The organism is Bordetella bronchiseptica (assembly GCF_900636925.1).
Classification (GTDB): domain Bacteria; phylum Pseudomonadota; class Gammaproteobacteria; order Burkholderiales; family Burkholderiaceae_B; genus Bordetella; species Bordetella pertussis.
The window spans coordinates 1,079,655-1,135,680 of sequence record NZ_LR134326.1 but is presented as its reverse complement, the minus strand read 5'-3'; the positions used below and the strand labels follow the sequence as shown (position 1 = coordinate 1,135,680).

At 66.0% G+C, this 56,026-nt stretch carries 56 protein-coding genes and 3 tRNA genes (1 of these 59 running past the window's edge); 33 read left to right on the top strand and 26 right to left on the bottom strand.

All coding sequences use genetic code 11. The features are described from left to right. From dnaJ to hrcA, 7 genes are all read right to left on the bottom strand, one after another. On the bottom strand, positions 1-600 hold the 5' portion of the coding sequence (gene dnaJ / locus EL288_RS05385) for a molecular chaperone DnaJ (RefSeq protein WP_003821186.1). The gene continues 522 nt to the left of window position 1, outside the view; the window shows 600 of its 1,122 coding nt (coding positions 1-600); it begins with the start codon at positions 598-600; its stop codon lies beyond the left edge, outside the window. Between the two features lie 100 nt (positions 601-700). Beyond that, positions 701-2,626, bottom strand: a complete 1,926-nt coding sequence (dnaK, locus tag EL288_RS05380; protein ID WP_003814079.1) for a molecular chaperone DnaK — start codon at positions 2,624-2,626, stop codon at positions 701-703. Positions 2,627-2,716: 90 nt separating this feature from the next. Then, a complete protein-coding gene (locus tag EL288_RS05375) occupies positions 2,717-3,097 on the bottom strand; it encodes a thioredoxin family protein (RefSeq protein WP_010926991.1) in 381 nt (126 codons plus the stop codon). 7 nt (positions 3,098-3,104) lie between these two features. Then, the gene (grpE, locus tag EL288_RS05370; protein ID WP_003814083.1) at positions 3,105-3,659 is read right to left on the bottom strand and encodes a nucleotide exchange factor GrpE; all 555 of its coding nucleotides are present in this window, start codon (positions 3,657-3,659) and stop codon (positions 3,105-3,107) included. A gap of 141 nt (positions 3,660-3,800) precedes the next feature. After that, positions 3,801-4,043 carry a hypothetical protein gene (locus EL288_RS05365; protein WP_003814085.1) on the bottom strand — a complete coding sequence of 81 codons (243 nt, stop codon included), beginning with the start codon at positions 4,041-4,043 and terminating at the stop codon, positions 3,801-3,803. 81 nt (positions 4,044-4,124) lie between these two features. Beyond that, positions 4,125-5,213: a ferrochelatase gene (hemH, locus tag EL288_RS05360; protein WP_003814087.1), complete on the bottom strand. Its 1,089-nt coding sequence runs from the start codon at positions 5,211-5,213 to the stop codon at positions 4,125-4,127. A gap of 57 nt (positions 5,214-5,270) precedes the next feature. Further along, positions 5,271-6,275 (bottom strand): heat-inducible transcriptional repressor HrcA, encoded by a 1,005-nt coding sequence (hrcA, locus tag EL288_RS05355; RefSeq protein ID WP_003814090.1) that lies wholly within the window; start codon positions 6,273-6,275, stop codon positions 5,271-5,273. 114 nt (positions 6,276-6,389) lie between these two features. On the opposite strand from hrcA, the gene EL288_RS05350 reads away from it, so the two are divergent. Together EL288_RS05350 and recN are read left to right on the top strand one after the other, a co-directional pair. Further along, positions 6,390-7,289: an NAD kinase gene (locus EL288_RS05350; protein ID WP_003814092.1), complete on the top strand. Its 900-nt coding sequence runs from the start codon at positions 6,390-6,392 to the stop codon at positions 7,287-7,289. 15 nt (positions 7,290-7,304) lie between these two features. Beyond that, positions 7,305-8,966: a DNA repair protein RecN gene (gene recN / locus EL288_RS05345; RefSeq protein ID WP_010930962.1), complete on the top strand. Its 1,662-nt coding sequence runs from the start codon at positions 7,305-7,307 to the stop codon at positions 8,964-8,966. A gap of 74 nt (positions 8,967-9,040) precedes the next feature. Here the strand turns inward: recN and fur are convergent, their stop codons facing one another. After that, positions 9,041-9,460, bottom strand: a complete 420-nt coding sequence (gene fur, locus EL288_RS05340; protein WP_003814098.1) for a ferric iron uptake transcriptional regulator — start codon at positions 9,458-9,460, stop codon at positions 9,041-9,043. Positions 9,461-9,610: 150 nt separating this feature from the next. Between fur and EL288_RS05335 the strand changes: the two genes are divergently transcribed. After that, positions 9,611-10,159 carry an outer membrane protein assembly factor BamE gene (locus tag EL288_RS05335; protein WP_003814100.1) on the top strand — a complete coding sequence of 183 codons (549 nt, stop codon included), beginning with the start codon at positions 9,611-9,613 and terminating at the stop codon, positions 10,157-10,159. Next, positions 10,160-10,969, top strand: coding sequence for a 4-hydroxy-tetrahydrodipicolinate reductase (gene dapB, locus EL288_RS05330; protein ID WP_010926993.1), 810 nt, complete (start codon positions 10,160-10,162; stop codon positions 10,967-10,969). Positions 10,970-11,005: 36 nt separating this feature from the next. Here the strand turns inward: dapB and murB are convergent, their stop codons facing one another. Next, complete coding sequence (gene murB / locus EL288_RS05325) at positions 11,006-12,061, bottom strand: UDP-N-acetylmuramate dehydrogenase (protein WP_010930965.1); 1,056 nt, start codon at positions 12,059-12,061, stop codon at positions 11,006-11,008. A gap of 182 nt (positions 12,062-12,243) precedes the next feature. Here murB and EL288_RS05320 point away from each other — a divergent pair. After that, a tRNA-Gly gene (locus EL288_RS05320) sits at positions 12,244-12,319 on the top strand. A gap of 60 nt (positions 12,320-12,379) precedes the next feature. Here EL288_RS05320 and EL288_RS05315 read toward each other — a convergent pair. Genes EL288_RS05315 through EL288_RS05280 form a run of 8 tightly spaced genes read right to left on the bottom strand, consistent with a single transcriptional unit; the run spans position 12,380 to position 21,588 of the window. Next, on the bottom strand, positions 12,380-13,171 hold the full coding sequence (locus EL288_RS05315; protein WP_010929090.1) for an alpha/beta fold hydrolase: 792 nt from the start codon (positions 13,169-13,171) through the stop codon (positions 12,380-12,382). A gap of 12 nt (positions 13,172-13,183) precedes the next feature. After that, positions 13,184-14,620: an MmgE/PrpD family protein gene (locus EL288_RS05310; protein WP_010930967.1), complete on the bottom strand. Its 1,437-nt coding sequence runs from the start codon at positions 14,618-14,620 to the stop codon at positions 13,184-13,186. 15 nt (positions 14,621-14,635) lie between these two features. Beyond that, positions 14,636-15,622 (bottom strand): Bug family tripartite tricarboxylate transporter substrate binding protein, encoded by a 987-nt coding sequence (locus EL288_RS05305; RefSeq protein ID WP_010930968.1) that lies wholly within the window; start codon positions 15,620-15,622, stop codon positions 14,636-14,638. Positions 15,623-15,659: 37 nt separating this feature from the next. Next, a complete protein-coding gene (purU, locus tag EL288_RS05300; RefSeq protein WP_010929093.1) occupies positions 15,660-16,508 on the bottom strand; it encodes a formyltetrahydrofolate deformylase in 849 nt (282 codons plus the stop codon). Continuing rightward, complete coding sequence (locus EL288_RS05295) at positions 16,509-17,123, bottom strand: sarcosine oxidase subunit gamma (RefSeq protein WP_015039209.1); 615 nt, start codon at positions 17,121-17,123, stop codon at positions 16,509-16,511. Next, on the bottom strand, positions 17,116-20,055 hold the full coding sequence (locus tag EL288_RS05290) for a sarcosine oxidase subunit alpha family protein (protein WP_033448677.1): 2,940 nt from the start codon (positions 20,053-20,055) through the stop codon (positions 17,116-17,118). Before EL288_RS05290 ends, EL288_RS05295 begins: the two co-directional genes overlap by 8 nt. Further along, complete coding sequence (locus tag EL288_RS05285) at positions 20,052-20,324, bottom strand: sarcosine oxidase subunit delta (RefSeq protein WP_003821030.1); 273 nt, start codon at positions 20,322-20,324, stop codon at positions 20,052-20,054. Before EL288_RS05285 ends, EL288_RS05290 begins: the two co-directional genes overlap by 4 nt. A 10-nt stretch (positions 20,325-20,334) precedes the next feature. Continuing rightward, positions 20,335-21,588: a sarcosine oxidase subunit beta family protein gene (locus EL288_RS05280; RefSeq protein ID WP_003821029.1), complete on the bottom strand. Its 1,254-nt coding sequence runs from the start codon at positions 21,586-21,588 to the stop codon at positions 20,335-20,337. A 281-nt stretch (positions 21,589-21,869) separates the two neighbouring features. Here EL288_RS05280 and EL288_RS05275 point away from each other — a divergent pair, with 281 nt between their 5' ends. The 3 genes from EL288_RS05275 to EL288_RS05265 all read left to right on the top strand — a co-directional run bounded on the left by EL288_RS05275 (position 21,870) and on the right by EL288_RS05265 (position 25,031). Next, positions 21,870-22,895 carry a dipeptidase gene (locus EL288_RS05275; RefSeq protein ID WP_015065054.1) on the top strand — a complete coding sequence of 342 codons (1,026 nt, stop codon included), beginning with the start codon at positions 21,870-21,872 and terminating at the stop codon, positions 22,893-22,895. A gap of 67 nt (positions 22,896-22,962) precedes the next feature. After that, entirely contained in the window at positions 22,963-24,006 is a 1,044-nt protein-coding gene (locus tag EL288_RS05270; protein ID WP_010930973.1) for a LysR family transcriptional regulator, read from the top strand. After that, positions 24,003-25,031, top strand: coding sequence for an Ldh family oxidoreductase (locus EL288_RS05265; RefSeq protein WP_010929099.1), 1,029 nt, complete (start codon positions 24,003-24,005; stop codon positions 25,029-25,031). Before EL288_RS05270 ends, EL288_RS05265 begins: the two co-directional genes overlap by 4 nt. 5 nt (positions 25,032-25,036) lie before the next feature. On the opposite strand, the gene folD is transcribed toward EL288_RS05265, so the two are convergent. The 8 genes from folD to EL288_RS05225 form a co-directional block, all read right to left on the bottom strand. Beyond that, a complete protein-coding gene (gene folD / locus EL288_RS05260; protein WP_033448683.1) occupies positions 25,037-25,888 on the bottom strand; it encodes a bifunctional methylenetetrahydrofolate dehydrogenase/methenyltetrahydrofolate cyclohydrolase FolD in 852 nt (283 codons plus the stop codon). A gap of 27 nt (positions 25,889-25,915) precedes the next feature. Continuing rightward, on the bottom strand, positions 25,916-26,869 hold the full coding sequence (locus EL288_RS05255) for a Bug family tripartite tricarboxylate transporter substrate binding protein (protein ID WP_015065053.1): 954 nt from the start codon (positions 26,867-26,869) through the stop codon (positions 25,916-25,918). A 386-nt stretch (positions 26,870-27,255) separates the two neighbouring features. Beyond that, positions 27,256-28,488 (bottom strand): CaiB/BaiF CoA transferase family protein, encoded by a 1,233-nt coding sequence (locus EL288_RS05250; protein WP_003814107.1) that lies wholly within the window; start codon positions 28,486-28,488, stop codon positions 27,256-27,258. A gap of 78 nt (positions 28,489-28,566) precedes the next feature. Further along, on the bottom strand, positions 28,567-29,022 hold the full coding sequence (locus EL288_RS05245; RefSeq protein WP_003814109.1) for a MaoC family dehydratase: 456 nt from the start codon (positions 29,020-29,022) through the stop codon (positions 28,567-28,569). A 29-nt stretch (positions 29,023-29,051) separates the two neighbouring features. Further along, on the bottom strand, positions 29,052-29,939 hold the full coding sequence (locus EL288_RS05240; RefSeq protein ID WP_033459092.1) for an HpcH/HpaI aldolase/citrate lyase family protein: 888 nt from the start codon (positions 29,937-29,939) through the stop codon (positions 29,052-29,054). Between the two features lie 152 nt (positions 29,940-30,091). Next, entirely contained in the window at positions 30,092-30,895 is an 804-nt protein-coding gene (locus EL288_RS05235; RefSeq protein WP_003814113.1) for an enoyl-CoA hydratase, read from the bottom strand. 50 nt (positions 30,896-30,945) lie between these two features. Then, positions 30,946-31,953 (bottom strand): Bug family tripartite tricarboxylate transporter substrate binding protein, encoded by a 1,008-nt coding sequence (locus tag EL288_RS05230; protein WP_010929104.1) that lies wholly within the window; start codon positions 31,951-31,953, stop codon positions 30,946-30,948. Positions 31,954-32,274: 321 nt separating this feature from the next. Next, positions 32,275-33,243 (bottom strand): LysR family transcriptional regulator, encoded by a 969-nt coding sequence (locus EL288_RS05225; protein WP_003814118.1) that lies wholly within the window; start codon positions 33,241-33,243, stop codon positions 32,275-32,277. Positions 33,244-33,702: 459 nt separating this feature from the next. Here EL288_RS05225 and EL288_RS05220 point away from each other — a divergent pair, with 459 nt between their 5' ends. The 20 genes from EL288_RS05220 to EL288_RS05125 all read left to right on the top strand — a co-directional run bounded on the left by EL288_RS05220 (position 33,703) and on the right by EL288_RS05125 (position 51,315). Beyond that, positions 33,703-35,010 (top strand): NTP/NDP exchange transporter, encoded by a 1,308-nt coding sequence (locus EL288_RS05220; RefSeq protein ID WP_227889225.1) that lies wholly within the window; start codon positions 33,703-33,705, stop codon positions 35,008-35,010. Continuing rightward, complete coding sequence (locus EL288_RS05215) at positions 35,007-35,948, top strand: aldo/keto reductase (RefSeq protein ID WP_033459090.1); 942 nt, start codon at positions 35,007-35,009, stop codon at positions 35,946-35,948. Before EL288_RS05220 ends, EL288_RS05215 begins: the two co-directional genes overlap by 4 nt. Before the next feature lie 276 nt (positions 35,949-36,224). Continuing rightward, entirely contained in the window at positions 36,225-37,253 is a 1,029-nt protein-coding gene (locus EL288_RS05210) for a TRAP transporter substrate-binding protein (RefSeq protein ID WP_033451269.1), read from the top strand. Beyond that, positions 37,250-37,795, top strand: a complete 546-nt coding sequence (locus EL288_RS05205; RefSeq protein WP_003814127.1) for a TRAP transporter small permease — start codon at positions 37,250-37,252, stop codon at positions 37,793-37,795. The genes EL288_RS05210 and EL288_RS05205 overlap by 4 nt, the downstream gene beginning before the upstream one ends. After that, on the top strand, positions 37,792-39,066 hold the full coding sequence (locus tag EL288_RS05200; RefSeq protein ID WP_003814129.1) for a TRAP transporter large permease: 1,275 nt from the start codon (positions 37,792-37,794) through the stop codon (positions 39,064-39,066). The genes EL288_RS05205 and EL288_RS05200 overlap by 4 nt, the downstream gene beginning before the upstream one ends. Positions 39,067-39,090: 24 nt before the next feature. Then, the gene (locus tag EL288_RS05195) at positions 39,091-39,852 is read left to right on the top strand and encodes a GntR family transcriptional regulator (RefSeq protein WP_033459088.1); all 762 of its coding nucleotides are present in this window, start codon (positions 39,091-39,093) and stop codon (positions 39,850-39,852) included. A 98-nt stretch (positions 39,853-39,950) separates the two neighbouring features. Continuing rightward, a complete protein-coding gene (locus EL288_RS05190; protein ID WP_003814132.1) occupies positions 39,951-40,751 on the top strand; it encodes an HpcH/HpaI aldolase family protein in 801 nt (266 codons plus the stop codon). A gap of 26 nt (positions 40,752-40,777) precedes the next feature. Beyond that, positions 40,778-41,683, top strand: a complete 906-nt coding sequence (locus EL288_RS05185; RefSeq protein ID WP_033451248.1) for an NAD-dependent epimerase/dehydratase family protein — start codon at positions 40,778-40,780, stop codon at positions 41,681-41,683. A 106-nt stretch (positions 41,684-41,789) separates the two neighbouring features. Then, entirely contained in the window at positions 41,790-42,536 is a 747-nt protein-coding gene (locus tag EL288_RS05180; protein WP_003814137.1) for a sulfite exporter TauE/SafE family protein, read from the top strand. Positions 42,537-42,622: 86 nt separating this feature from the next. Continuing rightward, on the top strand, positions 42,623-43,438 hold the full coding sequence (locus EL288_RS05175) for a MerR family transcriptional regulator (RefSeq protein WP_003814139.1): 816 nt from the start codon (positions 42,623-42,625) through the stop codon (positions 43,436-43,438). 132 nt (positions 43,439-43,570) lie between these two features. After that, positions 43,571-45,010: an FAD-dependent oxidoreductase gene (locus EL288_RS05170; RefSeq protein WP_033459086.1), complete on the top strand. Its 1,440-nt coding sequence runs from the start codon at positions 43,571-43,573 to the stop codon at positions 45,008-45,010. A gap of 13 nt (positions 45,011-45,023) precedes the next feature. Continuing rightward, on the top strand, positions 45,024-45,365 hold the full coding sequence (locus tag EL288_RS05165) for a cupin domain-containing protein (protein WP_003814142.1): 342 nt from the start codon (positions 45,024-45,026) through the stop codon (positions 45,363-45,365). A gap of 54 nt (positions 45,366-45,419) precedes the next feature. Beyond that, entirely contained in the window at positions 45,420-47,177 is a 1,758-nt protein-coding gene (locus tag EL288_RS05160) for a gamma-glutamyltransferase family protein (RefSeq protein WP_033459084.1), read from the top strand. A gap of 49 nt (positions 47,178-47,226) precedes the next feature. Next, complete coding sequence (locus EL288_RS05155) at positions 47,227-48,237, top strand: tripartite tricarboxylate transporter substrate binding protein (protein ID WP_003814146.1); 1,011 nt, start codon at positions 47,227-47,229, stop codon at positions 48,235-48,237. Between the two features lie 132 nt (positions 48,238-48,369). Further along, on the top strand, positions 48,370-49,143 hold the full coding sequence (modA, locus tag EL288_RS05150; protein WP_003814148.1) for a molybdate ABC transporter substrate-binding protein: 774 nt from the start codon (positions 48,370-48,372) through the stop codon (positions 49,141-49,143). 74 nt (positions 49,144-49,217) lie between these two features. Continuing rightward, positions 49,218-49,826, top strand: a complete 609-nt coding sequence (locus EL288_RS05145) for a LysE family translocator (RefSeq protein ID WP_010929111.1) — start codon at positions 49,218-49,220, stop codon at positions 49,824-49,826. 122 nt (positions 49,827-49,948) lie between these two features. Continuing rightward, positions 49,949-50,024 (top strand) — tRNA-Gly (locus EL288_RS05140). 60 nt (positions 50,025-50,084) lie between these two features. After that, positions 50,085-50,158 (top strand) — tRNA-Cys (locus tag EL288_RS05135). A 113-nt stretch (positions 50,159-50,271) separates the two neighbouring features. Further along, on the top strand, positions 50,272-50,655 hold the full coding sequence (locus EL288_RS05130; protein WP_003814152.1) for a membrane protein: 384 nt from the start codon (positions 50,272-50,274) through the stop codon (positions 50,653-50,655). Between the two features lie 57 nt (positions 50,656-50,712). Continuing rightward, positions 50,713-51,315 carry a DUF2946 family protein gene (locus tag EL288_RS05125; protein WP_010927005.1) on the top strand — a complete coding sequence of 201 codons (603 nt, stop codon included), beginning with the start codon at positions 50,713-50,715 and terminating at the stop codon, positions 51,313-51,315. Between the two features lie 17 nt (positions 51,316-51,332). Here EL288_RS05125 and EL288_RS05120 read toward each other — a convergent pair whose 3' ends face one another. Further along, positions 51,333-51,734, bottom strand: a complete 402-nt coding sequence (locus EL288_RS05120; protein WP_003820995.1) for a DoxX family protein — start codon at positions 51,732-51,734, stop codon at positions 51,333-51,335. Between the two features lie 133 nt (positions 51,735-51,867). Here EL288_RS05120 and EL288_RS05115 point away from each other — a divergent pair, with 133 nt between their 5' ends. From EL288_RS05115 to EL288_RS05095, 5 genes are read left to right on the top strand one after another with little or no spacing between them, the layout of a single operon-like run. After that, on the top strand, positions 51,868-52,761 hold the full coding sequence (locus tag EL288_RS05115; RefSeq protein WP_003814158.1) for a LysR family transcriptional regulator: 894 nt from the start codon (positions 51,868-51,870) through the stop codon (positions 52,759-52,761). Then, a complete protein-coding gene (locus tag EL288_RS05110) occupies positions 52,758-53,339 on the top strand; it encodes an NUDIX hydrolase (protein ID WP_003814161.1) in 582 nt (193 codons plus the stop codon). The genes EL288_RS05115 and EL288_RS05110 overlap by 4 nt, the downstream gene beginning before the upstream one ends. Positions 53,340-53,343: 4 nt before the next feature. Beyond that, entirely contained in the window at positions 53,344-54,108 is a 765-nt protein-coding gene (gene aat / locus EL288_RS05105) for a leucyl/phenylalanyl-tRNA--protein transferase (RefSeq protein WP_003814164.1), read from the top strand. A 27-nt stretch (positions 54,109-54,135) separates the two neighbouring features. Then, entirely contained in the window at positions 54,136-54,870 is a 735-nt protein-coding gene (locus EL288_RS05100; RefSeq protein WP_003820991.1) for an arginyltransferase, read from the top strand. A gap of 40 nt (positions 54,871-54,910) precedes the next feature. Further along, complete coding sequence (locus tag EL288_RS05095; protein ID WP_003814170.1) at positions 54,911-55,960, top strand: quinone-dependent dihydroorotate dehydrogenase; 1,050 nt, start codon at positions 54,911-54,913, stop codon at positions 55,958-55,960. Positions 55,961-56,026 lie beyond the last annotated feature (66 nt).

Below are 56,026 nucleotides of genomic sequence, written 5' to 3'. Positions count from 1 at the left end.
CGGGCAGGGGTCGGTGATTTCCTTGCCGGTGCCGTGGCAGGTCGGGCAGGTCTGCTGGACGCTGAAAAAGCCCTGCTGCATGCGCACCGCGCCCGAACCGCCGCAAGTCCGGCAAGTCTTGGGCGAGGTGCCGGCCTTGGCGCCGCTGCCGTGGCAGGTATCGCAGTTTTCCCAGCTGGGAACGCGGATCTCGGTGTCAAAACCGCTGGCGGCCTGCTCCAGCGTGATTTCCAGCGCGTACTTCAGGTCGGCGCCGCGATACACCTGCGGCCCGCCGCCCCCGCGCCGACCCGCGCCGAAGATCTCGCCAAAGATATCGCCGAAAGCATCGGCGAAGCCGCCGCCCATGCCGCCGCCCATGCCGGCGGCGTTCGGGTCGACCCCGGCATGGCCATAGCGGTCGTAGGCGGCGCGCTTCTGCTCGTCACCCAGGACCTCGTAGGCCTCCTTGGCTTCCTTGAACTTTTCCTCGGCTTCCTTGCTGTCCGGGTTGCGGTCCGGGTGGTACTTCATGGCCAGCTTGCGATAGGCCTTCTTCAGGTCTTCGTCGCTGGCATTCTTCGCCACACCCAGTACTTCGTAGTAATCGCGTTTTGCCATGGTGGGAGGGCCCGTCGCCGGGCCATGTTCTGAATCATCAACGCGCGCGCCCGGTAGCTGGAATCAGCTACCGGGCGTATCGCACGTCATCGTTCGGCCATTACTGGTCGCGCTTGACTTCCTTGAAGTCGGCGTCGACCACATTGTCGTCCACCGGCTTGGCGTTGTCGGCCGCCTGCTGCTGCTGGGCCTGCTGCTGCGCCTGCATGTCGGCGTACATCTTTTCGCCCAGCTTCTGCGAGGCCGTCGACAAGGCTTCCACCTTGGCGTCGATCTCGGCCTTGTCGCCCGTCTTGAGGATGTCCTCGAGGTCCTTGATGGCAGCCTCGATCGACTCCTTCTCGGCGGCTTCCAGCTTCTCGCCGTACTCCGTGAGCGACTTGCGGGTGGCATGCACCAGCGCGTCGGCCTGGTTGCGGGCCTGCGCCAGCTCGGCCAGCCGGTGATCTTCCTCGGCGTTGGCCTCGGCATCCTTGACCATGCGCTGGATCTCGTCTTCCGACAGACCCGAGTTGGCCTTGATGGTGATCTTGTTTTCCTTGCCGGTGCCCTTGTCCTTGGCCGAGACGTGCAGAATGCCGTTGGCGTCGATGTCGAACGTGACCTCGATCTGCGGCAGGCCGCGCGGCGCCGGCGGGATGCCTTCCAGGTTGAACTCGCCCAGGCCCTTGTTGCCGGCCGCGATTTCGCGCTCGCCCTGGAACACCTTGATCGTCACCGCCGGCTGGTTGTCGTCGGCGGTCGAGAACGTCTGCGAGTAGCGCGTCGGGATCGTGGTGTTCTTCTGGATCATCTTGGTCATCACGCCGCCCAGGGTCTCGATGCCCAGCGACAGCGGCGTCACGTCCAGCAGCAGCACGTCCTTGCGCTCGCCCGACAGCACGGAACCCTGGATCGCGGCGCCGGCGGCAACCGCCTCATCGGGGTTGACGTCCTTGCGCGGCTCGCGGCCGAAGAATTCCTTGACCTTGTCCTGCACCTTGGGCATGCGGGTCATGCCGCCGACCAGGATCACGTCGTCGATGTCGGAAACCTTGACGCCGGCATCCTTGATGGCCACGCGGCACGGCTCGATGGTGCGCTCGATCAGCTCCTCGACCAGCGCTTCCAGCTTGGCGCGCGTGATCTTGAGGTTCAGGTGCTTGGGACCGGAGGCATCGGCCGTGATGTACGGCAGGTTGATCTCGGTCTGCTGGCTCGACGACAGCTCGATCTTGGCCTTTTCGGCGGCCTCTTTCAGGCGCTGCAGGGCCAGCACGTCCTTGGACAGGTCGACGCCCTGTTCCTTCTTGAACTCGGAGATGATGTAGTCGATGATGCGCTGGTCGAAATCCTCGCCGCCCAGGAAGGTATCGCCGTTGGTCGACAGCACCTCGAACTGCATTTCGCCGTCCACGTCGGCGATCTCGATGATCGAGACGTCGAACGTACCGCCGCCCAGGTCATAGACGACGATCTTGCGATCGCCCTTCTCGGTCTTGTCCAGGCCGAAGGCCAGCGCGGCCGCGGTCGGCTCGTTGATGATGCGCTTGACTTCCAGGCCGGCGATGCGGCCGGCGTCCTTGGTGGCCTGGCGCTGGCTGTCGTTGAAGTACGCCGGCACCGTGATCACGGCCTCGGTGACTTCCTCGCCCAGGTAGTCCTCGGCGGTCTTCTTCATCTTGCGCAGCACTTCGGCCGACACCTGGGGCGGCGCCAGCTTCTTGCCGCGCACTTCGACCCACGCGTCGCCGTTGTCGGCCTTGACGATCGAGTACGGCATCAGGTCGATGTCCTTCTGGACCGCCTTCTCGTCGAACTTGCGGCCGATCAGGCGCTTGACCGCGTACAGGGTGTTCTTGGGGTTGGTGACCGCCTGGCGCTTGGCCGGCGCGCCGACCAGCGTCTCGCCATCGTCCATGTAGGCGACGATGGAGGGGGTGGTACGGGCGCCTTCGGCGTTCTCGATGATCTTGACCTGACCGCCGTCCAGGACAGCCACGCAGCTGTTGGTCGTACCCAGGTCGATGCCAATGATTTTGCTCATGGTGGGAAATACCTTGCTATGAATTGAATACGGTAGGAATCAGGGTTTGAAACTCAGTCCCCCAGTAACTGGGGTTGGCCACAGGGTTTTTCAAGTCCCGTCCCGCAACCGCTGCATCGCGGCGCTGAACTGGGGCAATCCGGGCCAGCCGGTCACCCGGCCCAGCCGCTTGCCACTGCGGTACAGCACGAAAGTCGGCACGCCATGCAGCGAGAACCGCCGCCCCAGCGCCTCGTCGGCGTAGACGTCGGCCTCGAACCAGCTCAGCTCCAGCGCCAGGAGCGCCTGCCGCTGGAGCAAGGCGGTCTGCTTGAAAATGCCACAGTTGTAACAATCCTGGCCCCACAGGAACACGCAGCGCAGGTCATCGCCCGGCGCGCGCACCACTTGCTCGTCGAAGCTGGCGCTGTCGACGCGGCGCATGCCGAAGACCTGGAAGACCTCGGCGGGATCGAATGGGGCGGCGGCCATGCCTGCTTCAGCCCTGGCCGGCGGACACCACGACCAGCGCCGGACGCAGCGTGCGGTCGGCGATGACGTAGCCCTTCTGCAGCAGTTGCAGCACGGTATTGGCGGGCTGGTCGGCCGGCACCGAGGAAATCGCCTGGTGCAGGTGCGGGTCGAACTTGTCGCCCTGGGCCGGCGCGATTTCCTTGAGCAGATTGCGCTCGAAGGCGGCGGTCAGCTGCTTGAGCGTGACTTCCACGCCTTCGCGCCAGGCCTGCGCCGCCTGGTCGGGCTGGGCCAGGGCGGCCTCGAGGCTGTCCTTGACCGGAACCAGGCTCTCGGCGAACGATTCGATGCCGAACTTGCGGGCCTTGGCGACGTCTTCCTGGGCGCGGCGGCGCACATTCTCGGCTTCGGCCGCGGCGCGCAGCACCTGCTCCTGCTGAGCCTTGACGGTGGCCTGGGCTGCCTCGAGCTCGGCCCGCAGGGCCGCCAGCTCGGCCGACAAATCGTCCTCGAGACCGGGCGTCGCGGCGTTTTCGCCGCTTTCAGGGGTCGAATCGACCGGCTCTTGGGGTGCCGTCATGGGAGTCCTCCAGAATATAAATTGGCTTCAAGCGCCAACGATGGGGGCGAATGCCCCCATTTCAAGTCCGGTTTTCCAGGAAAAAAAGCCCGGCTCCCATGACGCCGCCGGACGGCGCGTCGCCGTCCGGATGTTGCGGCCCTATTTTTTCCCGGGCTGGGCCGGCGCGGGCGGGTCGCTGGCGGGGAAGGTGTCCTCCAGCGCCTCGTCGACCTTGTCGTCGGGCTCGTCCCGCTCGTCCTCGGACGTGATGGCGATCGGGTCGCTGGCGGGGAAGGTCTCCAGCAGCGCCTCGTCGAGTTCGCGCTCGAGCTGGTCTTCTTCCAGGTTGGCATGCCCGGGCGGACCCGAGGTGCCGATGGTGGGCTTGCGAGGAGGATTCATGGCCGTCTCCCTGAAAATGCTGCACATTCGCGGAATGGACCGGCGCGCTCGCGCCCGCCGCTTCAACCACAGTGTACGCGTTCAGGGATTGCCGGTCGGCCAGCCCCGCAACTGGCGTTCGACCAGGTCGGTCAGGCCTTCGATCCAGGGCGGGCAGTCATTCAGCGCCGGAATGTAGCGGAACTGCCTGCCGCCGGCCGCCACGAAGGCGTCGCGGCATTCCTGGCTGATTTCCTCGAGCGTTTCCAGGCAGTCGGCCACGAATCCCGGACACACCACGTCGACCTCGGTCACGCCCTGCCGGGCCAGTTCCGCCAGGGTGGGCTCGGTATAGGGTTCGAGCCAGCGCGCCGAGCCGAACCGGCTCTGGAATGTCACCTCGACCTCGTCCTCGCGCAGGCCCAGGCGCTCGCGCAGCAGGCGCGCGGTATCGAGGCAATCGCGGTAGTAGGGGTCGCCCAGTTCGATCGAATAGCGCGGCAGCCCATGAAAGCTCATGACCAGCTTCTGGGGCCGGCCGTGGGCCTGCCAGAATTCGGCGATGCGTCCGGCCTGCGCCTCGACGTAGGCCGGGTCGTTGTGGAAGCGCTTGACGAAGCGCAGCGCCGGCTGGTCGCGCAGGCGCCCCGCGTGGCGCGTCACGGCATCGACCACCGTGGCCGTGGTGCTGGCCGCGTATTGCGGGTACAGCGGCACGGCCAGGATGTGATCGCAGCCGCGCTCGCGCAAGGCCGTGATCGCCGCCGGGATCGACGGCTTGCCATAGCGCATGGCCAGCTCCACCTCGGCATGCACTCCGCGCGCGGCCAGGCCCTGGCGCACCCCTGCGGCCTGCCTCTGGCTGTAGACCAGCAGGGGCGAGCCCTCCTCCATCCAGATGCCGGCATAGCGCGGCGCCAGCTTCTTGGGCCGCATGGCCAATACCAGCCCGTGCAGGATGGGCATCCACAGATAGCGCGGAATCTCGATCACGCGCGGGTCGGACAGGAATTCGCCCAGGTACCGCCGGATCGCGCCGCGCGTGGGCTCATCGGGGGTGCCCAGGTTGACCAGCAGCACGCCGACGCGCCCCGGTCCGCATGGCGGCGGGTTTTCGTCGAAAGGGTCCTGCGCGGGGGTTTCGGGCAGATAGCGTTCGGGCCAAAGGTACTTGAACAGGCGAAGAAACACGAAGACACCTCTCAGGGCGCCGCCCCGCGCGCAGGCGGTATCCGGCCCGAAATGGGATTATTGGTTGTGGCTCAAGGCGTTGGACAGCAAGCGCGCAGTGATGTCGACAATGGGGATGACCCGCTCGTACGCCATCCGGGTAGGGCCGATGACCCCCAGCGTGCCGATGACCTTGCCATCCACGCCGTACGGCGCCGTGATGACCGACACTTCTTCCATCGGCACCAGCTGCGAATCGCCGCCGATGTAGATCTGCACCCCTTGCGCGCGGCTGGAGACGTCCAGCAACTGCAGCAGATCGGTTTTCTTTTCGAACAACGAGAACATCTTGCGCAGCCGGTCCATGTCGGAAGCGATGTCGGTCACGTCCAGCAGCTTGCGCTCGCCGGAGATCACCACCGCCTCGCCGTCGTCGGCCGCCTCGGCGCCGGCCTCGACCGCCGCCTGCATCAGGCGCGAGATATCGTCGCGCAGTTGCGCCAGTTCGGTCGACAGCGTGCGGCGCACGGCATCGAACGACTTGCCGGAGAAGTGCACGTTGAAGAAATTGCCCGCCTCCAGCAGCTCGGCTTCGGTGTAGTCGCGCTGCGCCGACAGGATGCGGTTCTGCACATCGCCCTCGGGGGTCACGATGATCAGCAGCACGCGCTTGTCGGACAGGCGGATGAACTCGATCTGGCGGAAAATCTGGGTCCGCTTGGGCGTGAGCACCACGCCGGCGAACTGGGTGAGGTTGGACAGCAGCGCCGCCGCCGCGTTGACCGCCCGGCTGGGCTCGGACACGGGCAGCAGCTCGCCGATATGGGCGGGCTCGAACTGGTAGGCGCGCACCGCCAGCAGCGAATCGACGAACATGCGATACCCGCGCGGCGTGGGCACCCTTCCAGCCGAGGTGTGGGGGCTGTGGATCAGCCCCAGCTCTTCCAGGTCGGCCATGACATTGCGTATCGTGGCCGGCGACAGATCGAACACTTTGGAAAGCGTGCGTGAGCCGACCGGTTGCCCGTCGGCGATGTAGCGTTCGATCAACGCCTTGAGCAATGCGCGTGCGCGGTCATCCATGAGCGTATTTTAGGGAAACTTTCAACAAAGGGGCGTTTTTTGTCCAGCACGGCAATATGCGGCCCCATATAATCGCAAAATCGGCATCTCAAAACACACTTTACGCGGCTCGCCATGTACTTTCCCATTGTCGCCCTGATCGGCAGATACCAGGACACCGGCCTGGACGCACCGCTGACCGCGCTGGCGCAAATGCTGACGCAGGCCGGCCGCCGCGTGCTGGTCGAGGCCGAGACGGCGCGCAACGCCGGCGTCAGCGGCTATCCCGTGGCCGACTGGGATGAAATCGGCCGCACCGCCACGCTGGCGGTCGTGATGGGCGGCGACGGCACCGTGCTGGGCGCGGCGCGCCACCTCGCGCCGTACGGCGTGCCGCTGATCGGCATCAACCACGGGCGGCTGGGCTTCATCACCGACATTCCGCTGCAGGATGCCCACGACGCGCTGGGCCGCGTGCTGGAAGGCAACTACCAGGCCGAGGACCGCATGCTGCTGCAAGGCGGCGTCTGGCGCGGCGAGCAGCAGATGTACTCGGCCTCGGCCGTCAACGACGTGGTGCTCAACCGCGCCGGCCGCGGCGGCATGATCGAAGTGCGGGTCGAACTCGACGGCGCCTTCATGTACACGCAGCGCGCCGACGGCCTGATCATCGCCACGCCCACCGGCTCCACCGCCTACTCGCTATCGGCCAACGGCCCCATCCTGCATCCCGGCATGAATGCCATGGTGCTGGTGCCGGTCGCGCCCCAGACCCTCTCCAACCGCCCGATCGTCATTCCCGACAGCGGCGTGCTCAACATGACGCTGACGGCCATGGGACGGGTGGAAATCGGCGCCAGCGTGCATTTCGACATGCAGACCTGGTCCGACCTGCAGCCGGGCGACCGCATCACGGTGCAGCGCGCCCCGCATACCATCCGCTTCGTGCACCCCGAAGGCTACAGCTTCTTCTCCACCCTGCGCCGCAAGTTGCACTGGAACCTGATGCCGCAGGCCACCGACAACCTTGAGTAGCCCGTCGCGTCCGCCATGTTGCGAACCCTCCATATCCGCGATTTCGTCATCGTCGAACAGACCGAGCTCCACTTCGGCGACGGCTTTACCGTCTTTTCCGGCGAAACCGGCGCCGGCAAGTCGATCCTGATCGATGCGCTGGCCCTGACGCTGGGCGAGCGCGGCGACGCCTCGATGCTGCGCGAAGGCGCGGCGCGCGCCGATATCACCGCCGTCTTCGACGCCCCGCCCGCCCTGCGCGACTGGCTGGCCGAACGCGAACTCGACAGCGGCGACGAACTGGCGCTGCGCCGCGTCATCGACAGCCAGGGCCGCAGCCGCGCCTACATCAACGGCATGCCGGCCACGATCGCCCAATTGCGCGAGCTCGGCGACGGGCTGGTCGACATCCACGGCCAGCACGCCCACCAAAGCCTGATGCGCCCCGAGGCCCAGCGCGACCTGCTCGACGCCCACGGCGGGCACGCCGAACTGCGCCAGACGGTGGCGCAGGCCTGGAAGCAATGGCGCGCGCTGGCCCGCCAGCTCGATACCGCCGAGCAGGACGCCGAGGCGCTGGCCGCCGAACGCGACCGCCTGCAATGGCAGTCGGACGAACTGGACCGCCTGGGGCTGGGTCCGGACGAATGGGATGCGCTGCAAACCGAGCACACCCGGCTGTCGCACGCCCAGTCGCTGCTGGACGGGGCCTCGCGCATCCTCGAGGCGCTGGACGGCGAGCACGACTCGGCCCAGCACCGCCTCAATGGCGCCGCCCACCAATTGCAGCAGATGCTGCGCCACGACCCCGCCCTGCAAGGCATCGGCGACGAACTCGAATCGGCCCGCATCGCGATCACCGAAGCCGTCTCCGACCTGAACAACTACGTCAGCCGGGTCGAACTGGACCCGCAGCGCCTGGCCGATGTCGAAGCCCGGCTGAGCGCCGTGTTCGAGACCGCCCGCAAGTTCAAGTGCGAACCGCACGACCTGCCCGCGCTGCGCGACTCCCTGCACGGCAAGCTGGCCGAAATGCAGGCCGCCAGCGACGTGCAGGCGCTGCGCGCGCAGGCCGAGGCGGCGCAGGCCCGATACGAAGCCGCGGCGGCGCGCCTGTCGGCCGCGCGGCGCAAGATCGCCAAGGATCTCGGCAAGCAGGTCACCCAGGCCATGCAGACCCTGTCCATGCAGGGCGGGCGTTTCGAGGCGGCCCTGACCGGCGGCGCGCCGTCGGCGCATGGCAGCGAGCAGGTGGAGTTCCTGGTCGCGGGCCACGCGGGCAGCACGCCGCGGCCATTGGCCAAGGTGGCCTCGGGGGGCGAACTGTCGCGTATTTCGCTGGCGCTGTCGGTGATCGCCAGCCGCGCCGCGCGCGTGCCCACCCTGATCTTCGACGAGGTCGACAGCGGCGTGGGCGGCGCGGTGGCGGAAGCGGTCGGCAAGCTGCTGCGCGAACTGGGCCAGCGCCACCAGGTGCTGTGCGTGACGCACCTGCCGCAAGTGGCGGCCTGCGCCCATGCGCAGTATCGCGTCAGCAAGGTCGAAAGCGGCGGTTCCACGCGCTCGCGCATCGCCGAGCTGGATGCCGAGGCGCGGGTCGAGGAAGTCGCGCGCATGCTGGGCGGCATCAAGATCACGGCCACCACCCGCGACCACGCACGCGAAATGCTGGGCGGCCATACCGCGCCGGCGGCCTGAGCGCGCCTGCTACCAAACCGCAAAAAAAAACCTCCAGGCTTGCGCCTGGAGGCAGGGTTGGTAGAGCCGGAGGATCAGCGGCCCTTCTGACAGTTTCCGCAAATGCCGTACAACACCATGGCATGGCTTTCGAGCACAAAGCCGTTGTCCTTCGCCACCTTGTATTGACGCTTCTCAATATCGGGATCCGAAAACTCGAATACCGTACCGCAATTGGTGCAGATGAGGTGATCGTGGTGATCGCCATCATTCAGCTCGAACACCGCCTTGCCGGTATCGAACTGGCTACGCGTGAGGATGCCCGCCTGCTCGAACTGCGTCAGCACGCGATATACCGTCGCCAGCCCGATTTCCACATTCTCGGCGATCAGCGCGCGATAGACATCTTCCGCGCTGAGGTGGCGGAGGTCGGATTTACGAAAAATGTCAAGGATCTTCAGGCGGGGAAACGTCGCCTTCAGGCCCATGTTTTTCAGTTCGCTTTGGTCGCTCATGGTGTAATCGCTCTCCATCCGCGGTGGCATGGGGGGTCGATGGTCGACGCAAGCCAGCGTAGCCATCACCCGCTGCCCCACGGAACTATCGTTATGAAACCTTTATGATAACGGTTTTATCCGTTTCCAATAATAGGGGCGCTAGTGTCCATGATCGCACGTATTTCCCTGCGGCCTCTGAAGGGGCTCGCGGTGGCTGTCCTGGCAGCCTCCGCCCTGACCGCCTGCTCGTCCGGCAAATGGGGATTCCCCTACAAGGCCGGCGTCCAGCAAGGCAACTGGATCACCAAAGAGCAGGTCGCCCTGCTGCAGCAAGGCATGTCGCGCGAACAGGTGCGCTTCGCCCTGGGCAGCCCCACGCTGACCAGCGTGCTGCACGCCGATCGCTGGGATTACCCCTACTACTTCAAGCCCGGCTACGGCAAGGCGCAGGAACGCCAGTTCACCGTGTGGTTCGAGAACGACCACCTGGTACGCTGGAGCGGGGATGAACAGCCCGACCTCCAGCCGTTCCAGATCGAGAAAGTGAACGCCAAGCAGGAAGAAAAAGCCGACGCCCAGGTGGATACGGCCGAGAAGCGCCAGGAAGGCATCGACAAGGCTGAAGAAGTCCGGCCCCATGTCGATATCACGACGCCGGACAACCCCACCCTCGACTACCCGGGCGAGCCGGGCCAAACCTTCGAACCGCTCAAGTAAATGACGCAAGCCACCCCCCAGCGCATCGCCATCGCGGGCGCCAGCGGCCGCATGGGCCAGATGCTGATCGAAGCCGTCCTCGACACCGAGGGCGTCGAACTGGCCGTAGCGCTGGACCGCGCCGGCTCGCCCTCGATCGGCCAGGACGCGGGCGCCGCGTTGGGGCGCCCCTGCGGCGTCACCATCACCGACCAGCTCGACGCCCTGGCGCAGGCCGACTGCCTGATCGACTTCACCCGGCCCGAAGGCACGCTGCAGCACCTGCAGGCCTGCCTCAGGCATGACGTGAAGATGGTGATCGGCACCACCGGCTTCGACAGCAGCGGCCGCGCCGAAATCGAGGTCGCCGCCCAGAAGATCGCCATCGTCTTCGCCCCCAACATGAGCGTGGGCGTCAATGCCACCCTCAAGCTGCTGGACATGGCCGCGCGCATCCTCAACTCGGGGTACGACGTCGAGATCTTCGAGGCGCACCACCGCAACAAGGTCGACGCGCCCTCGGGCACGGCCCTGATCATGGGCGAGACGGTGGCTTCGGCCTGGGACGTCGCCCTGCCCGACGTCGCCACGTGGACCCGCCACGGCGACACCGGGGTGCGCAAGCCCGGCACCATCGGTTTCTCGGTGGTGCGCGGCGGCGACATCGTCGGCGATCACACGGTGTTCTTCTGCGGCACGGGCGAACGCATCGAGATCTCGCACCGTTCCAGCAGCCGCGCCACGTACGCGCAGGGCGCCGTGCGCGCGGCGCGCTTCCTGGCGCGCCAGGACAACGGCCTGTACGACATGCAGGCCGTACTGGGCCTGTAAGCCAGGCGGCGACGCGGCGCCATGCCGCGCCCGCCTTCAGCGGGCCGGCACCACGACCGGCTCGGGCTCGAGCCTCACTCCATAGCGCCGCTCGACGTCGCCCTGGATGGCGGCCGCCAGCGCCATGATGTCGCGCGCCTGCGCGCCGCCTCGATTGACCAGCACCAGCGCCTGCCGATCGTGCACACCCGCGGCGCCCAGCTGGCGCCCCTTCCACCCGCATTGATCGATCAGCCAGCCGGCGGCCAGCTTGTAGCGGCCATCGGGCTGCGGATACGAAACCAGGCCGGGGAAACGGCCAAGCAGCGCCTGCCGCGTGCCCGCGTCCACCAAGGGATTCTTGAAAAAGCTGCCGGCATTGCCCACCACGGCGGGATCGGGCAGCTTGGCGCGCCGGATCGCGCACACCGCGTCATACACGGCGCGGGCGGTCGGCGCGGCGCCGTCCAGCGCGGCATGCCGCTGCAGGTCGGGATAGTCCAGCACCGGCTGCCAGGGCCGCGGCAGCGCGAACCGCACCGAGCCGATCACCCAGGCGCCCGGCTCCTGGTGCTTGAAGAAACTGTCGCGATAGGCAAAGCGGCATTCGGCGGCGCCCATCTCCACCCAGCGCCCGCCCTTGACGTCCCAGGCCGTAAGGCTGTGGAAGCGATCGGCCAGCTCGACGCCGTAGGCGCCGATGTTCTGCACCGGCGCGGCCCCGACCGTGCCCGGGATCAGGGCCAGGTTCTCCAGCCCGTCCCAGCCATTGTCGACGCAGGCCGTGACGAAACCGTGCCAATTCTCGCCCGCCGCGGCTTCGACGACCCAGGCGTCGGCGCACTGCCCCACCAGGCGCACGCCAGGCAGGCGCACCTGCGCCACCAGGCCGTCGATGCTGGCGGGCAACACCACGTTGCTGCCGCCGCCCAGCACCACCAGCTGGCGAAAGCGCGGCGCCAGCGCCGACAGCGCCGGCAGCTGCGAGGGCTCGGTCAGCGCGACAAAGGCCGGTGCGTGGGACGCCAGGCCCAGGGTGTTGAAACAACGCAAATCCTGCGCCTGGGGCGCCAGGGGCGCGACGGGCTCGATACGGGCAGGAACAGTTGACATGGACACGGTTGGTTATGCTATAGTTTCTGTCTTCGCTCATCTTACACAAGAATTTGAGTAGCGCTTTCACCAGGCGCGACAAACTCGAAGAACTCATGTAGAATGCGCGGCTCGCGATGAGAGCGGCAGATGGCAGCAACATGACATTTGCCTAGGCATCGGCGAGAACCAGGCAGTATTTCGCGGGAATAGCTCAGTTGGTAGAGCGCAACCTTGCCAAGGTTGAGGTCGCGAGTTCGAGACTCGTTTCCCGCTCCAGATTCAAAAAAGGCCCAAACTTCGGTTTGGGCCTTTTTGTTTTTGCATGAGCGTCCTGGCTCAAGCCCGCCGCAAAAAAGGCAGCACCAGCGAAAGGAATTCCTCGGTGCGGGTTTCCGGGAACATATGCCCTCCTTCGCCGAGCACGATGAGGCGCGCATCGCTTATCGATGCCGCGGCAGACTGCGCAAACCACGCGGGCATCACGAGATCGTCCCTGGCGGCCATCACCAGCGTCGAGCTCGAGATGAGCGGATACAAGGGGCGCGCGTCGAATCGCAGGATGGCTTCCAGGCGCGCCCGCAAACCTGCCGCATCCGTTTTTACCCCGGCGGCGTCGGCCGCCGCGGCGGCGAACCGTGACGCATGCTCGCGCCGATAGCGCGGCGGATACAACAGCACCGCATTGAACTGGGCGTACAACTCGGCAGGCATGCCGTCGGCCGCTGCCATCCGAACGTGCTGGATCAGATCGAGCAGATCGTCGCCATGCGTCCAGGGCGCCGCCAGCACCAGCTTCTCCACGCGGCCTGGGTGGCGGGCGGCGACTACCGTGGCCTTTCCGGTTCCGGTCGACAGCCCGATCAGACGGACACGCTCGAACTTGAGGTGGTCCATCAAAGCGACGATGTCGTCGGCCAGCGCCTCGATCGCCTGGCCTTGCGGTCCCGGACTGCTTTTCCCGGTCCCGCGCTGGTGGTATGTCACGACGGAATACTCGCGCGCAAGCTGCGCGATCATTTCCTGACGAGATTGCGGCCCGGTGCCCAGGCCCGTCGTCATGACCAGCGGGGGGCCGTCCCCGACGACGTCATAGTGAATCTGAACGTCGCCAAGCTGCATGTGAGGCATGATTGATTCCGCCTAATCGAGATGAGATGAACCGGCGTCGGCCAGGAGGCCCGACAGATACCGAAGCAGCATCGGCGCGATGACATTGCTGTCGAACATCACGTCGATGCGTGCCAGGACATTCCCGCCATCGACGGCCAACCCGGCGTACCCGCAACAGTCGACGAACTTGGCGACACGTTCGGCCTGCGTCATCGGATTATCCGCACTGCCCTTGGGAGCACCCACTACGCGTTCCAGTATGGTGCCATCGCACAAGGTCACGCGGGTACGAAGCGCAGCGGTCATCTCCGTTCCCGATGATATAGCCTGCCCTTGCGGGACATCCTGGACGTGGAGACAGACCCGCGCCATGATGCCGGCAAGCTGCGGGTCGGCGACCCGCTGCGGCGTGAAGTCTCCCAACCTGAGCGAGCCGCCATGCAGCAGCCTGGCCGCGCAATAGGGAAGGCTGAAGCGAGCCTGCATCGCGCCGACGGGTTGATCGAAGCGCAGATTCCGCCGTTGCACGGGCGTCAGCCAGGTATCGATACGATCGACATTGCGCGCGTCGAGCTCGCCGCTGGCCATCAATTGGGCAATCGCATCAAGCGTTTTGTGGGCGGAGGCACAGCACGGGAAAAACTTCTGGATGAGCTCGGGCGCGTCCAGCGCATAATCCGAGCCCAGCCCCTCGAGCGCCGCCGCGCCCGCTCCCGGCCCATGGCGCGCGGCCATGAGCGACAGCCATCCGCCCTCTCCGAGGAAGGGTTCCTGGCTGCCTTCGATGCCCGCTTGCGCCAGGCGTACGGCAAGTACGGCGTTCTTTGCGGCGATGCCCGCTTGAGTCGCCTTCATGGTCGAGCCGATTTGCCGCCGCGACCCGCCCGCCAGGTTGGTGGCGATGCTGAGCGCGGCCAAAGTCTGCCGTGCGTCCAGTTTCAGGAGGCGCGCGCACGCCGCTGTCGCCCCGAGCAGCCCCGCCGTCGCCGTCGCGTACCACCCGGCTGCGTAATGCTCTGGATTGAGCATGCGGCCGACCCGCGTTGTCACCTCGAAACCCACGACGAACGCCTCCAGCACGGTATCGAGCGAGCGGTGCTCCTGCTCGGCCAGCGCCAGAATGGCAGGTACCGCGACGGCGCTTACATGCGCGATCGAGGTCGCCCCGGTATCGTCGTAGTCCAGCACGTGGGCGCTGGTGCCGCCGATGAGCGCGGCAACCGGCGCCGGATAACAGTACGCCGTTCCCAGCGCGCTGATATCCCCCGTTCCCAAATATTTTGCGCAGCGCGTCAACGCGGTGACCGAGGCATCCCGGCGCCCCGCGATGGCGCAGCCCAGCAGATCGACCACGGCCCACCTGGCCCGGGCCAAAGTACCCAGGCCGATCGGATGCGCCCGGCGGGCAATCCAGTCGGCCAGCGCCTCGCCGATCCGCAGGTCCTGCCCAGGGGCCGTATCTTGCATGTCCAAGATGTTTGCCTATTCGGGCTGCAGGTTGATCTTGCGTGCCAGATCGCGATACTTCTCGGTTTCGCTGGCGATGAACTGGGCGAGCTGTTGCGGCGAGCTGCCAAACGGCACGATGTACAGCCGCTTCCAGCTTTCCAGCAGCGCTGGCGCCTGCAGCGATTCGACGGAAGCGCGATGAAGTTTTTCCACGACGGCTGGCGGCGTACCGCGCGGCGCCATCAGCGCAAGCCAGTTACTGTCCACGAAACCCGGCAGACCGCTTTCGCTCATCGTCGGCAGGTCGGGCATCGAGTCGAGGCGTTTGTCCGAAAGCACCGCCAGAGCCTTGAGCTTCCCGGCGCCGATGAGATCGACCATGGGCTGGGGGGACGAGAACGAATACTGAATCTGGTTCTCGGCAAGATCCGTGATCATCGGGCCGCTGCCCTTGTAGGGCACGTGGACGGTGTCGATACCGGCGGCAATATTGAACCGCAGCCCGATCAGGTGCGGCTGCGAGTAGTTTCCGCCCGAACCGTAGTTGACCGCACCAGGACGTGCCTTGGCGTAGGCAATCAATTCCTTCACGGAATTCGGTGGAAACTTCGCGGACGCCACCAGCATGTTGGGCAGCCAGCCCACCAGGGAAATCGGAACGAAGTCCTCCGCTGGCCGATACGGCAAGGACTTTGCCGTCACCGAAGCGATGGTCAGCTCGGCCGCAGTGCCGAACAACAGCGTGTAGCCATCCGGTGCCGCCTGGGCCACGGACGTGGTGCCGATTCTTCCTGTGGCCCCCGGACGATTCTCGACAATGACGCTCTGCCCGATCCTGGAACTCAGCTGAGTCGCGAAAATCCGGGCCGCGACATCGGTGCCTCCGCCTGGCGCATAGCTGACAACGATACGGATCGGCTTCGTCGGATAATCATCCGCGGCCTGTGACCGGCCAAAGGACAGTAGTGCCGTCAGGCCAATTGCGCCGCTGAGAAAGAGCTTTCTGTTTTTACTTTTCACACTTATCTCCTTGATAGTGTTGGACGAGGCGTCCCGCTCAAGCAAACACGATCGTCTTTCTTCCGTTCAGAATGATTCGATGCTCGGTATGCCACTTGACCGCCCGAGCCAACGTCATGCATTCGACGTCCCTTCCCACGTCCGTCAGGGCCTGCGGCTCCAGCGAATGGCTTACGCGGGCCACGTCCTGCTCGATGATCGGGCCCTCGTCGAGCTCCGACGTGACGTAGTGCGCGGTGGCGCCGATCAGCTTCACACCGCGATCGTAGGCCTGGTAATAGGGCCGCGCGCCCTTGAAGCCGGGCAGGAACGAATGATGGATATTGATGGCCCGACCGCTCAGGGCATTGCTGGCCCGGTCGCTCAGGATCTGCATGTACCGTGCCAGTACGACCAAGTCGCTTTGCGTCGATGCGACCAGATCCAGTATGCGACCCTCCTGCTCGGCGCGGGTTTGCGGCGTGACCGGGAAATGATGGAACGGAATGTCGTAGCTGGCGGCCAGCTCCCTGAAATCGGGATGATTGGAGACCACCCCCGCCACGTCCATGTTCAGCAGCCCGCTACGCTGGCGGAACAGCAGGTCGTTCAAGCAGTGGCCGTGCTTCGACACCAGGATCAGCACGCGGCTGCGCTTGTCCATGTCATGGATCGCCAATCCCGCTTCGTCGCCGTTGTAGAGGCGCTTCAAGGCCGTCGCGATTTTTTGCACGCATGCACGGTCGGGCGCGGAGAAACGAACGCGCATGTAGAACACCGCGGTTCCACTCTCGGAGAACTGAGCGCTCTCTTCGATGTTGCAACCCTCCTGAAAGAGACCGCCGGAGATTTCATGCACGATCCCGGGTCGATCCAGGCATTTCAAAAGAAGTACATACTGCTTCATTCATTCCCCCAAGCGTTCAACGTTCACGCCGAACTCCGCAGCCCCATCCACCAGCGTTTCCGCCAGGCTGGGCGCCAGGCTGCGATGAACGACGATCTGAAACAGGTCGGGCCGGCGGCAGATGACCAGCACGGCCGTGTCGTGGATCCCGGTCGACGCGCACCGGCCGGGCGCAAGCGCGCCGCCTTCGAAATCGATATCGATGTACTTGCTCAGAACCGTTGCCGCCGGCTCGCCTTCAAGTTGCAGGAAAACGTTTCTGCCATCGGACAGCTCGGTTATCGCCGCCACCTCTTCCAGTTCGACGCGGGCGGAGGCGACGATGCTGTCGAGGTCCGCGGCGACGCCGCTCATCAGCCAGGTTGCCGGCGCAATAGCTGCGATATCCACGCGGCCTTCCGCCACGGAAACGAACGTGTTCGGTTGCGGCGCGACTTTCAACGCAGACGCCATCCATGCGGCAAGCGCCGAACCGCTGCCAAAGCCGGAAAGCTGAATGCTGGCCACGGCCATCTCCGTCAACACCAGGCCCTGGGCGCCAAGTTTGATTGCGGCAGGCGAAGTCACTTGAGGGATGGCGCTGGCCGGCCCGAAGTGCGTGTGCGAGTTATCCAAGGAGACGCTCCCGTTCGATATCGACGAAGCATGGGTTGACCACTTCGACCTCCACCTGCGACGAGGTCAGCGCAGACCATGCCAGCACGGACCGTCCCAGCGCGTTTGCGCCGTTCACCAGGAAACCCAGCGCGATGTGCTGGCCCAGCGTGGGACTGTAGGTGGCGGAAGCCACCCAGCCCAGTTCCTGGGCGCCGACTTCGGCACGGAGAACCAGCATGGACCCGGACTGGATCGCGGCGCCGGACTTGCTGCGCAAGCCCACCAACGTCGGCCGATCGGCGGCCTGCAGTCCCTCGCGGCCCAGTAGCGCCTTGCCCACGAAAGCCCCCTCCTTTTTCACGAGCCCACCCAGCCCAAGGTCGGCGGCGGTCGTACGGCCGTCCAGTTCCGGACCGGCGGGGTGCCCCTTCTCGATTCGCAGCGCGCCCATGGCCTCGGTCCCGTAGGGCATGATGGAAAATGGAGCGCCCACTGCCAGAAGCTGGTCCCACAGCCTTTGGCCGTATGCCGCGGCGATCGCAAGCTCATACGCCCGCTCCCCCGAAAAGCTGACCCGATAGATCAACAGCTTCAGGCCGTTCCAGACGGTTTCGCACACCGCCATATGAGGAAGCGCCGAATCCGTCACGTCGGCCGAAATCTGCAGACGCTCCAGCACCTCACGGCTCTTGGGCCCCGCCAACGCAATCTGGGCGTAGTGATCCGTCACGGAGGTAACCCGGACCCGCAACGTGGGCCATGCGGTCGCCAACAGAAACTCGAAGTGAGACATCACGGCCGCCGCGTTGGCCGTCGTCGTCGACAGGATGAACAGCCGCTCTCCCCAGCGGGCGATGGTACCGTCGTCGAAGACGATTCCGTCCTCTCTGAGCAGCACGCCATACCGCGCCTTGCCGACCTTCAGCGTGCTTATCCGATTGGCATACACCCGATCCAGGAAGACGCCTGCGTCCGGGCCCTGGACCTCGATCTTGCCGAGCGTGGATACGTCCACGATACCCACGTCCTGGCGGACATTCCTGCATTCGCGCTGCCACGCCTGCGCATAGGACTCGTTGCCACGCAGGTATGCCTTCGGCCTCAGCCAGAGATTCGCCGGTCCCATCACCGCGCCATTGCGCACATGCCATTCATGCATCGGGCTGACGCGAACCGCACTGAAATGCTTGTCGATATGCCTGCCGGACAGCAGCCCCAACCGGATCGGAGTGTACGGCGGACGAAAGGTCGTCGTGCCCACGGCGCCAGGCGACTCCGAGCGCAGAGCGCCCATGATGGTGAGCCCGTTGACGTTGCTCGTCTTGCCCTGGTCGGTTCCCATTCCAAGCGTGGTGTACCGCTTCAGGTGTTCCACCGACCGGAAGTTCTCTCTGGCGGCCAGCTCGATGTCTTCGACCGTCACGTCATCCTGTATGTCGATGAAACGTTTGCCGGCGCGGTAGCCCAGGTGGGGAGGCGGAATGACCAGCTTCTCTGCCTTGGGGGGCGTGGCCGGATGCCCGCGCCCTTGCGCTTCTCCATCCATCTGCGCGCAAATGGACGCGCCGTCCGCCAGGCATTCCGACAGCTGCAGACGACCCGCGCACGCCCCGATCGACAGGCTGTGCTGCTTGGTGCTCGTGGGAACGAATGTGCTCAGGTCCGCGTCGTAGCCGACCTTTCCGCCCGACTGCGAATGGAGATGGACGCTGGGCGTCCAACCGCCGGAGACCAGTATCGTGTCGCAACGGACGGTTTGGCGCAGTCCGGACTGATCGACAATGACGGCGCAACGAACCCGGTGACGTCCCGTCGCCTTCTTGATCGTCGAGCCGCGATGATGCGGGATGCGCAGGCTTGCCAGCGTCTCGGACAGGCTCGCGCTGACCGCCTCCCTCTGATCCACCACGCCGACGATGTCGATACCGGCACGCTTCAGGTCCAAGGCCGCCTCGTAGGCCGAATCGTTGTTGGCCAGCACCAGAACGCGTCGCCCGACCGCCACCCCGAACTCGTTGCAATAGGTCCGGGCGGCGCTTGCGAGCATGACGCCCGGTAGGTCGTTGTTGGCAAAGACGCAAGGCCGCTCGATGGCGCCGGCCGCCAGCACTACCTGCTTTGCATGCACGTACCAGAGCCGTTGCGTGGCGCCGTGGGGATTGGCCGGGGTGTCGCACTGCTGGGCCAGTGCTACCGTGTCGTGGTCGTAATACCCGAAGGCCGTTGTTCTCAGCATGACGCTGGCGTGGCCGGATTCACGCAGTTCGCGCTCCACCGCAGTCGCCCACTTGGCGCCTGCCACGCCCTCGATCTCGGTGTTCGACCCGGGCAGCGTCCCGCCCACGCGGCTCTTCTCGTCGACCAGCAGCACGCGCAGGCCGGCCTGGCAGGCCGATCGCGCAGCGGCGAGCCCCGCAGGCCCGGCGCCCACGACCAGCACATCGCAGTAAGCGTGCTGCTTCTCGTAGCGGTCCCGATCCCGAACCAGCGGCGCGCGCCCCAGGCCGGCCGCCTGACGAATCATATGTTCGTACTTCGGCCAGAACTTCGCCGGCCACATGAAGGTCTTGTAGTAGAAGCCTGCAGGGATGAGCCGGGAAATCATGCCATGGAAGGAGCGCACATCGAAGCGCAGCGACGGCCAGCGGTTCTGGCTCGACACTTCGATGCCATCCTCCAGCTCCACCACCGTCGCCCTGGTGTTCGGGTCGGCCTGGCCCTCCTTCAGGACGTCGACCAGCGCATTCATTTCCTCGACGCCTGCGGTATAGATGCCGCGCGGCCGGTGATACTTGAAACTCCGGCCGACCAGATGCACGCCGTTTGCCAGCAGCGCCGAGGCAAGCGTGTCGCCGTGGTAGCCCTGATACTGAATGCCGTCGAACCGGAATGTCAGCGGGCGACGACGGTCGACCAATCCGCCATGATTCAACCTATATTGCTGCGTCATTTTGCAGGCTCCTCGATCGGCGCCGTCAGGTCGACGTTCTCGATGGCATGCGTGAGTGTGTCGCGCGTGACTCGCACCCATGCGCGGCAACCCAGAACATGCTGCCAGTATTCCTCGTGCCGTCCTTTCGGATTGCGGCGGATGTAGACGAAATCCAGCCAGCTTTCAATGGGCGCGTCGTCAGCCGGGCGAGTCTTCGTCGCATCGCCGAGATAGGAAAATTCCGTGTGGCTGCGAACCCCGCAAAACGGGCAATCTAGTCTCAACATTGCGGTCTGCTCAGTGAAGGTTCGGGCGAGGACCCGCGCCCTTTTCGTTTAACAGCCGGCCAGACTCGAACCGGCGCATGTCGAAACACTCGTTCAACTCGTGCGGCGTGTCGTTGGCCATGGTGTGCGCGAATACCCAGCCCGAAGCAGGCGTCGCCTTGAACCCCCCATAGCACCACCCGCCATTGATGTAGAAGTTGTCGACGGGCGTCTTCGAAATGATGGGAGAACCGTCCATCGTCATGTCCATGACGCCGCCCCAGTGGCGCATCATCCGCAGCCGGCTGATGAAGGGGAACATCTGCATGGCGCACTCGACGGCATGCTGCAGAATCGGCAGATTGCCCCGCTGCGAATAACTGTTGTAGAAGTCGAGATCGCCGCCCATCACGAGCTCGCCCTTGTCGGACTGGCTGACGTAGAAGTGGCCGGCTCCATAGGTGACGACCGTGTCCAGGACAGGCTTGACGGGTTCGCTCACAAAGGCCTGCAGGACATGGCTTTCAATCGGAAGATCAATGCCAGCCATCTGGGCCAGCTGCGAAGTATGGCCAGCGACAGCGATCCCGACGCGATCCGCGGCGATACGCCCGCGCGAGGTCACGATTCCAACCACCTTCCCGTTTCGAATGTCGATGCCCGTGCATTCGCAGTTCTGGATGATGTCGACGCCGAGCGAGTCCGCGGCGCGCGCATAGCCCCACGCAACGGCGTCGTGGCGCGCCACCCCGCCGCGCGGCTGCAGCAAGCCCCCCTCCACGGGGTAGCGGGCGCCCGGCCCGCAATCGAGCAGGGGAACCCGCCGCTCGATCTGCTCTCGCGTCAGCCATTGCGCATCGATGCCATTCAGGCGCATGGCATTTCCGCGACGCATGAAGGCGTCCCGCTGCGCATCGTTGTGCGCCAGGTTCAGCACCCCCCGCTGGCTGAACATGACGTTGTAGTTCAGCTCCTGGCTCATGGTTTCCCAGAGCTTCATCGACCATTCGTAAAACCGGGAATTCCCCGCAAGCAGGTAATTCGAACGAATCAGCGTAGTATTCCGGCCGGTATTTCCGCCGCCCAGCCATCCCTTTTCGATGACGGCGACCTTGCGAATACCATGATTTTTCGCCAGGTAGTATGCGGTGGCCAACCCGTGCCCGCCCCCGCCGACGACGATGACGTCGTAATGAGGCTTGGGGTCTGGATCGCGCCAGGCCTTGGGCCAGCGTCGATGCCCGGATAATGAATTGCGAACCAGATTGGGAAATGAATATCGCATTTGCAGGCCCTTGGTTGATCGTTGCCATTAACCACCGAGCCGATGCCTCAGCGCAATACTCATGAGAGAAACCATGAAGGAACATAAGCTGCGTTAATTGTTGCGCCGAACGGCATGCCCGGATCCGGCGCATGGGCCGCACCCAGCCCTGCGGCGGTTCCTGCATTAGCAGCACTTATACTTTGAAGAAGAATCGACCATGCGGCTGGTCAGCGCCACCCGGGTCCCGGATACTAAGCCAGCAGCCGCAGGGGTGGCCGCACAACCAAACTGGATGCAACGTGCACAAGAAAATCGTGGTTCCGAGCGCGACAGACATGGCAACACGTTTCACGCAAGACAGTTTCGTGTTCGACTGCCTGTCCATGTACTACGTTATCGACGACCCCTGGGCCGAGAACTGCCTGGCGGCCGGGGTCAATGCCACGAATGTCACGTTCGGCACTGAACAGCCGTGGGATATCGTGTTGCGCGATTTCGATTCCGGCCTGGAAAAAATCGAGCGCAGCCCTTATCTGGCATTGGCCACCAACCGGCAGGAAATCGACGCCGCGAATAAGCAGGGCAAGCTCGCAGTCATTATCGGAACGCAGGGTTCCGCGATGGTCGACCTCGAATTCCATCGCCTGCGCACCATGCACCGGTTGGGCATGCGCTATTTCGGACTGGCATATACGGGACCCACCATGTTCGCCGACGGATGCGGCGAGAGCCGGAACGCGGGTTTGAGCTTCGCCGGAATCGAGCTGATCGACGCCTGCAACGATCTCGGCTTGATACTGGATCTGTCCCACGTCGGACACCGTTCACGGGAAGAAGCGGTGGCGAGGTCGCGCTTTCCGGTGTGCACCCACTCCAATTCCTATGCCCTCAATCCCAACGACCGCAACACGACGGACGAGACGGCGCGCGCCATACGCGCCAAGGGCGGAATCATGGGTATCTGCGGGTTGCCCAAGACAGTACACCCGGAAAATGCGACGTTGAACGAACTGCTCGATCATGCCGACCACTGGGTGAAAACCATCGATGCCGCCCACGTTGGATTCGGGCTCGATTTCGTCGAAGCCTATAAAAGCGATAGATCGACCATGCCCGCTGCCAGCCGCCTGTGGCGCACCCGGCGTCCCGACATATTCGGCACCGTCGAGGAATTCCATCTTCAGGATTATCCGCTCGGCATCGCCAGCATCAAACAACTGCCGAACCTGACGCAAGGCCTGTTCGATCGGGGTTATGCCGAGAAAGAGGTGGCCGGCATCATCGGCGGTAACTGGCTGCGCCACTTTACGGAGGTCTACGGATAGACAGGCCCGGGACGCGACGCTATTCTCGACTTCCCACGAAGCCTTGTCCTGCGAAGGGCGTCCAGCCATGACAGCGCCGAAGATCATCGACATGCAGGCTCTGAGAATATTCCTCGCCGCTGCAAAGGACCAAAACATGTCCATCGCGGCATCGAAACTCGGCCTGACGCAATCGGCCGTGTCGCAAGCGATCGGACAACTCGAGGAACAATTCGGCATCAAGCTGCTTGATCGCAACCGCCGGCCGCTGACGCTCACCAGCGCCGGCTATGTATTGTATGAACGCGGCGAGCAGCTGGTTTCGGCCGCATTGAATCTGAAGGGCGCGGTGCTTGAGGCGGGGCATGGCGTCAGGCCCGCCATCCGTTTGGGTCTTGTGGACTCCGTCGCCACCACCTGTGGCACGTCCATTATCAAGCAGTTAATGCCGAGAGTAGCCCAGCTGAAACTGCAGACGGGCTTGTCTTTCGACGTAGGCGCCGCGCTGATCGATCGCCGGGTCGACCTGGCCATCACCAGCGAGCCCATGCATCGTGAAAATGGCCTGGTTCGCTATCGGGTATTGACCGAACAGTTCGTGGTGATATTCCCGCCTGGCCTGGAGGTCGCGGACCGCGAGAACACGAACCTGGCGCTGCTCAGCGCACAGCTTCCCATGATCCGGTATCGCAGCCAGTCCCACCTGGGCCGACAGGCCGAAACCGTGCTGCGGCGCGCGGATCTGGAGATTCCACAGTTTCTCGAGGTGGACACCGCCGACACGCTGACCTCGATGGTTGCCGGCGGACTGGGGTGGGCGCTGACCACACCACTGTGCCTGCTGCAGGCGCAAGAGCACGCCAAACGGGTCGGGATAGGTTTCCTGCAGTCGAGCGGAGACTCCAGGTCGATTTATCTGCTCGCCAGAGGCGGCGAATTCGACTCGCTTATCAAGGACACGTTCGACATCACCGTGTCCGTACTCAAGGAAGAGTGCCTTGCACGCCTGGCCTATATCCATCCATCCCTGGATCGGCATGCAATGATGGGCGAATGGCCGGGAATCGCCGGGCATTCGAAGACGACCGGAGCACGGCGTCAACCAGACATCTCAAGCGAGGGTATCGAATGACAGCGAATCCCGGCAAGGACACTGAAAGCAGGACCATCGCATTCGACGACTTGAAGATGCTGCTGGCCTCGATCTTCGAGAAAAACGGCACATCGGCTACAGTGGCGCACATTCTGGCCGACACGGTCGCCCGTGCCGACCGCGACGGCGCCCGTAGCCACGGCCTCTTTCGCGTTCCGGGATACGTCGACTCGCTCAAAAGCGGGTATGTCGACGGCCATGCGGAACCCGTCATCGACGCGGTGGCTGGCGGTTTTCTGCGCGTGGACGCCCGCAACGGCTTCGCGCAACCCGCGCTTGCCGCGGCCAGAGCCCTCTTGATGGAACGCGCGTCGAAGAACGGTATTGCGTTGGCGGCGATACGGAACTCGCATCACTTCGGCGCCTTGTGGCTGGATGTGGAGCCATTTGCCGAAGCGGGCTTCATCGCCATCACCACCGTGAATGCGGTTGCCAGGATGGCGCCGTTCGGGGGGAATACGCCCGTCTATGGCACCAATCCCCTTGCATTTGCCGCGCCTCGGAAGGGCCACTCCCCGCTCGTGTTCGATCTGGCCACCAGCGCTGTCGCGTTCGGAGAGATCCGCCTGGCCGCCCAGCACGGCGAGTCGCTGCCGCAGGGATATGGCCTGGACGCGCAAGGCCAACCCACCACGAGCCCCGAGGCGATCATCGCCGGCGGCAGCCTGCTGCCTTTTGGCGCGCACAAGGGATCGGCCCTGGCCATGATGGTCGAGCTACTGAGCGCTGCACTCACGGACGGCGCATTCTCGTCGGAAATAGACCAAAGCTCCCACCCCGGCGCTCAGACGTCCAGGGCAGGCCAAACGGTGATCCTGATAGACGCGAGCAAATCCGCCGGCGGCGATTTCTCCGATCGAACGCAGCTTCTTTGCGAAATGCTGAACGCGGCCGGCCAGACCCGGCTACCGTCGGACCGGCGCTATGCGAACCGCGCGGCGTCCGAGCGCGACGGCATGCACATCGATGAGAAAACCTATCGAACGCTATCGGCCTTGATGTAAGCGGCTCAGATAGCCGATCGTTCCGCCGCCTCGACGGTATTGGCAAGCAGCATTGCAATGGTCATCGGTCCCACTCCGCCCGGCACCGGCGTGATCGCGCCTGCGACCTTGGCAGCCGAGCCATAGTCGACATCTCCGCACAGGCGGCCGTCTGGGCTACGGTTGATGCCGACATCGATGACAACTGCGCCGGGCTTGATCATCGATCCATCGACAATCCCGGCCCGGCCGGCGGCGACAATCAGCACGTCGGCCCGGCGAGCCTGCCCGGCCAGATCGCGTGTCTTCGAATTGCATATCGTCACGGTCGCCCCGGCCGCCAGCAGCAACATCGCCATAGGTTTTCCGACGATATTGCTGGCGCCGACAATTACCGCTTCGGCGCCGCGCAGCGATACCCCTTCGGATTCCAGAAGTTTCATTACCCCATAAGGGGTGCAGGGCTGGAATTGCGGCTTCCCTGTCATGAGCAGGCCTGCGTTGCTGATATGGAAACCGTCGACGTCCTTGAGCGGCGATATTGCTTCGATGACGCGGTGCGCGCTCATATGCGGCGGCAAGGGCAACTGCACCAGAATGCCATTGATGGCAGGATCGCCATTAAGCGAGGCAATCCGGTCGAGCAGTTGATTCTCCGTCCAGGCAGAGGGATAGCGCTCCGTGACGGAGTGAATCCCCACTTGCTCGCAGGCCGCCACCTTATTACGCACATATACCTGCGAAGCCGGATCTTCGCCGACCAGGAGCACCGCCAGGCCCGGTCTTATGTTTCTGGCGCGCAGGCAGGCCACGCGTTCCTTCAATTGCTCCCTGATACGCGCCGACGCGCGGCTACCGTCGATGACCTTGGCCTTCATTTTTTTGAATCTACGTCCATGCAATGGTTATTGAGGCTGGATTCCGACATGTTTGATCAGGTCTCTCCATCTCGAAAAATCGCTCTTCATGAACTGGGCAGTGGCAGCCGCATCCATCGGCGTCGACGCGTAGCCCAGCCCCGAGAGGGAGTCTGCAAACGCAGGATCCGACGCAATCTTGTATATCTCCCTGGACAGCAGTTCCACCTTCTTCGAATCTATCCCGCGAGGCGCTGCGAGACCGATCCAGGATTGCATGATCGGAAAATCGGGGAGGCTCTCCTGGACCGACGGCACGCCGGGTATGTATTTCGATCCGGCAGGATTGATGACCGCGAGCGCCCGCAGTGTCCGGCCTTGCAAGGCGCTCAGCGTGGTTGCCGTCTCGCCGCATGCGAAGGCAACCCGCCCTGCCGTCACGTCCAGCACGGCTGGCGGCGTCGATTTATAGGGAATGCCGAGCACCTTGCCCTTCGCAGCCTTGCCAAGCAGTTCCCCGCACACGGTCTGCATGCCGTAAGCCGTCGCATAGGTGATACCTTGCGTGCTCGTGTGGATCGCCTGCATTAATTCCTTGAAATCGCGATATGGGCTTTGTGGCGGCACCACAATAGACAGAGGAAATCCACCCAGCACTGCGATGCCAACAAAGTCGGTCATCGGATCATAATTAATGTCCTTGAACAGCCAGGGATTCTGCGACACAGTGGTCCCGGTGGTGACGAATATCGTATAGCCGTCATTCGGCGCCCGCACACCCCGCAACGTGCCGACAATCCCATTTGCACCCGGACGGTTTTCGACGACAACGGGCACGTTCAGCGCCGAGCCCAGACGATTTCCCAAGGCGCGAATAACAGTATCCGAGGCCGTGCCCGCGCCGAACGGATTAACGATGGTTATCGATTTTTCTGGATATGGGCTGGCCGCGTGGACAAATGCGCTGATCATGAAGGCGACTGCAGCGAAAATTCTTTTCATGGCTACCCCTGGGGTTTACCGATGCTCAACATCCGCTTCGTGATTTCCGACTACGCGGATCACGCATCCCGAACGATGCTCGCGTCTGAGTGTATTGGCGGACACGCCCCCTTCCAAGCGTCAACCCCATCGAATAAATAAAAATCATGGCGACTCAAACTTTCCTTAATAGAGCACCATGTACTGCACAATATTGGCCCGCACCGGGTCAGGAAACGGCGCGCCGCGCACGCCATGCGCGCTTCATGTGCCATTATTTGGCCCCCCCTCGCGCCGGTTCACGCTTGCGCCAGCGGATGCCAGCGCATCGACGCTTACGCGCAGCAGCGCGCGTGCCCGCAGCCAGCGGGCACGTGCTGCAGTCCAGACGTCTCCGCCCGGTCGCGTCAGATCACGCCTTTTTCTTCCAGCCGCCGGATCTCGGCGTCGGAAAGACCCAATATGTCCGCGTACACCGATGCATTGGCCTGGCCGAGCGCCTGGGCCGGTACATCGAATTGCGCGTGGCATTCCGAGAAACCGATGGGCAGCCCCATGCCGCGCACCGTGCCGCCATCGGGGGTCTGCAAATCGGTGATGGCGCCGCTGCGGTGCAGGTCCGGATCGTCCAGCATCTCCAGCGGCGTGCGCACCCGCGCCGCCGGCACGCCGCGCTCCTGCACCAGGGCCTGCTCGACAAAGGCGACCGTCTTGTCCCGGGTCCACTCGGACACCAGCGCAGCGAGGTCGGCGGCATGGCGCATCCGCGTGCCGCGGTCGGCAAAGCGCGGATCGCGCTGCAGGTCGGCCCGGCCCATGGCATCGAGCAGGCTGGCGAACCAGTCCGGGTGCACCGCCGCGATGGCGATGTGGCCGTCCACGCATTCGTAGGTCCCGAACGGCACCAGGCGCTCGTGGTTGTTGCCGGTGCGCATGCGGAAACCCGCCTGGGCCAGCACATCGAAATGCTCCTCGGCCACCCAGGACGACAGGCAATCGAGCATGGACACCTGGATCTTCTGCCCCTTGCCCGTCCTGCCCCGGTAGATCAGCGCCGCCAGGATGCCGTTGACCATGTACAGCGGCGCCAGCAGGTCCGCCACCGGTACCCCGCAGCGCATCGGCGGACCCGACGCCTCGCCGGTCACCGCCATCAGGCCCGACAGCGCCTGCACCAGGATGTCCATGCCTTTGAGGTTCTGGTACTTGCTGGGCTCGCCAAAGGCCTTGATCGACGCATAGATGATGCGATCGTTGATTTCCCGCACACGGGCATAGTCCACGCCCAGGCGCTCCGAGGCCCCTTCGCTCAGGTTCTCGATGAAGACATCGCTTTCGCGCAGCAGCCTGGCGAACAGCGCCCGCCCCTCCGGATCCTTGACGTTGAGCGTGATGCTCTTCTTGTTGCGGGCGCGGTTCAGCAATGTCAGCGACACATCGTCGCTGCCCTGCTGGCCGAAGTTGACCCCGCCCGGCCCCACGAACGGCGGATTGCTGCGGCCCAGGTCGCTGCCGCCCGGCGCCTCGACGCGGATGACCTCGGCGCCCAGGCCGCCCAGCAGCATCGAGGCGTAGGGCCCGGCCAGCGCCACGGTCATGTCGAGGACGCGAATGCCCTCCAGAAGGCCTGTTACTGCCATGAACGTCTCCTTGTTCCCCACGCAGCCGATTGCCGGCGGCCGGATGGCGAGTTCGCCGCCCGCTGCCCGAGCGACGAATCAGGCGGCTGGCCTGAGCATCATCAAGCCTGTCCGCACGGCGGTGCACACGATCTCGTCGCGCTGATTCCTGGCCACATGCTTGAAAGTCACGATGCCGGAGTCCGTGCGGCTCCTGGACAACCGCGTTTGCAGGATTTCCGTCTCGACACGGATGGTGTCGCCATGGAAAGTGGGCTTGGGAAACACGATCTCCCCGAAACCCAGATTTCCCAGGGTAGTGCCCAGGGTCGTTTCATAGACGGTGACGCCGGCCACCAGCGCCAGCAGGAACATGCTGTTGACCAGGCGTTGGCCATATATGGTGTCGGCGCTGTACTCGGCGTCGATATGCAGCGGCGCGCAGTTGTAGGTCAGGGCGGAGAACAGCACGTTGTCCGTCTCGGTAACGGTACGGCGGATGGCGTGCTGCACGACCATCCCGGCCTTGAAATCTTCGAAATACAGACCAGCCATTTAACACTCCCGAATACGCGCCATCGCGCTCAGTTGCCGAACGATTGCGCAAGCGCAATGACTTCGTGCGCGGTCTTGACGTGGGCGATGTCGATGTGTTCACCCGCGTACATGACCGATGCCCGCCCTTGGGCCTGGGCCGCGTCGAGCGCCTCGATCATCCCCTGGTAGTACGCGACGTCCTCGGCTGTCGGCGTGTAGGTGCGATTGATCGTTTCGACCTGCATCGGGTGCAGGACCAGCTCCCCCGACATGCCAAGCTGCCGGTCGAACGCGGAGGACTTCGCCAGTCCGTCGAGGTCCTTGATCTGCTGCCAGAGCCCGCCTATCGCCTGCTTGCCGGCCGCACGCGCGGCCATGACCACACGGGATTTCAAGTATTCGGTCTCGCGGCCTTCGGCAGTCCAGACGAATTTCAGCGCGCGCCCCATGTCGGCATTCCTGGCGGTGGCGCCGACGATGCCGGCCACACGAGGCATCTGCGCTATGTCGTAGCACAGCTGCATGGACCGCGCGGTTTCCAGCAGGGGAATGAGCCCGATCGATCCCAGCGGCAGGTTGGCGCGCGCCTCCGCCTCGGCGATCATGCATGAGGCCATGTATACGTCTTCCGGCCCTCCCGGCTTGGAGATATATATGCCCTCGATGCCGGCTGGCGCCACCGCCAGGATGTCGTCGAGGTCATAGATATGTGCAGTACGGTTGATGCGCACCCAGATTCGCTGATTCTGCGCAATGAGCTCGGGAATCTTCTTGGCGACCAGCTCACGCGCCGCGGTTTTTTCCGGACTCGGCACGCTGTCTTCCAGATCGAGTATCAGCGCATCGGCGCCCGCCTGGGCAGCCTTGTCGAGCATGGATTCCTTGTTGCCTGGCACGAACAGGAACGACCGCACCGGTTTTATTCGCGTATTCACGTCTACCTCTACCTGGTAATTTCCATGGGATAAACTCCCGCGGAACCTTTGCATGGATCGAGCCGGCGCATGGCTCGAGACGTATGCGTCGATGCCGGACCGCAGGCTGGCGCCCGATCGTGAGCCGGCTGCAGCCGGGACTACGGCTGGCGCTAATGTCCGCGAAACACCGGCGCCCTTTTCTCCGCGAAGGCGCAGATCGCCTCCCGGTAATCGGCGGTGTCCTTGCAACGCAAGTGACGATGGATTTCGCCGTCCAGGGCGTCATCGAAGGGGCAGATCAGGTTCTCGTTCAGGTTGTCCTTGATGAATCCATACGTCGTCGTCGGGCCACTGGCCAGGGCACGCACGAAGGCCGCCGATTCCGCCTCGAACTCCGCTTCCGGATAAACCCTGGTCACCAGCCCCAGCTGCAGCGCTTCGCGTCCGGACAGCACCGGACTCAATAAATACAGTTCACGGGCCTTCGCCGGACCGACAATGCGCTGCAGGAAGTATGTCCCGCCATAGTCCCCGGACAAGCCGACTTTCGCGAAAGCCGTGGTCAGCTTGGCGTTCGGCGTACCGATGCGGAAATCGCAGGCCAGCGCCAGGCTCAGCCCGGCGCCGGCCGCCGCGCCGTGGACAAGCGCCACGGTCGGCTTCGGCATTTCGTTCAGCAGCTTCGCCGCAGTCATGAAATGCTTCATTTCGCGGAATCGTTGCGCCCCCTTGTTTTGCACCGCCGCGGCGGGCGCGGCCATGGATTTGACGTCTCCGCCCGCGCAAAAGGCCGGACCTGCAGCGCACAACACCACCACGCGCGCGCCCGGGTCGTGCGCCGCCTGCTCGCACGCTTGCACCAATGCCGCGCACAAGGCGTCATTCAACGCGTTTCTCTCATTCGGACGGTTCAGCCTGATGGTGAAGATGCCATCGGACAGGCTGGTGACGAGTACAGGGGTCATGTGATGCATCGATCTCAAATGGACATTACGAAGCGCCGCCGGAGCCGGCCGGCGTATGGTCAGTTGATCTTCATTCCCGAAGTCTCGACCAGTGTTTTCCAGCGAGCGGTTTCGGCTTGCTGGAACGACGCAAGCGCAGACGGGCTGTCCGCCACCACTCGCCACCCCCGCTCCCCGAAGAACGCCTCGCTTTCCTTCAGCTTCAGGATGTCGACGATCAGCTTGCTATAGCTTTGCACTTGCTCGTCGGATGCGGTGCTTGGGGTGTAGGCGGCAATCCATCCGGACAGGTCGTAATCCTTGAGGCCTTCCTCCTGCAAGGTTGGCACGTCGTCGAACCCCGGAATCCTTTTTGTCGCGGTCACCCCGATAGCCCTCAGCCTTCCCGCGGCAATCAAGGGTTTCACGGAGATCGGATCCGAGAACGCCATGTCGATCTGCCCGCCCATCAGGTCGGCCATCGCCGCAGGGCTGGATTTGTACGGGACATACAGGATGTCGATGCCGGCCGCCTGCTTCAGCATCTCGCCACCCGCCTGCGACGTGGAATTCCCGCTTCCGAATGTCAGCTTGCCGGGATTCTTCTTCGCGGCTTCGACCAATTCAGAGACGTTCTTGATGCCGGATGCCGGATTCACAACCAGCAGGACGCCGCCAATCGTTATCGTGGTGATCGGCTTGAAGTCCGCGACGGGATCGTATGGCAGGTCCTTGAACAGGCTGGGATTCGCCGCCTGGGTCGTGTTGCTGGTCATCAAGATGACGTTCGCACTGCTCGGCAGGGACTTGGCCGTCTGGATGCCGATGATTCCGTTGGCGCCAGGCCGGTTATCGACGACCACGGCCCTGCCGGTGGACTCGGTTATCTTCTGGCCTATGTATCTCGCCGCGACGTCTGTCGCCGTGGCGGCGGCGAACGGCACGACGATCGTGATGGGCGCGGCATTCCGGTCCGCCGCGCTCACATTGGCGGCGACCAGCCCCGTCGCGCATGCAAAAAGCGAGGCCGCCGCAAGCCTGGACCCAACCGATCCGCGCTTGCCCCTTGCTCCAAAATGTCCCGACATGATTGTCTCCTCTGCTGTTTTTTGTCGGCATTACATGGGCTGATACCCATTTCGCCTGTCTCGACAGGAACAGTGGTGAACAGGTGCAATCCGTCGGCGCAACGATCCCCAGGCACGCGCGCTGCAGCGCCGCGTCTGCGTTTTCTCGTCCACGCATGAGTACGGACCGTCTTGACGGACGGCGCACCGATTCACGGTGTCGCCAACCACTGGCATTGCGTGCGTTCTCACCGCTCTTGTCTGACACAATGCTATGCAGTTGCCCGACCGCCCTCAAGCAGCCATTGGCGAATGCCGGATTCGCGAAACACGAATCGCGGGTTATCCAGCAGCTACGGACGGTCCCGCTTCGAGAGTGGCGTCCGACCCTCTGGGCTGCGCGATGAGTTGCTCGATGAGCAAGCGCGTCGCCGCGGTCGGCGCCCGGCCCCGCCTGGTGCCAATATGGACCTTGCGCAAGGCCCAGGCTTCGTCGAGGCGCAGCACCGATACGCGCCGCTGATACGCCACCGGAAGCATGCATTCCGGCTGAATGGTGACGCCCAGCCCCTCTTCCACCAGGCTGCGCGCCGCCTCCACGCTCGTCACATGGAATTTCGGCTTGACCGCGAGACCGCTGGATTTCGCGGCCTTGGAAATATCCGCCATCATTGCCGTTGACGGTTCGACGCTGATGAACGCATGGCCCAGCAGATCGGCAAGCGTTACGCCGGCTTTTTCGGCCAGGGGATGGCCGGCGGGCGCCAGGGCCACCAGGCGATCCGTGCGGTACGGGGTGACATCCAGGCCCTCCTCGTGCACGTCCATGCCCACCAGATAAATCGCGAGATCCGCCCCGCCGGACACGACCGCCCGGATCGCGTCCGGATTGAGGTGCTGCTCCAGCGCCAGATCGATCTGGGGATAATTCCGCGAGAACTCGCCGATCTCTTTGGCGACGTATTGGACGATGAGAGAACCCGTCGTGGCGACCGTCAGGCTGCCACGAACCCCGTCCGAGTATTCCCCCAGTTCACGGCGCATTTCTTCAAGATTGCCGAACAGTTCCCGGATATAGCGCGCCAGTACGACGCCGGCTGCGTTCGGCACGACGCCGGCGGGCTGCCGTTCGAAAAGCGGCAATCCGGCGATTTCCTCCAGATCCTGGATCCGCTTGGTGGCGGCGGACGGCGCGATATTCTCGCGGACCGCGGCTTTGCGTATCTGCCCTTCCTCCACGACTGTCAGGAACAGGCGCAGCGTGAATAAATCCACTCTGCGGGTCAGGGTATGAATGCTCAAGGTGCTCATCAGGCTCGCTCTCCGTGGAGAATACTGGGCGGCATCGGGCTGGCTTCGAGTTGCCGTGCAAACACGCTGTCGGGGAAAGACGCTCAGGCCCTGCGGCCGGGCATTCGCCATTGCAGGGACGCATCGAGACTGCGCTGCGGCGGCCGGATGGCCTCGCCGCCCTATACTCGGCGCCGTTCATCCGGCAGATGGTAGCCGTTGGGGAATCCGTCCGCATAGCTCGCGTTCCGCAGGCAACGGCCATTCCTTGCGATGCTTGCCCCGCAAGGCGTAACCGGCTACGGTGGGCGTGACGCCGCAAGCCCTCGATCGCCATGCCCCGCACCGGCGTCCTTCCCGGCCGCTTGCCGCCCCACCGTTCGCGAACACGCCCCGCCCAGGCCCGCCAGGATGATCAGCCCAGCGCACAAAACCCGACTGGCAGCGTTCTTCAACCTTCGCCGCGACGAGCTCCGGCCGGTGCTGCTGTCCGGACTGTGTTTCTTCTGCGTCCTGACGGCGCTGATGGTGCTGCGCCCGGCCCGCGACGCGCTAGGCATGCAGCGCGGCATCGAGGCGGTGCGCTGGCTGTTCATGGGCACCGCGCTGGTGACGCTGCTGGTCAATCCGGTGTTCGGCTGGCTGGTCAGCAGGTTCTCCCGGCGCCAGTTCATCGGCGTGACATACACCTTCTTCGCATTGAGCCTGGCCGCGTTCCACCAGTTGCTGGTGCAGGCGCCGCAGGCCGTCGGCGCAACCAGCGGGCAGGTGTTCTATGTGTGGTTCAGTGTCTTCAACATGTTTGCCACCATGCTGTTCTGGGCGCTGATGGCGGATCGCTTCACGCTCGAACAAAGCCGGCGGCTGTTCGCGCTGATTTCCGTCGGCGGCACGCTGGGCGCGATTTTCGGGCCGTGGCTCGCGTCGCTGCTTGCGCGTCCGCTGGGCACGCCCGCCCTGCTGCTGGTCTCGGCGGGCTTTCTGCTGCTGGCGATGCAGGCTGCCTGGGCGGTGGGGCGCGGCCAGGCCGCGGCGGCGTGCGCCGGCCCGGACAGCGGGCTGCAGGCCACGGACGGACAGGACCGCATCCTGATCGGCGGCAACGCCTGGCAGGGGCTGAAAGCGGTGTTCCGTTCGCGCTATCTGTTCGGCATCGCCAGCTATGTGATCATCATGGCGATCGCCAGTACGCTGCTCTATTTCACGCGGCTGCAGATGGTGGCCGAGCTGGGCGACGACATGGACTTGCGCACCACCGTGTTCGCGCGCATCGACCTCATCACGCAGGCAGCCACGCTGGCCTTGCAGGCGGTGGTGGCCGGACATGTGATGAAGCGGCTGGGTGTGACCATCACGCTGACGCTGCTGCCGCTGACTGTCATGCTGGGATTCGTGGGGCTGGCCATGGTCGGCACGCTGGCGGCGCTGATCGTGTTCGAGGCCGTCTTCCGGGCGGTCCAGCGGGCGCTGGCGCGGCCGGCGCGCGAAACGCTCTACACGGTGCTCGGCCGCGAGGACAAATACAAATCCAAGGCCTTCATCGACACCTTCGGCTACCGCAGCGGCGATGTGGCCGGCGCGCAGGTCGAAGGCCTGCTGGGCCGGCTGGGACTGGGCCTGGCCGGCCTGGCCAGCGTGGCGGTTCCGCTGGCGCTGGCCTGGGCCGCGCTGGGGCTGTGGCTGGGCCGCGCCCAGCTGCGCCTGGCCCGCAAGGCCGGCGCGTCCGTTCCCGCCATCCCGGCCGCCGCGCCGGATACGCTTCCCGCGACGAGGAGCCCGCCCCCATGATTACCCGACGCGATTACCTCAAGCTGTCCGCCGCCGGCCTGGCCCTGGCCGCCCGCCCAGGGCTGCCGTGGGCCGCCGATGGCCCCGCCGGCCTGATCACCCGGACGATCCCGGGCACCCGGGAACGGCTGCCGGCGGTGGGCCTGGGCAGCTCGGCATCGTTCGCGCGCATCGCCGGCGAAGACGATACCGGACGCGTGCGCGACGTGCTCGAAACCTTCGTGCGCGAAGGCGGCACGGTATTCGACACCGCCCCAAGCTACGGCGCGGCCGAGGAAACGGCCGCGCGCATCGCCCGGGAAACCGGCCTGGACCGCAAGCTGTTCTGGGCGACCAAGGTGAACGTGGCCGGGCGAGGCGGCGGCAAGGCCGACCCGGCCGCCGCCCGCGCGCAGATCGACCGCTCGCTGGCGCGGCTGGGCAGGCCCGCGATCGACCTCGTCCAGGTCCACAACCTGGGCGACGTGCCGACACAGCTGGGGCTGCTCAGGGAATACCGCGACGCCGGCCGCATACGCTATATCGGCGTCACGACCACGTTTCCCGAGCAGTACGAAGCGCTGGAGCAGATCCTGCGCACCGAAGCGCTGGACTTCATCGGCGTGGACTACGCCATCGACCACCGCGCCATGGAAGCGCGCGTTTTCCCGCTGGCGCGCGAGCGCGGCGTCGGCGTGCTGGCCTACCAGCCCTTCGGCCGCTCGCGCCTGTGGCAACGGGTCAAGGGACATGCCCTGCCGGGCTGGGCGGCCGAGTACGGTATCGCCTCGTGGGGCCAGTTCTTCCTGAAATTCGTGATTTCGCATCCGGCGGTCACCACCGCCACGCCGGCCACCAGCCAGCCCCGCAACGTCGTCGACAACCTGCGCGCGGCCACGGGCCCCCTGCCCGACCCGGCCGGACGGCGCCGGATGATCGAACACATCGAGTCGCTATAGGCGACACGCCGCGTCCGCGGCAAGCGCGGCGGCCCTCCTCCCCCATGCGGGACTGCCCGTTCGGACCGGGCGGCGGACGCGCGTCCGCCCGCGCCTAGGGAAAACCACAATTCTGCTCCCCTCTAGAATTTCATTAACATTTATCTGAAATGTCAGATAAATGTCTGAGGGCATATCGCCAACGGCGATGACATGACAACCCGTCGGCCAGACCGATGGACCAGGAGACACGGAGCCGCCCGGCCGGGCATGGGCTCCACCTATGGAGCATTCTTGATGACCACGTTGTTTTCATCCCTGAAAACGTTTGGCGCGGCATGCCTGCTGGCGGCTTCGAGCGTCATGTCGCCGAGCGCGCACGCGCAGGACATCCGCGTCCGGCTGGGCCATGTCTTTGCCATCGGCAGCCCCCAGGAAGTGGCTGGCAAGGAGTTCGCCGAACTGGTCAAGACACGCTCGAACGGCCAGATGGAGATTGCGCTGTTTCCGGCCGGCCAGCTGGGCGGCGACGAGGCGCTGGGGCGCGAATTGGCGCGCGGTTCGCTGGACCTCGCCTTCCTGAACGTGGCGGGCCTGACCGGCCTGGATCCGCTGCTCGACATCCATTACCTGCCCTACGCCGTCAGCACCTTCGAGGAAGCGGACCGTATCCACTTCAATCCCGACGGGGTCATCCAGAAAACGACCCGCGAGACCCTGCGCAAGCGGCGCATCGAGCCGCTTGCCTTCTTCGAGCTGGAGTTCCGCTCGATCACCAACTCGCAACGCCCGGTGGCCACGCCCGAGGACCTGCGCGGCATGAAATTGCGCACGCCCAGCGTCACCAATATCAAGACGCTGTTCGAGGCGGCCGGCGCGCACCCCCTGGCCCTGCCGTTCCCCGAGCTGTTCACCGCGTTGCAGCAGGGCACGGTCGACGGCCAGGACAACGGCCCCGCCCTGACGTACACCTCGCGCCTGTTCGAGGCGCAGAAGTACATGACCCTGACCAACCACATCTACGCGATCGGGGCCATCGCCTCCAGCGAACGATTCTGGAAACGCCTGAACGACGAGCAGAAGGCCATCGTGCTGGCCGCCGCCGAAGAGGCCGCCCGCAACCAGATCGCGAACAACCGCAAGCTGAACCGTGAATATGTGGAAAAAATCCGCCAGGGCGGCGTAGCGGTCATCGAACTGGATGCCCAGGCCATGCGCCCTTTCCGTGAACTCGGCCGCGCCCAGTGGGACAAGCTGGCAAGCGTCTATGGCGCCGAGCGCATCCAGGCGCTGCGCGACGAACTGGCCAAGAACAACATCCAATGAACGCCGCCGCCCCCTCCCCCGCCCCGCTGGCGGGCCTCGCGTCCGGCTCGGCCATCGACCGGGCCGAGCGCTGGCTGCTGCGCGGCGAGATGGCCGTCAGCGTCGCCGCGCTGGCCGTGATCATGGCGACCGTCGCCATCAGCGTGGCCGCGCGCGCGCTGCTCTTGCCCATTCCCAACCTGACGGAATGGGCCGTGACCGCCATGTCCGCGCTGACTTTCCTGGGCGCGTCCGCGTGCACCGCGCTGCGGCGCCACATCAATATCGAAGTGGTCGACCTGCTTCCGGCCGGCGCGCTGCGCTTCGCCGCGCACCTGGCATCGCTGCTGGCGCAGCTGGTCTTCGGCGTCATGTTCGCCATCACGGCCTGGGGATTCTTCGACTACGCGCTGGACTCCGGCGAAAAACTGATCGACCTGGGCACGCCGGTGGCCCTGCCCAGCGGGCTCATGGTGGCCGGCGCAGCCCTGATCGCCCTGCATGCCGCGCTGGCCATTTACCGGCTGGTCGCCGGCCGTCCCGCCCTGGAGTTCGCGCAATGAGCCTCGCCTTCGCAGGATTGTTCCTGCTGCTGATCATCGGCACGCCGCTGGGCATGGCGTTCGCCCTGGCCGTGATGGGCCGCGCCGGAAGTTTCAACCTGGATCTCGACGCGCTGGGAGCCATCCCCTACGAAACCATTTCGGCGGTTCCGCTGGTGGCGATTCCGCTGTTCCTGCTGGTCGGCGAAATCATGAACCGCGGCGGCCTGGCCTTGTGCCTGAGCCAGATCTGCGACCGCGTGCTGCACTTCCTGCCCGCCCGCATGGGGCACATCGCCGTGGCGGCCTCGGGGCTGATGAGCGCCATGACCGGCTCGTCCGTGGCCACGGTGGCCGCCATCGGCGCGACCGTGGGCCCCGAAATGACGGCGCGCGGCTACAAGCGCGCCTACAGCGCGTCGCTGGTCGCCGCCGCCGGCCTGCTGGGCGTGCTGCTGCCGCCATCGATACCGTTGATCCTGTACGGTTCGGTGGTCGGCACGTCCATCGTCGATCTATTCCTCGCCACCCTGGTGCCCGGCCTGATCATGGCGGGCGCGTTCTTCGCCACGCACGCCCTGCGCTCGCGCTCGGCCTTGCGGGACGGCGTCGAAAGCGCCGGCGCGGCGGGCCTGGACCGCGCCCCCGCCCCGACCTCCGGCGCCACCGTCTCGGCATTGCTGCTGCCGGTGTTCGTCCTGGGCGGCATCTACTCCGGCCTGACCACGCCGACCGAGGCAGCCGCGGTCGCGGCAGCGGCCGCCCTGGCGATGACGCTGATCCAGCGCACCCTGCGCTGGGACCAGGTGCCGGTGGTGTTCACCAATGCCGTCAAGGCGTCGGCGGCCATCCTCACCATCATCGCGCTGACGAGCCTGTTCAACCGCGCCCTGGTGCTCAACCAGATTCCCCAGGACATCGCCGCCTTCGCGCTGTCGGTGACGGACGACCCCATCGTCTTCCTGCTCGGGGTCAATCTGTTGCTGCTGCTGGTCGGCATGTTCATGGAAACCAATGCCGCGGTCATGCTCATGGGCCCGCTGCTGGCGCCGGCGGCCATCAAGTTCGGAATCGATCCAGTGCACTTCGGTATCATCCTGGTCACCAACATCGAAATTGGCTTGATCACCCCACCTTTGGCCGCCAATGTTTTCGTTGCAGCCCGCACACTGGACGTGAACATGGTGAAAATGCTGCCCCATCTCGCCTGGTTCTTCGCCGCCGCGCTGAGCGTCCTGCTGCTCATCAGCTTCGTGCCCGAACTGACCCTGTGGTTCAGGCATTTCCAATAGGCTACGCAACAAAGGAAGACGCGTATGAACGACTTGCACACCCGAGCCCGCACGGCCCCCCGTGCCCTTGCGGGCAAGCGGACCACGAGCGCGGCCGAGGCAAGCGATACGGCGCCCGGCGCCCCGCAACCCTTTCTGCGGGACGTGGCCTACGAGCAGATCAAAGCCATGCTGTTCCTCAATGAAGAGACGGGACGGGCCTACTCCGAGCGCCAGCTCGCCGCCCAGTTCGGGTTGGGGCTCAATCCCGTGCGCTCGGCGATCGAACGCCTGAAGCTGGAAGGCCTGGTCGTCGTGGTGCCCAAGATCGGCATCATGCTGCCGGAGATGTCCGCCAACGCGATCAATGATTTCTACGAGATCCGCACGGTCATCGAAAGCCACGTGGCGCTCTCCCTGGTCGGGCAACTCCAGCCCTCGGATATCGAGCGCGTGGAAACCATCCTGCGCCAGCAGGAGGAGTGCGTGCGCGAGGGCGCCTATCTCGACTACCACCAGCTCGACATGGCGTTCCACCTCAGCCTGGCCCAGATACACGGCAACGAGGAGATCGTGCAGATGCTCGAGCGCCTGCGCGACAAGATGCACCGCCTGTCCACGCGCCTGCATACCAAGTATCCCGGGCGGCTGGGCGCCAATGTCCAGCAGCACCGGGAAATCTTCGAAGCCATCAAGGACGGCGACGCGAAGCGGGCGCAGAACCAGATGCGCGCGCACCTGGTCTGGGGCAAACGCTTCGTGCTCGACCCCCGGTCCTCGGCCGACGCATTGCTGCCCGCCACGTAGGGCGCTACCCAACCGCTTTCCCTGCCAGCCGCATCGGCCGGGCCACATCGGCCCTGCCGAGGGGGGCTTGCACGCCTCACTTTCGACAAGGACAACGCATGCACATACCCGACCGACTCTTCGCGGCCCTGCGTGGCCGAAGGCCCGCCTACGGCACCTGGGCACAGATGAACTCGCCCGAATTCTGCGAAATCGCCGCCAGCGCCGGCCTGGACTTCGTCATCGTCGACATGGAACACGGCTCGTTCGGCATTGAATCGGCGGTGCACATGACGCGCGCGGCCCAGCTCGGCGGCGCCACCGCGCTGGTGCGCACGCCAGACGCCAGCCGGACCGCCATTTTCAAGGCCCTGGACACCGGCGCCAACGGGGTGCTGGTTCCCAACGTCGACAGCCCCGAAATGGCCGCCGCCATCGTGGCGGCCTCGCGCTATGCGCCGCAGGGGCAACGCGGCGCCTGCCCCTGCACGCGCGCCACCGCGCACGGCGTGACGCCCTGGGCACGGCACGTGGAACAGGCCCGCGAACATACGTTCGTCGCGGCCCTCATCGAAACGCCGCAGGGCATCGCCAACTTCGACCGCATCCTCGACGTGCCGGGACTGGACGCCGTGGCGCTCGGCCCGTTCGACCTGAGCCAGGCGCTGGGCCTGAACGGCGACTGGAAGCACCCCGAAGTGCAGGCCGCCCAGTCCCGCATGGTCCGCCAGGCTCGCGCCAAGGGCGTGCAAGTCATGATGTCGATCTTCGATAGCGACCCGCGCCTGCTGTGCGAACAGATCGCGCGCTGGCAGGACGAAGGCGCCGCGCTGTTCGTGGTCAGCGGCGACCGGTTCCTGCTTTCCAGCAGCTTCAACGCGCTCAACGCCGCCCTGCCCCGAACCGGGCTCGCGCGCTGAACCGGCGCATCCATCTGGAGTCATCCATGCAACACACCAAGGTTCTGATCACGGGCGGAGGCGGCTTCCTGGGCGCCTGGGTCGCCAAGCGGCTGCTGGCGCGCGGATTGCCGGTACGCATCATGGACATCGCCGACGACCGTCGGGTTGTTCGCGGCCTGCTGGGCGACGCCGCCGACAGGCTGGAATGGGTGGTCGGCGACGTCAGCCAGGCCGCGGACGTGGAGGCCGCGCTCTCGGGATGCCAGCAGGTCGTCCATCTGGCCGGACTGCTCACGCCATCCTGCCAGCTCGATCCCGTCAAGGGCGCGCAAGTCAACCTGCTGGGCACCCTGCATGTTTTCGAAGCGGCCAAAAGGCAGGGCCTGCGCCATGTGGTCTATACCAGCTCGGTCAGCGTATTCGGCCCGGACAACGGCCTGCAGCCGGAACCGTCGACGCACTACGGCGCCTTCAAGCTGGCGACCGAGGGCTGCGCGCGCACCTACTGGGAGTATGACGGCATCTCCAGCGTCGGGCTGCGCCCCGGCGTGGTCTACGGGCCGGGACGGGAGGTCGGGCTGAGCGCCGGCCCGACCCTGGCCTGCCGCGCCGCCGTCCGCGGCGAGCCCTACACCGTCGGCTACCAGGGAGATACGTGCCTCGTGTACGCAGACGATGTCGCCGCGGCCTATGAACAGGCGCTGACCGCGCGCGCGCCCGGCGCGCAGGTATTCAACGTGTCCGGGCGGCCCACGCCGATGGCGGACATCCTGGATGCCATCCGCCGCCACTGCCCGGACGCGCGCCTGGGGGCCGAAGGCCCCGTCCTGCCGTTCACCGCCGATATCCCGGACGAGGCGCTGTACCGGGCCTTTCCCGCCCTGCCCCGGACCCCGCTCGACGTCGGCATCGGACAAACGCTGGCGCATTACCGGCCGGCCCAAGCCTGAGGCGGCCCCGCCGCCAACCTGCTAGCATCCGTGGCAACGCGCCAGGCCGCCGCCATCGACATGGCGCGGACCTGCGCGCCGGCAAGCAAAACAACGGGGACTACGAATGGATCTGGCATTGGTTCTGGGCGCGGCATTCTTTGCCGGCATTCTCAATGCGGCGGCGGGCGGCGGCAGCTTCCTGACGCTGCCGGCCCTGGTGGCGGTGGGCGTGCCGCCCGTCATGGCCAATGCGACCGGCACGCTGGCCCTGCTGCCCGGCTATTTCGCCGGCGCCTGGGCCATGCGGCGCGATCTCTTCATCGAGCCGCATCGCGTGCCGCTGTGGCGCACCACGCTGATCGCCGCGGTCGGCGGCGCCGTCGGCGCGCTGCTGCTGCTGTGGATCGACCAGAAAGCCTTCCGCCACCTGGCGCCCTGGCTGCTGCTGGTTGCCACGCTGATTTTCTGGTGCGCGCCCGCCATGCTCAAACGCACGCAGCAAGCCGCGGCAGCGCCGGGCAATTGGCGCGGCCAGGCCGGGCTGACGGCGGTCAGCGTCTATGGCGGCTTCTTCAATGGCGGCATCGGCATCATGCTGCTCGCACTGTTCAGCGCCTCGGGCTATCAGAGCCTGAACACCATGAACGCGCTGAAGAACCTGCTCTCAGGCGTGCTGACCTGCATCGCCGTCGTCGTATACGTGGCCGGCGCCTTGATCAACTGGCAATACGCCCTGCTGATGCTGGGCGCGGCGCTCGCCGGCGGCTACGTGGGCGGCAGGCTGGCGCGCCGCATCCCGCGCGGTGCCCTGCGCGCGGGCATTATCGCGATCGGGCTGGCCATGACTGCTTTCATGTTCATGCGCGCCTAGGCGGCGCGGCGAGCCGGCGGCCCTGGTCGATTACAATTTCCCGCGCCGCGTCGCCGGGCGCCGTGCACAACCCATCCCGTAGCAACATGCCGGAATTCGGAATCACCCAAGCCGCGCAACTGACCGGCACCAACCCCTCCACGCTGCGCCTGTGGGAACAGCACGGACTGCTGTCGCCGCTGCGCAGCCCGACGGGGCAGCGCATCTACGGCGAACACGATCTGGGCCTGATCAGCACCATCCTGCGCCTGCGCAAGGTCGAGGGCCTGAACATCTCGGCCATCAAGCGCGCGCTGGCCAGCACCGCGCCGGCGCCGCAGGACCCGGCGCGGCCCAAGCGTTCGGCCAACACCCAACAGCTGGGCCGGCAATTTCGGGTGGCCCGGCAGAAACACGACATGTCGCTGCAGGAGGCGGCCGACGCCACCGGGCTGCCGGTTTCCTTCATCTCCACCTTCGAGCGCACCGGCCAGGGCGCCGCGGTCGCCAGCCTGCAGCGCCTGGCAGCCTGCTATGGCACCACCGTCACCGAACTCTCGGCGCCGCCGGCCAGGTCCGCCGACAGCAGCGCCCACGTCGTGCGCGGCGGCAAGGCGCGGCAGGCGCCCAGCTTCGGCGCCGGCATCCAGATATTCCAGCTGGCGGAAACCCTGCAGTCGCTGGACTGCCAGCGCTGGGTACTGCAGCCAGGCGCCCAGAGCGACGGCGCCTACTCGCACGAAGGCGAAGAATTCATCCATGTGCTGCATGGGCGCTTCCATATCAGCGTACAAGGGCTGAAGACCTGGGAACTGGTCGCCGGCGACAGCATTTCCTTCGACAGCCGCCTGCTGCACTCCTGGTCCGCCGCGGGCGACGAGCCGACCGTCCTGCTCTGGGTGAACACGCCGCGCAGCTTCTGATCCGCAGGGCGCGGGTCCCGATGCACAGAACCCTTCCGAACCTACAGAAAATATATATGCCTACAGAAAACATGTAGGTATAATCCGAACATCACGGCCGCCATCCCGGCGGCCCGCACTCAGAGAGAGGCCATGCGCGCGTCAACGAATCAGACCTTGCAGCTAGACCGGCGCGCCGCCCTGCCCGCATTGGCGCGCAGCTACTGGTTCAAGCAAGCCGTGCCGCAAGAGTCCGCGCCGCAAGGCCTGCGTGGCCGCCACAGCGTGGACATCGCCATCGTCGGCGGCGGATTCGTCGGCCTGTGGACGGCCCTGGCGGCCAAGGCCATGCAGCCAACGGCCCGCGTCATCGTGCTGGAGCGCGACCTGTGCGGCGGCGGCGCGTCCGGCCGCAACGGCGGTTTCGCCATGTCATGGTGGCCCAAGATATCCACCCTGCTGTCCATGGCGGGCCGCGACGAGGCGCTGCGCCTGGCGCTGGCCTCGGAACGCGCGATCGGCGAGCTCGAACGGTTCTGCCTGGCGCGCGGGGTCGACGCGCATTTCGTGCGGGGCGGCTGGTTCTGGACAGCCACCACCGAGGCCCAGCGCGGGGCCTGGGCCAGCACCCTGCAGGCCTGCGAGCGGGTCGGACACCAGCCTTTCACGGCCGTGGCGCCGGACGAGCTGGCGCGCCGCACCGGCTCGCCGGTACACCTGGAAGGCATATTCGACACGGCCACGGCCACCGTCCAGCCTGCCCTGCTGGCGCGCGGCCTGCGGCAGGCCGCGCTGGACGACGGCATCGAGGTGTACGAGGGCAGCGCGGTGCGCACCCTGCACACCGGCGCGCCCGCCGTACTCGGCCTGGACGAGGCCGAGGTGCGGGCCGGCACGGTCATCCTCGCCAACAACGTCTGGGCCGCCGCCATTCCCGAACTGGCGCCGCTGATCACGCCCGTCAACAGCGCGCTCGTCGTCACCGAACCCATCGGCGAGCGCCTGCAGGAACTGGGCTGGCGCGGCAACGAAGCGATCACCGACTCGCAATTGCTGGTGGGGTATTACCGCAAGACGCGCGACGGACGCCTGGTGTTCGGCAAAGGCAGCGGCGCGCTGTCGAGCGGCGGGCGCATCGGCCAGGTGTTCAGCCGCGATCCCGGCACCGAAGCCCTGACCGAGGCGGATTTCCGGCGCACTTATCCCGAATTGCGCGACGTCGCGATCGCGCAGGCCTGGGCCGGCCCCATCGACCGGACCTACGACAGCCTGCCGGTATTCGGCCGCCTGCGCGGCGCCGACCACATCTGCTACGGCATCGGCTGGAGCGGCAACGGCGTCGCGCCGAGCTGGGTGGGCGGACAGATCCTGGCCTCGCTGGCGCTGGGCCGCAAGAATGAATGGAGCGAGTCCGCCCTGGTCGGGCGGGAGTGCAGGAAGTTCCCGCCCGAGCCCATACGCTTCATGGGCGGTACGCTGGTACGCAACGCGGTATTGCGCAAGGAGCGCGACGAAGCGCTCGGGCGCAAGCCCGCGTGGCTGGACACCCGCCTCGCCACCCTGGCGCCGGCGGGCCTGGAAGACAAATCCTGATAGAGGCCATGACATGAAAAAACCCGTCGTCATCAATGCCGCGCCGTCGGGCGCCTTCACCCCCAAGACGGCAGTGCCGGGCCAGCCCGTCGCCGCCGACCGCAGCACCGATGTCGGGCTGGCGCCGCAGGAAGGGGTGACCGCCGGCATCTGGGAATGCCAGCCGGGCCTTTTCCGCCGCACCATCATGCAGCGCGAGTTCTCGCACTTCATCGCCGGGCATTGCTACTTCACGCCCGACGGCGGCGAAGCCATCGAAATCCGCGCCGGCGACGCGGTGTACTTCCCGGCCGACTGCCATGGCGTCTGGGATGTGCGCGAGACGCTGCGCAAGAGCTACCTGATCATCGACTAAGCCGTACCAGGGCCCGCCCTTGCCCGGGCGGCCCGTACTCCGGAGGAGACCACCATGTCCGTCGACGCGTTCGCTACCGGCCAATCCGCCACCAGCACCTATACCGCGCACCGGCCCGTCATCGCGGCGAATCGTCATGCGGTGTCCAGCGGCCACTACCTCGCCTCGCACGCCGCGTTCCAGATTCTCGAATCGGGCGGCAACGCCGTGGACGCCGGCGTGGCGGCCGGCCTGGTGCTGGGCGTGGTGCACAGCGACCAGGTCAACATCGCGGGCGTCGCGCCCATGATGATCTACCTGGCCGCGGAAGACCGGGTCATCACCATAGACGGGCTGGGCAGCTGGCCGGCCGCGGCCTCGTGCGAACGATTCGAACGCGAGTTCGGCGGCGTGGTGCCGGAAGGCCTGCTGCGCACGGTCATTCCGGCCGCGCCCGGGGCCTGGATCACCGCCCTGCAGCGCTACGGCACGCGCAGTTTCGCCGAGGTCGCGCAATACGCGATCCGCTTCGCGCGCGAAGGCTTCATCATGTACCCGTTCCTGGCGGACCGCCTGCAGGAAGCCGAGGCCAAGTACCGCCGCTGGCCGTCCAACGCCGCCATCTACCTGCCCGGCGGACGGCCGCCGCGCGTGGGCGAGCGCTTCGTGCAAAGCGATCTGGCCGCCAGCCTGCAATACATGGCGGACCAGGAGACCGCGACCGCCGGCTCGCGCGTACGCAAGCTGCAGGCCGCCCGCGATGCGTTCTACCAGGGCGACATCGCCAGCAAGATCGTCGCGTTCCACCAGGAGAACGGCGGCCTGCTCACCGCCGCCGACCTGGCCGGCTACGCGCCGACCATCGAGGCCCCGCTCAGCACGCGCTACGGCGACATGGACGTCTATGCGTGCAACTTCTGGTGCCAGGGCCCGGCCCTGCTGCAGGCCCTGAACATCCTGAAGTCGTTCGACCTCAAGGAGATGGGGCACAACAGCACGCGCTACATCCATCACGTGGCCGAAGCGCTGAAGCTGACTTTCGCCGATCGCGAGCACTATTACGCCGACCCGCGCTTCATCGACGTGCCCGCGCAGACGCTGCTGTCGGACGCCTACGCGCGGCAGCGCGCGCAACTGGTGCGAGCCGACCGCGCCTGGCCCGAAATGCCGCCGTGCGGCGAGATCGCGGGGTACGAAACGCTGCGCGCCATCCACGGCAATATTTCGCGCGAGATCGATCCCCCGCTGGATACCTCGTACGTGTGCGTGGTCGACCGCTACGGCAACGCCTTCTCGGCCACGCCCAGCGATGTGTCGAGCGACACGATCGTGATTCCCGGCACCGGGCTGTGTCCGTCCTCGCGCGGGTCCCAGTCGCGCGCCGATGCCAGCCATCCGGCCAGCCTGGCCCCGGGCAAGCGTCCGCGGCTCACGCCCAACCCCGCCATGGCCATCCAGCGCGGCAAGCGCATCCTGCCGCTGGGCAGCCCCGGCGGCGACAGCCAGGTGCAGGCCATGCTGCAGGTGCTGCTGAACATCACGCTGTTCGGCATGGATCCGCAGACGGCGATCGAAGCGCCGCGTTTCATTTCCTATAGCCATCCCGACTCGTTCGCGCCGCACGCGTACTACCCCGGCCGCCTGAGCGTGGAAGGACGCATCTCGGCGCAGACCGAGCAGACCCTGGCCGCGCTCGGACACGACATGCAGCGCTGGCCCGATTGGCTCTGGCGCGCCGGCGGCGTCTGCGCCATCGACGCCGATCTCGAACAAGGCATCTACCAGGCCGGCGCCGACCCGCGGCGCGCGGCCGCCTACGCGCTGGGCTGGTAGGCGCCCCCCGTCACAAGACACCCCTCGCATACAACGACAAGGAGACTCCATGACTGTCATTTCCCGCTACCTGCTCGGCGCATTCGGCCGCAAAGCCCGCCTGGCCTGCGCCTCGGCCATGCTCGGGGCGGCCCTGCTGCCCGCCGGCGCCGCCAGCGCCGACACCTATCCGTCCAAGCCGGTGCGGCTGATCGTGCCCTACACGCCGGGCGGCGCGACCGACATGGTGGCGCGCATCGTCGCGCAGCACCTGGGCGCTCGCCTGGGCCAATCGGTGATCGTCGAGAACAAACCCGGCGCGGGCGGCAACATCGGCTCGCAGATGGTCGCCTCGGCGCTTCCGGATGGCTATACGCTGCTGTTCTCGACCACCGCCAACGCCATCAACGAAAGCCTGTACAAGGATCTGCCGTTCGACTTCAAGCAGGCCTTCGAGCCGGTGACCCAGCTGGTGGAACTGCCCAACGTGGTCATCACCGGCCCGGACGTGCCGGTCAACTCGATCGCCCAGGTCATCGCGCTGGCCAAGAAAGACCCCAAGGCGCTGACGTACGCATCGGCGGGCACGGGCACCTCCACCCACCTGGCCACCGAACTGTTCAAGACCATGGCGGGCGTCAACATCCTGCACGTTCCCTACAAGGGCAGCGCGCCCGCGATGACCGACCTGCGCGGCGGCCGCGTGCAGCTGATGTTCGACAACATTCCCTCGGCCCTGCCGCAGGTACAGGCCGGCGCGGTGCGGGCGCTGGCGGTCACCAGCAGCCGCCGCAGCCCGGTGCTGCCGGACGTGCCGACCGTGGCCGAGGCCGGCGTGCCCGGCTACGAGGCGGTGGCGTGGCACGGCATTTCGGTGCCGGCCAAGACGCCCGCCCCCATCGTCGAACGGCTCAGCGGCGAGATCGCCCAGGTCCTCAAGCAGCCCGAGGTCGTCAAGCAGCTGACCGCCATCGGCGCCACGCCGGTGGGCAGCACGCCGGCGCAGTTCCAGGCGCACATCGACAAGGAACTCGCGAAGTGGCAGAAAGTCGTCGCCGAGTCGGGCGCATCGCTGAACTAGGCTTGCGGGTGGCTACCGGGTGCGGGCCGCAAGCCCCGCAGCCCGGCCCATTGGTGTCCATGGACACGAATACGTGCTAAGTTCCAGCGCTATTCGTTCTCCGCGACGCATGGACCGTCTGCTGGCACCACCATGGAATACCCCCGCATCCCAGGCGCGGCGCTGCTTGCAGCCGCCTTGCTGGCCGGCCAGGCCTCGGCCGGCGAGGTGCGCGTGGCCGTGGCGACCAAACTTGCCGAACCGATACGCCTGGTCGCCGCCAGTTTCGAAAAGGACACGGGCAACAAGGTGCATTACACCGTGGCGCCCACCAGCGCCTTCCTGCGGCAGATCGCCGAGGGCGCGGATTTCGACGTGCTGTTGCCGAACAACAAGGCGGCGCTGAGCGAACTCGAGGCTCTCGACCGGGTCGTGCCCGGGACGCGCCACACCTATGCCCAGAACGTACTGGTCCTGTGGTCGCCGTTCAAGGACTACGTCGACGACCAGGGGCAGGTGCTCAGGCGCAACCAATTCCAGCGCCTGTCGGTCGCCAGCCCCAACCGGGTCTATGGCCGGCCGGCGGCGCAGGTACTGGACAACCTGGGCCTCGCCAAGGCAGTCGAGGACAAGCTGGTCGAACGCCACGACCTCGCGCAGTCGCGCCAATTCGTCACGGCCGGCGGCGCCGACCTGGGGATCGTGACGCTGTCCCAGGTCTACGCCAACGGGAAACTCCAGCGCGGGTCGGCATGGCTGATTCCGCAAACGCTCTACGATCCGATCGAACAGCAGGCCGTCATCCTGAAGCCCGGACGCGACAATCCCGTGGCGCGTTCGTTCCTGTTCTACCTCAGGGGCCCCAAGGCCGGCTCCATCCTGATCTCCCACGGCTACCGCTACCAGCTGTTCTCCGAATCGCTCTGATCGGCCAGGCCCGCGGCCGCGGCTACACTGTGGAGCACCGACACCGGGCTCTCCACCTTTCTCCGCCTCCATCCATGTCACTGCATACCTGGCTGCTTTACCTGATCGCCGTCATCGGGCTGTCGCTGACGCCCGGCCCCAATACGCTGCTGGCCCTCACGCACGGCGCGATGCATGGCCACCGCAAGGCGCTTTGCACCATTACCGGCGGCGCGCTCGGCTTCACGCTGGTAATCGGCCTGTCCATGCTGGGCATCAGCGCCCTGCTCAAGGCCTGGTCGCCGGCGCTGATCCTGCTGAAATGGATCGGCGGCGCCTACCTCGTCTACCTGGGCATCCAGTTGTGGCGCGCACCGGCCGTGCCATTGCAGGCGCCGGCCGGATCGTCGTCGGCGCGCGGCGCGCGCCTGTTCTGCCAGGGCCTGCTGGCCGCCGTCTCCAATCCCAAGGCCCTGCTTTTCTTTGGCGCGTTCCTGCCGCAGTTCATCGACCCGGCGCGCAGCCTGGCTACCCAATTCGCCGTCATGGCCGCCACCTTCGCCGCCATGGAATTCGTGGTCGAGTACGGACTGGCGCGCGCGGCCCACAAGGTCAGGCCCTTCCTGCAGCGGGCCGGCCGGCGTTTCAACAAGACCTGCGGCGGCATGTTCGCCGCCATGGGGATCGCCCTGCCCGGCACGTAAGCGCCGCCTGCGACTTGAACCCGACAGCCGAAATCGTGTATAATTTTTTTCTTCGTTGAGCAGCATGTGGGAATTTTCCAGACGGGAGACTTCTGCGTTGCTTGGCCTTAAGCAGTACCCATGCGGGAATAGCTCAGTTGGTAGAGCGCAACCTTGCCAAGGTTGAGGTCGCGAGTTCGAGACTCGTTTCCCGCTCCAAACACCAAAAAGGGAAGCTAGCGGTTACCTGCCGTGCTTCCTTTTTTCTTGTAGCCTGCCGGCGCAATGGCAGAGTGGTTATGCAGCGGATTGCAAATCCGTGTACGTCGGTTCGATTCCGGCTTGCGCCTCCAAACACTTCAAGGCCCGCCGCGTCGCGGGCCTTCTTGTTCCAGGATGCGGGTTTGGCGCCCTGCGCATCTGGTTACCCTTCCCTACCTCTGCGTACCCAAGATTTGCGCGCGCGTTGCTAACGTGTGGCCGTCGCAATTACGTCCGCACGCCCATGCCTACCCTGCATTTTCCCCGTCCGTCGGCGCGCCACGGAGCCCGCCTGCTGCTGGCGCTGGTTGCGCTGACCCTGGCCTGCGCGCCCATGATGGCGCGCGCCGACGACGATGACGACGATGACGATTACCGCCCGCGCCGCGAATACAAGGAAAAATACTGGGACGGCGCGTGCAAGGTCGAGCGCAAGTGGAAACGCAACGGCGAGTACCGCGAAAAGCGCAAATGCCCGGGCTACCGGTCCGGCTATGACTATGGCTATGCGCAGCCAGCCATGGTGCCGATGATCCCCGCCAACCCTGCCATCATCATCAGCGCGCCGCCCATCGTGATCCGGCCGTAGCGCGGCCCGGCGCACGCGCTTGCCTATAATGGCGGCCGGAATCCGTCCCGTGGCGCTATGGATCAACTGGTAAAAGACGCTTTGGCCCGCTGGCCCGACGTGCCGGCAGTGTACGGCTGGCTGTCGCTGGACGCCCGCGGCCGCTGGCACCTGCATCCGCAAGGCGACGCGGCGCGCGGCGCCCCGGGAGAGTCCATCACCAGCCCGCAGATCCTCGCCTTCATCGGCCGCAACTACGAATGCGATGCGCAGGGCAACTGGTTTTTCCAGAACGGCCCGCAGCGTGTGTATGTGCGCCTGGATGCGGCGCCGCTGATCCTGCGCCGCGCCGACGAATTCTCCGGCCTGCAGACCCATACCGGCCAGGCCGTCACCGCCGTGCGGCAGTGGTGGCTGGACGACGAGGGGCGCCTGTACGCATCCACGGCGGCGGGCCCCGGGCTGGTCGAAGACCGCGAACTGGCGCCGCTGCTGGCGCAGTTGCACGTGGACGGCCAGGCGCTGGCCGACGTGCTGGAAACAGGCTGGCCCGAACCGGGCCGGCCGCCCCTCATGGTGTCGCACCCTGCCTGGCCGAACGCCGCGCCGCTGCATGGCGTGGCCAGCGGCGATGTCGCGCGCCGCCTGGGCTTCGTGGCCAACCCGGCCAAGCCCGCCTAGGGCCTGCCGCGCCGTCCTCAGGCGCGCGGACGCGGCAGGAGCGCGGCCTTGCCATTGCCCAGCAGCGCCAGCGCCGCGGCACCGACCGCCAGGAAAACCGGATACTCCCAGCCCCCGCCCGGATTGCCGAACGCCCAGCCATTGCCCGCGTGCACCGTGGCGGCAGCCAGCAATTGCACGGCGGCAATGGCCGCAACCCAGCGCGGGTAGATACCCAGGATCAGCAGCACCCCGCCAACGATCTCGAAGTACGTCACGGGATAGGCCAGCCAGCCGGCAAACCCCACCTTGGCAAAGAACTGGGCCGTGCCGGGCAGCGTGAACACGAGCAGCTTGGTCAGGCCATGGGCCAGGTACATCACGCCCAGCGCCAGTCTCAGCAACAGGACGGCATAGGGAGCCGTACGGGAATCGATCATGTCTTTCTCCAATGGGCGCGCCGGACGGCGCGCCAAGCCCGGGCATTGTCTCGATTCCCGAAATGAAGATAAACATGCAAAATAGCAAATCATTGTTGTCAAAGCAGGAACAATAGTGGACACGCACACTGCCATGCAGACCTTCGCCCGGGTGGTAGAACTCGGCTCGTTCGCCGCGGCCGCCGACAAGACGGACCAGGCCCGCTCGGTGGTGACGCGCCAGGTCGCCTTTCTCGAGCGGAAGTACGGGGTACGGCTGCTCAACCGCACCACGCGCAAGCTGAGCCTGACCGACGCAGGACGGGCGTTCTACGACCGCATCCGGCCGGTGCTGGCCGAACTGGCCGAGCTCGACCTGGCCTTGCAGGCCCAGGGCAGCCAGCCTGCCGGACGGCTGCGCATCAGCGCGCCGGTGTCGTTCGGCGTACTGCACCTGGGCCCGGCCATCGCCGACTACCTGCTGCGCTACCCCGAAGTGGTCATCGACCTGGATCTCAACGACCGGGTCGTCGACCTGGTGGAGGAAGGATACGACGTGGCGGTGCGCATCGGCCCGCTGGTCGACTCCTCGCTGGTGGCCCGGCCGCTGGCGCCGCAGCAGCTGGTGGCCTGCGCCGCCCCGGCCTATCTCGAACGCTACGGCGCGCCTGCGCAACCGGAGGACCTGCGCCGCCATCGCTGCCTGCACTATGCCTATGCCAGCACCGGCAACGACTGGCACTTCGAAAAGGACGGCCAGACCCACGTGGTGCGCGTCAACGCCACCTTCCGCGCCAATAACGGCGATGTGCTGCGCACCGCCGCGCTGGCCGGCCACGGCATCATCCTGCAGCCCGAATTCCTGGTGGGCGAGGACCTGCGCGCCGGCCGCCTCACGGCGCTGCTGACCGACTACCGCCATTCGCTCATCACGATGATGGCCGTCTACCCCCACCGGCGTTTCCTGTCGCCCAAGGTCCGCTCGTTCGTCGAGCACCTGGAAAAGCGCTTCGGCGGCGCGCGCCAACCGTTAGAATCGCGTTCATGAGCGCCCAACAGTCCCTCCAGTATTTCCCCGCGCCGCGCCGCGCGCGCTTTTGCAGCCAATGCGGCTCGCCGGTCGATCACCGCGTGCCCGAGGGCGACAACCGCGCCCGCGACATCTGTGACCGCTGCGGCGCCATTCATTACCAGAATCCTCGCATGGTGGTGGGCACCGTTCCCGTCTGGGAGAACCGCATCCTGCTGTGCCGGCGCGCCATCGAGCCGCGCTACGATACCTGGACGCTGCCGGCGGGCTTCATGGAGCTGGGCGAAAGCACCGCCCAGGGCGCCGAACGCGAAACCCTCGAGGAATCGGGCGCCCGCATCCGGCTGGGCCAGCTGTATACGGTGATCGACGTGCCGCAGGTCGAGCAGGTGCACTTCTTCTACCTGGCCGAGGCGCTCGGGCCGGGCCTGGACCCCGGACCGGAAAGCCTGGAGGCGCGCTATTTCGACGAGGCGGAAATCCCCTGGGACGATTTGTCGTTCCGCACCGTGGTCACCACGCTCAGGCGCTATCTGGAAGACCGGCGCAAGGGCGAATTCCCCACCCACCACTACAGCCTCGAATCGCACCGCTGATCCCTTGAAACTGCCCTGGCTGGCCGCCGACACGCCGTTTCCCCCGGTCGAACAAGCGCTGCGCGATCCCGACGGATTGCTGGCCGCGGGCGCCGACCTGTCGCCCGAACGGCTGGCCCAGGCCTATGCGCACGGCATTTTCCCCTGGTACGCGGAGGGCGAACCCATCCTGTGGTGGAGCCCGGACCCGCGCATGGTGCTGGCATGCGCCGACTTCGCGCCCTCGCACTCGCTGCGCAAGCGCCTGCGCGCCTTGGCCCGCACCGAACACGACCCCGCCGCGCGCCTGCAGGTGCGCGTCGACACGGCCTTCGCCAGGGTCCTGCACGAGTGCGCCGCGCCGCGCCACGGCCAGCCCGGCACCTGGATCAGCCCGGCCGTCCAGCAAGCCTATCGCAGCTGGCATGCGGCGGGATTCGTGCACAGCATCGAAACCTGGATAGACGGCGAGCTGGCCGGCGGCCTGTACGGCGTCAGCCTGGGGCGCATGTTCTATGGCGAATCGATGTTCGCGCGCGCCACCGACGCCTCCAAGATCGCCCTGGCGCACCTGGTGGCTTTCCTGCGCCGCCACCAGGTGGCCTGGATCGATTGCCAGCAGCAGACCGGCCACCTGGCGCGCCTGGGCGCGCGTCCGGTGCCGCGCGCGCGCTTCATCGAACACATCGCCCATGCCGTCGCGCAACCCCGCCTGCCGTGGCGCAGCGGCCGGCTCGACAGCGCCGGCATGCTGCATCCGCTGCCGCCGGCCAACGGCGTTATGATGTAAGCCACATGCCGGCGACCAGACGCCGGCATGCCCGACATGAGCCAGCTAAAAGAACTCCCCTTCTCCACGCTGCAGTTTTATGCCACTGCCCCCTACCCCTGCAGCTACCTGCCAGGCAGGCAGGCGCGTTCGCAGGTGGCGGCGCCCGGGCACCTGATCAACGCCGGCACGTACTCGCAACTGGTGGAACAGGGCTTTCGCCGCAGCGGCCTGTTCACCTACCGGCCCCATTGCGACAATTGCCACGCCTGCGTGCCGGTGCGCGTCGATGCGGCCCGCTTCGAGCCCAACCGCACGCAGCGCCGCGCCTGGCGCAGCCACCAGGCGCTGCGCGCCTTCGTGGCCGAACTGGCCTGGTCCCCCGAGCACTACGACCTGTACACCCGCTACCAGCAAGGGCGCCACCCCGGCGGCGGCATGGACGAAGACAGCCGCACCCAGTATGCGCAGTTCCTGCTGACCACGCGCGTCAACACGCGCCTGGTGGAATTCCGCACGCCGCAGGGCCAGCTGGCCATGATCTCCATCATCGACGTGCTCGACGACGGCCTGTCGTCGGTCTACACCTTCTACGACCCCGACATGGCCGGCAGCCTGGGCACCTACAGCATCCTGTGGCAGATCGAACAGTGCCGCACGCTGGACCTGCCCTGGCTGTACCTGGGCTACTGGATCGCCGACAGCCGCAAGATGGCCTACAAGGCCAATTTCCGGCCGCTGCAGATGCACGTGGACGGCGCCTGGCGCGAAACGCCGCCCTGAGCACGCGCGGGGCGGCAAAGTCGATCTACAATTCCGCCCCATGTCTATCCTCTTCCACGCCTACCCCCTGGCCCGCCCGGCGCTGTTCGCCATGGACGCGGAAACCGCGCACGAAGTCACGCTTGCCCAGCTGCAGCGCGCCTACGACTGCGGCCTGACCCGCAAGCTGCTGCACGCCCAGCCCGAGGCGCCCGCCACGCTGATGGGCCTGTCGCTGCGCAACCCGGTGGGGCTGGCGGCCGGCCTGGACAAGAATGGCGCCCACATCGACGCGCTGGGCAACCTGGGCTTCGGCTTCGTGGAAGTAGGCACCGTCACCCCGCGCGCCCAGCCCGGCAACCCCAAGCCGCGCATGTTCCGGCTGCCGCGCGCCAACGCGCTGATCAACCGCCTCGGCTTCAACAACCAGGGGCTGGATGCCTTCATCGCCAATGTGCAGCGCAGCCAGTGGCGCTCGCAGGGCGGGATCCTGGGCCTGAACATCGGCAAGAACGCCGACACGCCCATCGAACGCGCGGCCGAGGACTACCTGATCGGCCTGGCCGGCGTCTATCCGCACGCCGACTACGTGACCGTGAACATTTCCTCCCCCAATACCAAGAACCTGCGCGCGCTGCAGGGCGGCGACGAACTGTCGGCGCTGCTGGGGCAACTGCAGGAGCGGCGCCTCGCGCTGGCCGACCAGCACCAGCGCCACGTGCCGCTGGCGGTCAAGATCGCCCCTGACCTGAGCGACGACCAGATCGACGCCATCGCCGAGATCCTGCCGCGCCATGGCATCGACGGCGTCATCGCCACCAACACCACGCTGGCGCGCGATGCCGTGCAAGGCCTGCCGCACGCCGAGGAAGCCGGCGGCGTATCGGGCGCGCCGGTCCATGAACTGTCGCTGCGTGTCATCGAACGGCTGCGCAGCCGCCTGGGCGACGCGGTGGCCATCATCGGTGTGGGAGGCATTCTCTCGGGCCGCCAGGCCAGCGAGAAAATGGCCGCCGGCGCCCAGGCGGTGCAGCTGTATACCGGGCTGATCTACCGCGGGCCGGCGCTGGTCGGCGAATGCGTGCGGGCACTGGCCCAAGGCAGCCGCTGAGGCGGGATCCCGAGCGGGCATGGGCCCCAAGAGGGCTTTTTGCCTTGGGCAAAAAAAGAGGCCACC

Bases quoted from the DNA above. Each gene is read 5' to 3' on its own strand.
- dnaK (WP_003814079.1), bottom strand. From the start codon at position 2,626: ATGAGCAAAATCATTGGCATCGACCTGGGTACGACCAACAGCTGCGTG.
- EL288_RS05375 (WP_010926991.1), bottom strand. From the start codon at position 3,097: ATGGCCGCCGCCCCATTCGATCCCGCCGAGGTCTTCCAGGTCTTCGGC.
- grpE (WP_003814083.1), bottom strand. From the start codon at position 3,659: ATGACGGCACCCCAAGAGCCGGTCGATTCGACCCCTGAAAGCGGCGAA.
- EL288_RS05365 (WP_003814085.1), bottom strand. From the start codon at position 4,043: ATGAATCCTCCTCGCAAGCCCACCATCGGCACCTCGGGTCCGCCCGGG.
- hrcA (WP_003814090.1), bottom strand. From the start codon at position 6,275: ATGGATGACCGCGCACGCGCATTGCTCAAGGCGTTGATCGAACGCTAC.
- EL288_RS05350 (WP_003814092.1), top strand. From the start codon at position 6,390: ATGTACTTTCCCATTGTCGCCCTGATCGGCAGATACCAGGACACCGGC.
- recN (WP_010930962.1), top strand. From the start codon at position 7,305: ATGTTGCGAACCCTCCATATCCGCGATTTCGTCATCGTCGAACAGACC.
- fur (WP_003814098.1), bottom strand. From the start codon at position 9,460: ATGAGCGACCAAAGCGAACTGAAAAACATGGGCCTGAAGGCGACGTTT.
- EL288_RS05335 (WP_003814100.1), top strand. From the start codon at position 9,611: ATGATCGCACGTATTTCCCTGCGGCCTCTGAAGGGGCTCGCGGTGGCT.
- dapB (WP_010926993.1), top strand. From the start codon at position 10,160: ATGACGCAAGCCACCCCCCAGCGCATCGCCATCGCGGGCGCCAGCGGC.
- murB (WP_010930965.1), bottom strand. From the start codon at position 12,061: ATGTCAACTGTTCCTGCCCGTATCGAGCCCGTCGCGCCCCTGGCGCCC.
- EL288_RS05315 (WP_010929090.1), bottom strand. From the start codon at position 13,171: ATGCCTCACATGCAGCTTGGCGACGTTCAGATTCACTATGACGTCGTC.
- EL288_RS05310 (WP_010930967.1), bottom strand. From the start codon at position 14,620: ATGCAAGATACGGCCCCTGGGCAGGACCTGCGGATCGGCGAGGCGCTG.
- purU (WP_010929093.1), bottom strand. From the start codon at position 16,508: ATGAAGCAGTATGTACTTCTTTTGAAATGCCTGGATCGACCCGGGATC.
- EL288_RS05290 (WP_033448677.1), bottom strand. From the start codon at position 20,055: ATGACGCAGCAATATAGGTTGAATCATGGCGGATTGGTCGACCGTCGT.
- EL288_RS05285 (WP_003821030.1), bottom strand. From the start codon at position 20,324: ATGTTGAGACTAGATTGCCCGTTTTGCGGGGTTCGCAGCCACACGGAA.
- EL288_RS05280 (WP_003821029.1), bottom strand. From the start codon at position 21,588: ATGCGATATTCATTTCCCAATCTGGTTCGCAATTCATTATCCGGGCAT.
- EL288_RS05270 (WP_010930973.1), top strand. From the start codon at position 22,963: ATGACAGCGCCGAAGATCATCGACATGCAGGCTCTGAGAATATTCCTC.
- EL288_RS05265 (WP_010929099.1), top strand. From the start codon at position 24,003: ATGACAGCGAATCCCGGCAAGGACACTGAAAGCAGGACCATCGCATTC.
- folD (WP_033448683.1), bottom strand. From the start codon at position 25,888: ATGAAGGCCAAGGTCATCGACGGTAGCCGCGCGTCGGCGCGTATCAGG.
- EL288_RS05255 (WP_015065053.1), bottom strand. From the start codon at position 26,869: ATGAAAAGAATTTTCGCTGCAGTCGCCTTCATGATCAGCGCATTTGTC.
- EL288_RS05250 (WP_003814107.1), bottom strand. From the start codon at position 28,488: ATGGCAGTAACAGGCCTTCTGGAGGGCATTCGCGTCCTCGACATGACC.
- EL288_RS05245 (WP_003814109.1), bottom strand. From the start codon at position 29,022: ATGGCTGGTCTGTATTTCGAAGATTTCAAGGCCGGGATGGTCGTGCAG.
- EL288_RS05235 (WP_003814113.1), bottom strand. From the start codon at position 30,895: ATGCATCACATGACCCCTGTACTCGTCACCAGCCTGTCCGATGGCATC.
- EL288_RS05230 (WP_010929104.1), bottom strand. From the start codon at position 31,953: ATGTCGGGACATTTTGGAGCAAGGGGCAAGCGCGGATCGGTTGGGTCC.
- EL288_RS05225 (WP_003814118.1), bottom strand. From the start codon at position 33,243: ATGAGCACCTTGAGCATTCATACCCTGACCCGCAGAGTGGATTTATTC.
- EL288_RS05215 (WP_033459090.1), top strand. From the start codon at position 35,007: ATGATTACCCGACGCGATTACCTCAAGCTGTCCGCCGCCGGCCTGGCC.
- EL288_RS05210 (WP_033451269.1), top strand. From the start codon at position 36,225: ATGACCACGTTGTTTTCATCCCTGAAAACGTTTGGCGCGGCATGCCTG.
- EL288_RS05205 (WP_003814127.1), top strand. From the start codon at position 37,250: ATGAACGCCGCCGCCCCCTCCCCCGCCCCGCTGGCGGGCCTCGCGTCC.
- EL288_RS05200 (WP_003814129.1), top strand. From the start codon at position 37,792: ATGAGCCTCGCCTTCGCAGGATTGTTCCTGCTGCTGATCATCGGCACG.
- EL288_RS05195 (WP_033459088.1), top strand. From the start codon at position 39,091: ATGAACGACTTGCACACCCGAGCCCGCACGGCCCCCCGTGCCCTTGCG.
- EL288_RS05190 (WP_003814132.1), top strand. From the start codon at position 39,951: ATGCACATACCCGACCGACTCTTCGCGGCCCTGCGTGGCCGAAGGCCC.
- EL288_RS05185 (WP_033451248.1), top strand. From the start codon at position 40,778: ATGCAACACACCAAGGTTCTGATCACGGGCGGAGGCGGCTTCCTGGGC.
- EL288_RS05180 (WP_003814137.1), top strand. From the start codon at position 41,790: ATGGATCTGGCATTGGTTCTGGGCGCGGCATTCTTTGCCGGCATTCTC.
- EL288_RS05175 (WP_003814139.1), top strand. From the start codon at position 42,623: ATGCCGGAATTCGGAATCACCCAAGCCGCGCAACTGACCGGCACCAAC.
- EL288_RS05170 (WP_033459086.1), top strand. From the start codon at position 43,571: ATGCGCGCGTCAACGAATCAGACCTTGCAGCTAGACCGGCGCGCCGCC.
- EL288_RS05165 (WP_003814142.1), top strand. From the start codon at position 45,024: ATGAAAAAACCCGTCGTCATCAATGCCGCGCCGTCGGGCGCCTTCACC.
- EL288_RS05160 (WP_033459084.1), top strand. From the start codon at position 45,420: ATGTCCGTCGACGCGTTCGCTACCGGCCAATCCGCCACCAGCACCTAT.
- EL288_RS05155 (WP_003814146.1), top strand. From the start codon at position 47,227: ATGACTGTCATTTCCCGCTACCTGCTCGGCGCATTCGGCCGCAAAGCC.
- modA (WP_003814148.1), top strand. From the start codon at position 48,370: ATGGAATACCCCCGCATCCCAGGCGCGGCGCTGCTTGCAGCCGCCTTG.
- EL288_RS05145 (WP_010929111.1), top strand. From the start codon at position 49,218: ATGTCACTGCATACCTGGCTGCTTTACCTGATCGCCGTCATCGGGCTG.
- EL288_RS05125 (WP_010927005.1), top strand. From the start codon at position 50,713: ATGGATCAACTGGTAAAAGACGCTTTGGCCCGCTGGCCCGACGTGCCG.
- EL288_RS05120 (WP_003820995.1), bottom strand. From the start codon at position 51,734: ATGATCGATTCCCGTACGGCTCCCTATGCCGTCCTGTTGCTGAGACTG.
- EL288_RS05115 (WP_003814158.1), top strand. From the start codon at position 51,868: ATGCAGACCTTCGCCCGGGTGGTAGAACTCGGCTCGTTCGCCGCGGCC.
- EL288_RS05110 (WP_003814161.1), top strand. From the start codon at position 52,758: ATGAGCGCCCAACAGTCCCTCCAGTATTTCCCCGCGCCGCGCCGCGCG.
- EL288_RS05100 (WP_003820991.1), top strand. From the start codon at position 54,136: ATGCCCGACATGAGCCAGCTAAAAGAACTCCCCTTCTCCACGCTGCAG.
- EL288_RS05095 (WP_003814170.1), top strand. From the start codon at position 54,911: ATGTCTATCCTCTTCCACGCCTACCCCCTGGCCCGCCCGGCGCTGTTC.